Source organism: Aeromonas sp. QDB03, assembly GCF_027707985.1.
In the GTDB taxonomy this organism is placed as follows: Bacteria; Pseudomonadota; Gammaproteobacteria; order Enterobacterales; family Aeromonadaceae; genus Aeromonas; species Aeromonas hydrophila.
The window spans coordinates 57,672-114,539 of record NZ_JAPCJG010000004.1; the positions used below are offsets into that span (position 1 = coordinate 57,672).

The 56,868-nt window shown below is 58.4% G+C and carries 53 protein-coding genes, 3 tRNA genes and 2 pseudogenes (2 of these 58 running past the window's edge); 26 read left to right on the forward strand and 32 right to left on the reverse strand.

Going from position 1 to position 56,868, the window contains the following annotated elements:
- Both carA and dapB read right to left on the reverse strand, forming a co-directional pair.
- Positions 1–514, reverse strand: partial view of a glutamine-hydrolyzing carbamoyl-phosphate synthase small subunit gene (gene carA, locus PG900_RS11705; RefSeq protein WP_158197019.1) — the beginning only. Its footprint begins 623 nt before the window's first position; only the first 514 of its 1,137 coding nucleotides appear in the window; it begins with the start codon at positions 512–514; the stop codon falls past the left edge of the window.
- 687 nt (positions 515–1,201) lie between these two features.
- Complete coding sequence (gene dapB / locus PG900_RS11710) at positions 1,202–2,014, reverse strand: 4-hydroxy-tetrahydrodipicolinate reductase (protein WP_011706537.1); 813 nt, start codon at positions 2,012–2,014, stop codon at positions 1,202–1,204.
- 310 nt (positions 2,015–2,324) lie between these two features.
- Here dapB and PG900_RS11715 point away from each other — a divergent pair, with 310 nt between their 5' ends.
- From PG900_RS11715 to serA, 4 genes are all read left to right on the forward strand, one after another.
- Complete coding sequence (locus PG900_RS11715) at positions 2,325–3,659, forward strand: Na+/H+ antiporter NhaC family protein (RefSeq protein WP_270831490.1); 1,335 nt, start codon at positions 2,325–2,327, stop codon at positions 3,657–3,659.
- 132 nt (positions 3,660–3,791) lie between these two features.
- On the forward strand, positions 3,792–4,391 hold the full coding sequence (locus PG900_RS11720; protein ID WP_011706539.1) for a 5-formyltetrahydrofolate cyclo-ligase: 600 nt from the start codon (positions 3,792–3,794) through the stop codon (positions 4,389–4,391).
- A 184-nt stretch (positions 4,392–4,575) separates the two neighbouring features.
- Positions 4,576–5,229, forward strand: coding sequence for a ribose-5-phosphate isomerase RpiA (gene rpiA, locus PG900_RS11725; RefSeq protein ID WP_118880904.1), 654 nt, complete (start codon positions 4,576–4,578; stop codon positions 5,227–5,229).
- A gap of 209 nt (positions 5,230–5,438) precedes the next feature.
- Entirely contained in the window at positions 5,439–6,671 is a 1,233-nt protein-coding gene (gene serA, locus PG900_RS11730) for a phosphoglycerate dehydrogenase (RefSeq protein WP_024946386.1), read from the forward strand.
- Positions 6,672–6,880: 209 nt separating this feature from the next.
- Here the strand turns inward: serA and PG900_RS11735 are convergent, their stop codons facing one another.
- Complete coding sequence (locus PG900_RS11735) at positions 6,881–7,261, reverse strand: diacylglycerol kinase (protein WP_017410875.1); 381 nt, start codon at positions 7,259–7,261, stop codon at positions 6,881–6,883.
- 155 nt (positions 7,262–7,416) lie between these two features.
- Between PG900_RS11735 and PG900_RS11740 the strand changes: the two genes are divergently transcribed.
- The gene (locus PG900_RS11740; protein WP_270831491.1) at positions 7,417–8,481 is read left to right on the forward strand and encodes a 3-deoxy-7-phosphoheptulonate synthase; all 1,065 of its coding nucleotides are present in this window, start codon (positions 7,417–7,419) and stop codon (positions 8,479–8,481) included.
- A 6-nt stretch (positions 8,482–8,487) separates the two neighbouring features.
- Positions 8,488–8,946 carry an aminoglycoside 6'-N-acetyltransferase gene (aac(6'), locus tag PG900_RS11745; protein WP_202004133.1) on the forward strand — a complete coding sequence of 153 codons (459 nt, stop codon included), beginning with the start codon at positions 8,488–8,490 and terminating at the stop codon, positions 8,944–8,946.
- A gap of 21 nt (positions 8,947–8,967) precedes the next feature.
- Here the strand turns inward: aac(6') and PG900_RS11750 are convergent, their stop codons facing one another.
- From PG900_RS11750 to PG900_RS11760, 3 genes are all read right to left on the reverse strand, one after another.
- Positions 8,968–9,753 (reverse strand): ATP-binding cassette domain-containing protein, encoded by a 786-nt coding sequence (locus PG900_RS11750; RefSeq protein ID WP_171280771.1) that lies wholly within the window; start codon positions 9,751–9,753, stop codon positions 8,968–8,970.
- Entirely contained in the window at positions 9,740–10,747 is a 1,008-nt protein-coding gene (btuC, locus tag PG900_RS11755) for a vitamin B12 ABC transporter permease BtuC (RefSeq protein ID WP_024946382.1), read from the reverse strand. The genes PG900_RS11750 and btuC overlap by 14 nt, the downstream gene beginning before the upstream one ends.
- A 100-nt stretch (positions 10,748–10,847) precedes the next feature.
- The gene (locus PG900_RS11760; RefSeq protein ID WP_270831492.1) at positions 10,848–11,579 is read right to left on the reverse strand and encodes a substrate-binding periplasmic protein; all 732 of its coding nucleotides are present in this window, start codon (positions 11,577–11,579) and stop codon (positions 10,848–10,850) included.
- A gap of 113 nt (positions 11,580–11,692) precedes the next feature.
- Between PG900_RS11760 and PG900_RS11765 the strand changes: the two genes are divergently transcribed.
- The 4 genes from PG900_RS11765 to PG900_RS11780 all read left to right on the forward strand — a co-directional run bounded on the left by PG900_RS11765 (position 11,693) and on the right by PG900_RS11780 (position 15,418).
- Positions 11,693–12,049 (forward strand): DMT family protein, encoded by a 357-nt coding sequence (locus PG900_RS11765; protein ID WP_005302630.1) that lies wholly within the window; start codon positions 11,693–11,695, stop codon positions 12,047–12,049.
- Positions 12,050–12,109: 60 nt separating this feature from the next.
- Positions 12,110–13,249: a type IVa pilus ATPase TapW gene (gene tapW, locus PG900_RS11770; RefSeq protein ID WP_269382616.1), complete on the forward strand. Its 1,140-nt coding sequence runs from the start codon at positions 12,110–12,112 to the stop codon at positions 13,247–13,249.
- 282 nt (positions 13,250–13,531) lie between these two features.
- Entirely contained in the window at positions 13,532–14,803 is a 1,272-nt protein-coding gene (gene glgC / locus PG900_RS11775) for a glucose-1-phosphate adenylyltransferase (RefSeq protein ID WP_029300031.1), read from the forward strand.
- Between the two features lie 135 nt (positions 14,804–14,938).
- A complete protein-coding gene (locus tag PG900_RS11780) occupies positions 14,939–15,418 on the forward strand; it encodes a WbuC family cupin fold metalloprotein (protein ID WP_270831493.1) in 480 nt (159 codons plus the stop codon).
- Between the two features lie 100 nt (positions 15,419–15,518).
- Here the strand turns inward: PG900_RS11780 and PG900_RS11785 are convergent, their stop codons facing one another.
- From PG900_RS11785 to PG900_RS11795, 3 genes are read right to left on the reverse strand one after another with little or no spacing between them, the layout of a single operon-like run.
- A complete protein-coding gene (locus tag PG900_RS11785; protein WP_011706553.1) occupies positions 15,519–15,761 on the reverse strand; it encodes a FeoC-like transcriptional regulator in 243 nt (80 codons plus the stop codon).
- The gene (feoB, locus tag PG900_RS11790; protein WP_270831494.1) at positions 15,758–18,031 is read right to left on the reverse strand and encodes a Fe(2+) transporter permease subunit FeoB; all 2,274 of its coding nucleotides are present in this window, start codon (positions 18,029–18,031) and stop codon (positions 15,758–15,760) included. The genes PG900_RS11785 and feoB overlap by 4 nt, the downstream gene beginning before the upstream one ends.
- Positions 18,032–18,086: 55 nt before the next feature.
- Complete coding sequence (locus PG900_RS11795) at positions 18,087–18,314, reverse strand: FeoA family protein (protein ID WP_005302641.1); 228 nt, start codon at positions 18,312–18,314, stop codon at positions 18,087–18,089.
- A 119-nt stretch (positions 18,315–18,433) separates the two neighbouring features.
- Here PG900_RS11795 and PG900_RS11800 point away from each other — a divergent pair, with 119 nt between their 5' ends.
- From PG900_RS11800 to PG900_RS11830, 7 genes are all read left to right on the forward strand, one after another.
- Entirely contained in the window at positions 18,434–18,763 is a 330-nt protein-coding gene (locus PG900_RS11800) for a translation initiation factor (protein ID WP_043123987.1), read from the forward strand.
- A gap of 256 nt (positions 18,764–19,019) precedes the next feature.
- A complete protein-coding gene (locus tag PG900_RS11805; RefSeq protein WP_010633534.1) occupies positions 19,020–19,577 on the forward strand; it encodes a TMEM165/GDT1 family protein in 558 nt (185 codons plus the stop codon).
- Positions 19,578–19,780: 203 nt separating this feature from the next.
- Complete coding sequence (locus tag PG900_RS11810) at positions 19,781–20,719, forward strand: DUF2157 domain-containing protein (protein WP_270831495.1); 939 nt, start codon at positions 19,781–19,783, stop codon at positions 20,717–20,719.
- Positions 20,712–21,719 (forward strand): DUF4401 domain-containing protein, encoded by a 1,008-nt coding sequence (locus tag PG900_RS11815; RefSeq protein ID WP_268015257.1) that lies wholly within the window; start codon positions 20,712–20,714, stop codon positions 21,717–21,719. Before PG900_RS11810 ends, PG900_RS11815 begins: the two co-directional genes overlap by 8 nt.
- On the forward strand, positions 21,716–22,213 hold the full coding sequence (locus PG900_RS11820; protein ID WP_270831496.1) for a GDYXXLXY domain-containing protein: 498 nt from the start codon (positions 21,716–21,718) through the stop codon (positions 22,211–22,213). Before PG900_RS11815 ends, PG900_RS11820 begins: the two co-directional genes overlap by 4 nt.
- Before the next feature lie 73 nt (positions 22,214–22,286).
- Positions 22,287–23,033: a substrate-binding periplasmic protein gene (locus tag PG900_RS11825; RefSeq protein WP_146061253.1), complete on the forward strand. Its 747-nt coding sequence runs from the start codon at positions 22,287–22,289 to the stop codon at positions 23,031–23,033.
- 103 nt (positions 23,034–23,136) lie between these two features.
- Positions 23,137–23,883, forward strand: a complete 747-nt coding sequence (locus PG900_RS11830; protein WP_043168376.1) for a substrate-binding periplasmic protein — start codon at positions 23,137–23,139, stop codon at positions 23,881–23,883.
- Between the two features lie 62 nt (positions 23,884–23,945).
- On the opposite strand, the pseudogene PG900_RS11835 reads toward PG900_RS11830, so the two are convergent.
- Both PG900_RS11835 and PG900_RS11840 read right to left on the reverse strand, forming a co-directional pair.
- Positions 23,946–24,272: pseudogene (locus PG900_RS11835) on the reverse strand (GGDEF domain-containing protein); the annotation flags it as partial.
- Positions 24,273–24,608: 336 nt separating this feature from the next.
- Complete coding sequence (locus PG900_RS11840; RefSeq protein ID WP_270831497.1) at positions 24,609–25,223, reverse strand: hypothetical protein; 615 nt, start codon at positions 25,221–25,223, stop codon at positions 24,609–24,611.
- Positions 25,224–25,318: 95 nt separating this feature from the next.
- On the opposite strand from PG900_RS11840, the gene PG900_RS11845 reads away from it, so the two are divergent.
- Positions 25,319–25,678, forward strand: a complete 360-nt coding sequence (locus tag PG900_RS11845) for a lysozyme inhibitor LprI family protein (protein ID WP_270831498.1) — start codon at positions 25,319–25,321, stop codon at positions 25,676–25,678.
- 231 nt (positions 25,679–25,909) lie between these two features.
- Here the strand turns inward: PG900_RS11845 and cysS are convergent, their stop codons facing one another.
- Positions 25,910–27,286, reverse strand: coding sequence for a cysteine--tRNA ligase (gene cysS / locus PG900_RS11850; RefSeq protein ID WP_270831499.1), 1,377 nt, complete (start codon positions 27,284–27,286; stop codon positions 25,910–25,912).
- A 190-nt stretch (positions 27,287–27,476) separates the two neighbouring features.
- Here cysS and PG900_RS11855 point away from each other — a divergent pair, with 190 nt between their 5' ends.
- Genes PG900_RS11855 through lpxH form a run of 3 tightly spaced genes read left to right on the forward strand, consistent with a single transcriptional unit; the run spans position 27,477 to position 29,405 of the window.
- Complete coding sequence (locus tag PG900_RS11855; protein ID WP_005302674.1) at positions 27,477–27,974, forward strand: peptidylprolyl isomerase; 498 nt, start codon at positions 27,477–27,479, stop codon at positions 27,972–27,974.
- Positions 27,964–28,683: a DUF4269 domain-containing protein gene (locus tag PG900_RS11860; protein ID WP_270831500.1), complete on the forward strand. Its 720-nt coding sequence runs from the start codon at positions 27,964–27,966 to the stop codon at positions 28,681–28,683. Before PG900_RS11855 ends, PG900_RS11860 begins: the two co-directional genes overlap by 11 nt.
- On the forward strand, positions 28,680–29,405 hold the full coding sequence (lpxH, locus tag PG900_RS11865) for a UDP-2,3-diacylglucosamine diphosphatase (protein ID WP_270831501.1): 726 nt from the start codon (positions 28,680–28,682) through the stop codon (positions 29,403–29,405). Before PG900_RS11860 ends, lpxH begins: the two co-directional genes overlap by 4 nt.
- Positions 29,406–29,480: 75 nt before the next feature.
- Here the strand turns inward: lpxH and netD are convergent, their stop codons facing one another.
- The 4 genes from netD to pdsA form a co-directional block, all read right to left on the reverse strand.
- Positions 29,481–30,434, reverse strand: a complete 954-nt coding sequence (gene netD / locus PG900_RS11870; protein WP_270831502.1) for an Nrf-like electron transfer protein NetD — start codon at positions 30,432–30,434, stop codon at positions 29,481–29,483.
- Positions 30,435–30,482: 48 nt separating this feature from the next.
- Positions 30,483–31,151 (reverse strand): Nrf-like electron transfer protein NetC, encoded by a 669-nt coding sequence (netC, locus tag PG900_RS11875; protein ID WP_270831503.1) that lies wholly within the window; start codon positions 31,149–31,151, stop codon positions 30,483–30,485.
- Entirely contained in the window at positions 31,148–31,777 is a 630-nt protein-coding gene (netB, locus tag PG900_RS11880) for an Nrf-like electron transfer protein NetB (RefSeq protein WP_106552874.1), read from the reverse strand. Before netB ends, netC begins: the two co-directional genes overlap by 4 nt.
- Positions 31,778–31,926: 149 nt before the next feature.
- The gene (pdsA, locus tag PG900_RS11885) at positions 31,927–32,538 is read right to left on the reverse strand and encodes a periplasmic diheme shuttle PdsA (RefSeq protein ID WP_021469996.1); all 612 of its coding nucleotides are present in this window, start codon (positions 32,536–32,538) and stop codon (positions 31,927–31,929) included.
- 247 nt (positions 32,539–32,785) lie between these two features.
- Here pdsA and PG900_RS11890 point away from each other — a divergent pair, with 247 nt between their 5' ends.
- From PG900_RS11890 to PG900_RS11900, 3 genes are read left to right on the forward strand one after another with little or no spacing between them, the layout of a single operon-like run.
- On the forward strand, positions 32,786–34,900 hold the full coding sequence (locus PG900_RS11890) for an OmcA/MtrC family decaheme c-type cytochrome (protein ID WP_041216768.1): 2,115 nt from the start codon (positions 32,786–32,788) through the stop codon (positions 34,898–34,900).
- 56 nt (positions 34,901–34,956) lie between these two features.
- Positions 34,957–35,928 (forward strand): DmsE family decaheme c-type cytochrome, encoded by a 972-nt coding sequence (locus tag PG900_RS11895; RefSeq protein WP_270802494.1) that lies wholly within the window; start codon positions 34,957–34,959, stop codon positions 35,926–35,928.
- Positions 35,929–35,939: 11 nt separating this feature from the next.
- Positions 35,940–37,931 (forward strand): MtrB/PioB family decaheme-associated outer membrane protein, encoded by a 1,992-nt coding sequence (locus PG900_RS11900; protein ID WP_270831504.1) that lies wholly within the window; start codon positions 35,940–35,942, stop codon positions 37,929–37,931.
- A 176-nt stretch (positions 37,932–38,107) separates the two neighbouring features.
- On the opposite strand, the gene PG900_RS11905 is transcribed toward PG900_RS11900, so the two are convergent.
- The gene (locus PG900_RS11905) at positions 38,108–40,189 is read right to left on the reverse strand and encodes a methyl-accepting chemotaxis protein (protein ID WP_270802490.1); all 2,082 of its coding nucleotides are present in this window, start codon (positions 40,187–40,189) and stop codon (positions 38,108–38,110) included.
- Between the two features lie 631 nt (positions 40,190–40,820).
- On the opposite strand from PG900_RS11905, the pseudogene PG900_RS23065 reads away from it, so the two are divergent.
- A pseudogene (locus PG900_RS23065) lies at positions 40,821–41,507 on the forward strand (PAS domain-containing protein); the annotation flags it as partial.
- 132 nt (positions 41,508–41,639) lie between these two features.
- Complete coding sequence (locus tag PG900_RS23070) at positions 41,640–42,032, forward strand: methyl-accepting chemotaxis protein (RefSeq protein WP_370511043.1); 393 nt, start codon at positions 41,640–41,642, stop codon at positions 42,030–42,032.
- 611 nt (positions 42,033–42,643) lie between these two features.
- On the opposite strand, the gene PG900_RS11915 is transcribed toward PG900_RS23070, so the two are convergent.
- The 15 genes from PG900_RS11915 to kdsB form a co-directional block, all read right to left on the reverse strand.
- Positions 42,644–45,025, reverse strand: coding sequence for an AAA family ATPase (locus PG900_RS11915; RefSeq protein ID WP_270831505.1), 2,382 nt, complete (start codon positions 45,023–45,025; stop codon positions 42,644–42,646).
- Entirely contained in the window at positions 45,018–45,734 is a 717-nt protein-coding gene (locus PG900_RS11920; protein ID WP_270831506.1) for an ABC-three component system middle component 1, read from the reverse strand. The genes PG900_RS11915 and PG900_RS11920 overlap by 8 nt, the downstream gene beginning before the upstream one ends.
- Positions 45,734–47,167, reverse strand: coding sequence for an ABC-three component system protein (locus PG900_RS11925; protein WP_270831507.1), 1,434 nt, complete (start codon positions 47,165–47,167; stop codon positions 45,734–45,736). Before PG900_RS11925 ends, PG900_RS11920 begins: the two co-directional genes overlap by 1 nt.
- A gap of 238 nt (positions 47,168–47,405) precedes the next feature.
- Positions 47,406–48,014 (reverse strand): hypothetical protein, encoded by a 609-nt coding sequence (locus PG900_RS11930; RefSeq protein ID WP_270831508.1) that lies wholly within the window; start codon positions 48,012–48,014, stop codon positions 47,406–47,408.
- A gap of 572 nt (positions 48,015–48,586) precedes the next feature.
- Entirely contained in the window at positions 48,587–49,402 is an 816-nt protein-coding gene (locus PG900_RS11935) for a hypothetical protein (protein ID WP_270831509.1), read from the reverse strand.
- A gap of 437 nt (positions 49,403–49,839) precedes the next feature.
- Positions 49,840–50,100 (reverse strand): helix-turn-helix transcriptional regulator, encoded by a 261-nt coding sequence (locus PG900_RS11940; protein WP_333563443.1) that lies wholly within the window; start codon positions 50,098–50,100, stop codon positions 49,840–49,842.
- Positions 50,101–50,228: 128 nt separating this feature from the next.
- A complete protein-coding gene (locus tag PG900_RS11945; RefSeq protein WP_270831510.1) occupies positions 50,229–51,119 on the reverse strand; it encodes a hypothetical protein in 891 nt (296 codons plus the stop codon).
- A 20-nt stretch (positions 51,120–51,139) separates the two neighbouring features.
- Entirely contained in the window at positions 51,140–52,327 is a 1,188-nt protein-coding gene (locus PG900_RS11950; protein WP_125607381.1) for a tyrosine-type recombinase/integrase, read from the reverse strand.
- A 262-nt stretch (positions 52,328–52,589) separates the two neighbouring features.
- Positions 52,590–52,676, reverse strand: a tRNA-Leu gene (locus PG900_RS11955).
- A gap of 41 nt (positions 52,677–52,717) precedes the next feature.
- A tRNA-Cys gene (locus tag PG900_RS11960) sits at positions 52,718–52,791 on the reverse strand.
- A 34-nt stretch (positions 52,792–52,825) separates the two neighbouring features.
- Positions 52,826–52,901 (reverse strand) — tRNA-Gly (locus PG900_RS11965).
- A 181-nt stretch (positions 52,902–53,082) separates the two neighbouring features.
- On the reverse strand, positions 53,083–53,637 hold the full coding sequence (gene pgsA / locus PG900_RS11970; RefSeq protein ID WP_011706577.1) for a CDP-diacylglycerol--glycerol-3-phosphate 3-phosphatidyltransferase: 555 nt from the start codon (positions 53,635–53,637) through the stop codon (positions 53,083–53,085).
- A gap of 303 nt (positions 53,638–53,940) precedes the next feature.
- Complete coding sequence (uvrC, locus tag PG900_RS11975) at positions 53,941–55,791, reverse strand: excinuclease ABC subunit UvrC (RefSeq protein ID WP_118880880.1); 1,851 nt, start codon at positions 55,789–55,791, stop codon at positions 53,941–53,943.
- Between the two features lie 188 nt (positions 55,792–55,979).
- A complete protein-coding gene (uvrY, locus tag PG900_RS11980) occupies positions 55,980–56,624 on the reverse strand; it encodes a UvrY/SirA/GacA family response regulator transcription factor (RefSeq protein ID WP_011706579.1) in 645 nt (214 codons plus the stop codon).
- A 212-nt stretch (positions 56,625–56,836) separates the two neighbouring features.
- On the reverse strand, positions 56,837–56,868 hold the 3' end of the coding sequence (gene kdsB / locus PG900_RS11985) for a 3-deoxy-manno-octulosonate cytidylyltransferase (protein WP_024944871.1). Its footprint extends 730 nt past the window's final position; the window shows 32 of its 762 coding nt (coding positions 731–762); its start codon lies beyond the right edge, outside the window; the stop codon is at positions 56,837–56,839.

A 56,868-nucleotide genomic window follows, 5' to 3' on the forward strand; every position in this document is an offset into this window, starting at 1 on the left:
CGGTCCAGTTGTACGCCTCACCAACCGTGACCTCTTTGGCCAGGTCCATCCCCTTCAGACCGGGGAAGGCACGGGCCTGTTCGAGGGCAAACCCTTCATCTATCTGTTTACCCGCCAGGATGCAGCCGGCCTGGGCGCCTTTCTCGCGCAGAATGCGGGTCAGTTTGCGGGTGTCGATGTCGGCGATGCCAACGATGTTGTGAGACTTGAGGTATTCGGAGAGGGATTGCTGATTGCGGAAATTGGAGGCAAGTATCGGAAGGTCCCGGATGATCAATCCCTGCGCGTGGATTTGACTGGACTCTTCATCTTCGCTGTTGGTGCCGGTGTTGCCTATATGGGGGTAAGTGAGGGTGACTATCTGACGGGAATAAGAGGGATCGGTGAGAATTTCCTGATAGCCCGTCATCGACGTATTGAAAACCACTTCACCAACGGAACATCCCTCGGCGCCTATCGACACGCCTTTGAACACAGTTCCATCTTCCAGCACTAGCAATGCAGTGTGATTCAAGACAACCTCCAGTTATTTAGCTTTAAATTCAGCAATTTACCTGGGTGTTGCGGGCTCGGTTCCGGCCTTGGACAGGACTCGAACCCGGCAGATTTCTGGCAAATTGGGCGCATTCTACTTAAAAACGATCGCATTTCAACGTCTTTTCTCATCTGAAATGCATCTAAATTCAATAAACAAGCAACATTACCCATTATCTATGCACTCAATTGCTTTGCAACCCCCACCCTGAAAAGAAAAGGTAAAAGTTGCTATCAATCCAGACCAAGAGGCCAGCATTGATACAAAAAACAATTTTTAATCCTTAAAAAACAATGAAATGAAGTTTCATATAAAAAATATCAACGCCTTCAAAAAGCTTTTTTAGGGAGGATAAGTGGCCTTGAAAAATGGAAAACGTTTTTCTGTGTTTGAATTTTTAGTCTGTTTTGATGGATGTAAAAAAATGCCCTGACAGGGGCTATTGAGGCCCAATTTCGTTACCAGCCGATGACATTTGTGCAATGGCAGATCCGGCGCAGCAGCAGAGAGGGAGGGTTTATGCCACTTCGCATGAAAATCGCTGCGTAAGCGCCATTTATACAAAATTACCAATAAAAAACCCCGCATGAGCGGGGTTTTTAGCAGACAACGGGCCGGGCAGCCCCTTTGTGCGCACCACGGGGCCCCTGGTGTCAGCTGATGTGGTTACTTGAGGCCGAGCACGTCCTGCATGTCATAGAGGCCGGCACCCTGCCCCTTGAGCCACTTGCCGGCGCGCACCGCACCGTTGGCGAAGGTGAGGCGGCTGGAGGCCTTGTGGCTGATCTCCACCCGCTCGCCGATGTCGGCGAACATGACGGTGTGCTCCCCCACCAGATCGCCGGCGCGAATGGTGGCAAAGCCGATGGTGTTGCGATCCCGCTCGCCGGTGATCCCCTCGCGGCCGTAGACGGCGCACTCTTTCAAATCACGTCCGAGCGTCTTGGCCACCACCTCGCCCATGGAGAGCGCGGTGCCGGACGGGGCATCCACCTTGTGTCTGTGGTGCCCCTCGATGATCTCGATGTCGGTGTAATCCCCCATCACCTTGGCAGCCTGCTCCAGCAGCTTGAACACCAGGTTGACGCCGACCGAGTAGTTGGAAGCGAACACGATGCCGATCTCGCCGGCGGCGGCCTTGAGCGCCGCCTTGCCCGCGTCGTCAAAGCCGGTGGTACCGATCACCATCTGCTTGTGGTGGGCCCGGGCGAAGGCCAGGTTGGCCAGGGTCACCTCGGGGCGGGTGAAGTCGATGATGAGATCAAACTCGTCCCGTACCTTGTCCAGGCTGTCGCTGATGATGACGCCGAGCCGACCCAGCCCGTTGAGTTCGCCGGCATCCAGCCCGATCACGGCGGAGCCCGGTCGCTCCAGCGCCGCCCCGACCACCACGCCCTCGGCATGGCTGATCGCCTCCAGCAGCACCTTGCCCATACGACCATTACAGCCCATCACGGCCACACGGATCGGATTGTCCATCTCCACCCTCTCATCTCTATTAAGGAAAGAGACCGTTTTACCAGCCTGCGCCCGCTTTGAAAAGCCCGCCGTGGCCGCCGTTAGCCACCCGAAAATTCAACGACATATCTCTTTAAATCCGAATAATTGACGGATTTAATCAATTCAACAAAATCACCAGACAAAAAGCAGTATCCATCTGGACGGCTATCTTGACCCGACGGGCATGACTCACTACTGTAGACGCCCCATAGCGGCAGGATGCCCGCCACGCTCACCCCACTGCGGGCTGGCTGAGACAGGGAGGTCATGTTCAACCATCGAGGAACACATGATCCAGACTCAACCCAGCGCCAGAGCCCTGCTGCCTCTGCTGGTCTTTCTTGCTCTCTTTATCGGTACCGGCACCTGGCTGACCCTGCAGGGGGTCGAGTTCGCCTTCTATCAGCTGCCCGCCCCCGTCGCCGCCCTCCCCGCCGTCATGCTGGCGCTGGTGCTGGGCAAGGAGGGGTTCAACAAGAACCTCGAGACCTTCTTCAAGGGGGTCGGTGACAGCAACATCATGGCGATGTGCCTCATCTATCTGCTGGCGGGTGCCTTCGCCACCGTGGCCAAGGCCACCGGCGGGGTGGATGCCACGGTCGCGCTCGGCCTCTCCCTCATCCCCGGCTGGTTCCTGCTGCCGGGGCTGTTCCTCATCTCCGCCTTCATCGCCACTGCCATGGGTACCTCCATGGGCACCATCGGCGCCGTGGCACCGGTGGCGCTGGGCGTAGCCCAGGCTGCCGGCATCGATCCGGTGCTGATGGCCGGCACCATCCTCTCCGGCGCCATGTTTGGCGACAACCTCTCCATCATCTCCGACACCACCATTGCGGCCACCCGCAGCCAGGGCTGCGAGATGAAGGACAAGTTTCGCGAGAACTTCAAGATTGCCGCCCCGGCCGCCATCGGGGTGATCCTGCTCTATCTGACCCTCGGGTCGGTCGGGGATGCCCCCGCCACCGAGGCCCATGTCGAGCTGTTCAAGGTGATGCCCTATCTGCTGATCCTGGTGCTGGCCCTCTCCGGCATGAACGTCTTCATGGTGCTGGGGCTCGGCATTCTGGCGGCCGGCGGAGTCGGCCTGCTGGGGGATTACCCCCTCGGCCAGTTCAGCAAGGACATTTATCAGGGCTTCACCGGCATGCAGGAGATCTTCCTGCTCTCCATGCTGATCGGCGGCCTCGGCGCCCTGATGGAGCGCCAGGGGGGGCTGGCCTGGATAAGCGCCCGCATCAGCGCCCTGATCGCCCGCTTCACCCGTCAGCATGACGGCGAGCAGAACGAAAAGGCGGCCGAGCTCGGCATCGCCGGGGTAGTGAGCCTCACCAACCTCTGCACCGCCAACAACACGGTGGCCATCATAGTCGCCAGCAAGGTGGCCAAGGAGCTGGCGGATCATCACGGGGTCACCCCGCGCCGCGCCGCCTCCATGCTCGACATCTTCTCCTGCGTGGTGCAGGGGCTCATCCCCTGGGGTGCCCAGGCACTGCTGCTGGGCTCCATCTTCGCCCTCTCGCCGCTGGCGGTGGTGAACATGAGCTTCTACCCCATGGCGCTGGCGCTGGCCGCCCTGGTGGCGGTGTTCGTCAAGCACCAGATGCGCAAAGCCGCCCACGCCTGATAGTGCGGCCGCCGGGTTCCCGAGGATCCGATGGCCGAGCCGCGCTGTTCAACCCGGCGCGGCCTTGTTAAGGTGATCGCCTGTCAGCGCGATCCGCTCGTCGCCCCCCGCCCGTTCATCAGAGGAGCCCCCATGCCGGATACCCAGCCTGAAAGACAATCCCTGCGCCAGCTCATCCGCCAGCGCAGAAAGAGCCTGACCCAGGCCGAGCAGCAGCAGGCGGCCCAGCAGCTGGTTGCCCAGTTCAAGCAGCATCCCGAGATCCTGGCGGCCAAACGCATCGCCCTCTATCTGGCCAACGACGGCGAGCTCAATCCCCTGCCCGCCATCCACTGGCTGTGGGCCCAGCAAAAAGAGGTCTACCTGCCGGTGCTGCACCCCTTCACCCCGGGCCACCTGCTCTTCTTGCGCTACACCGCCACCAGCCCCATGACCCGCAACCGTTACGGCATCGCCGAACCTGAGCTCGACATGCAGCAGGTGGTGCCCCACAGCACCCTCGATCTGATTTGCACCCCGCTGGTGGCGTTCGATGCGGCGGGCAACCGGCTCGGCATGGGCGGCGGCTACTACGATCGCACCCTCGCCTGCTGGCATGAACATCGGCTCGGCCCCAAGCCGTTGGGGCTCGCTCACGACTGCCAGCAGGTGGATGCGGTGCCGCAGGAGGAGTGGGACGTGCCGCTGCCCCAGATCATCACCCCCAGCCGCTGCTGGCACTTTCCCGGCTAGGGCCATCCGCCCCTCTGCCGCGATCGTCACGCCCTGCTGCCACAGTCATGGTGCAATGACATGGCACAATAAACAGGCAAACGATTTACATCTTGCGAGTTTTTGGCCCGGAACGTGAGCTGGGTGGTCGCTCTGGGGGGGCGGCTTGGATATAATGCGGCCGCTTTTTTCCAAAGGATCGATCATGACTCAAGATGAAATGAAGAAGGCGGCCGGTTGGGCTGCGCTCAAGTATGTGGTTCCCGGCACCATCGTCGGGGTAGGCACCGGCTCTACCGTCAACCACTTCATCGATGCACTGGCGACCATGAAGGACGAGATCAAGGGGGCGGTATCCAGCTCCGTGGCCTCCACCGAACGCCTCAAGGGCTTCGGCATCACAGTGTATGACCTCAACGAGATCGACGCCCTCTCCGTCTACGTGGACGGTGCCGACGAGATCAACGGCACCCGCGACATGATCAAGGGCGGCGGCGCAGCCCTCACCCGCGAGAAGATCGTCGCAGCCGTGGCCGACAAGTTCATCTGCATCATCGACAACACCAAGACGGTCAACGTGCTCGGCACCTTCCCGCTGCCGGTGGAAGTGATCCCCATGGCCCGCGAATACGTGGCCCGCGAGATCAGAAAGCTCGGCGGCAACCCGGTCTGGCGTGAAGGAGTGGTCACCGACAACGGCAACCACATCCTGGACGTGAAAGACATGGCCATCACCGATGCCAAGGGGCTGGAAGTGCAGCTCAATGCCATTGTCGGCACCGTCACCAACGGCCTGTTCGCCCACCGTGGTGCAGATGTGGTGGTGATCGGCACCCCGGACGGCGTAGTGATCCAGTAATCCCCCTCCGCAATGCAAGACGGCGCCCCATGGCGCCGTTTTTATTGGTTGCTCAATGAGTTGCAAACCCTCGTTTACAACTATCGTTGAAAACTTCAAAGAATTTGACTTTCGTCACAAATATTCCCTCTCCCAAACGTTTTTGCTACTTTACGGTTTTCTTCACACACCATATCTGCACTCACCTTTGCAAACATAGAGGGATCGTCATGACTGCCAAGTTTTCACTGGACAAGGATAAAATCAAGGTACTGCTGCTGGAGGGGGTTCACCCCAACACAGTGGAAACCTTTCGTGCTGCAGGTTACACCAGTGTGGAGTATCTGAAGACCTCTCTCTCCGAAGAAGATCTGATCGAGCGCATTCGTGACGTGCATTTCGTGGGGCTGCGCTCGCGCACCCAGATCACCGAGAAGGTGCTGGATGCCGCCAACAAGCTGGTGGCCATCGGCTGCTTCTGTATCGGCACCAATCAGGTCGAGCTCGACGCCGCCCATCTGCGCGGTATCCCGGTGTTCAACGCCCCCTTCTCCAATACCCGCTCGGTGGCCGAACTGGTGCTGGGCGAGATCCTGCTGCTGCTGCGCGGCATCCCGGAGAAGAACGCCAAGTGCCATCGCGGTGTGTGGGAAAAGCTGGCCAACCGTTCGGTGGAAGCCCGTGGCAAGAAGCTCGGCATCATCGGCTACGGCCACATCGGCACCCAGCTCGGCATCATCGCCGAGAGCATCGGCATGAAGGTCTACTACTACGACATCGAGAACAAGCTCTCGCTCGGCAACGCCATCCAGGTGCCGAGCATGGTCGAGCTGCTCAACATGTCCGACGTCATCAGCCTGCACGTGCCTGAGACCGCCTCAACCAAGGATCTGATCGGTGCCGAGCAACTGCGCATGATGAAACCGGGCGCCATCTTCATCAACGCCTCCCGCGGCACCGTGGTGGATATCGATGCCCTGGCCGACGTCATCAAGAGCGGTCACATCTCTGGCGCCGCCATCGACGTCTTCCCCAGCGAACCCAAGTCCAATGACGAGGAGTTCCTCACCCCGCTGCGCGGGCTGGACAACGTCATCCTGACCCCCCACATCGGCGGATCCACCCAGGAAGCCCAGGAGAACATCGGGCTGGAAGTGGCCAACAAGCTGGTCAAATACTCCGACAACGGCTCCACCCTCTCCGCCGTCAACTTCCCCGAGGTCTCACTGCCCGGCCACAAGGGCTCCAGCCGCCTGCTGCACATTCACCGCAACCAGCCCGGCGTGATGAACCAGATCAACCAGATCTTCGCCGACGAAGGGATCAACATCGCCGGTCAATACCTGCAGACCAGCAGCCACATCGGCTACGTGGTGATCGACGTGGAGACCGAGCACAGCGAGAAGGCGCTGGCCAAGCTCAAGGAGATCGGCGGCACCATCCGTGCCCGGATCCTGCACTGATTGGCCTGCAGAGCCGTCCAGCAAAAAGCCCGTCGTAATGACGGGCTTTTTCTATGCTGCGATGCTCAACACACATTCGCGTCCTTGCTCCTTTGCCCCCTTCTCCCCTCGCGGGAGCAGGGGTGGGGATGAGGGGGAAAAGAGACCTCCCTCACCCAGTCATCTCCCAAATGGAGAGAGCAATGACGCGAGAGAAAACGAGGCCTGACTTACCACCAACCCAGCAGGTTGCGGCCCACCAGAGCGCCCCACACCATTGCGTTCAGGGCCAGCGCGATAAAGACGGCGGCGGAGCCCAGATCCTTGGCGCGACCGGAGAGCTCGTGATGTTCGGAGCCAATGCGATCCACCACCGCTTCGACCGCGGAGTTGAGCACCTCGACGATCACCACCAGCCAGCTGATACAGACCAGCAGCAGGATTTGCTCGAGGGTATCGCCGATCCAGAACGCCAGCGGCATCAACAGCAGGATCAGCATCAGCTCCTGCCGGAAGGCCGCCTCGTTGATCCAGGCTGACTTGAGCCCCTTCATGCTGTAACCGGTTGCATTGATGATGCGGGTGACCCCGGTTGCCCCTGGCTTTGCCACGCTATCTACCTCATTTGGAATCGTTTTGGGGCTCACATCCTATCAGAGCCCCTCGAGGTTTCCATCAGGGGTTTTTTGCTTTATTTTATCCCTTTGCCTCTTCGGCACTCAGTCATTGCTACTGCCCACGCCACCCATTTCGAGAATCGAGTCGTATGTCCATTCACACCGATGAATTGCGCACCCGTCGCCTGGAGTCCCTGATCACTCCCAGCGAACTGGCGCACGCCTTCCCGTTAAGCGACACCGTTGCCCAGAATCTGCTGGATGTCCGCCGCGAAGTGGAAGCGATCCTGGCCGGTGAGGATCAGCGCCTGCTGGTCATCGTCGGTCCCTGCTCCATTCACGATCCGGCCGCCGCCCACGAGTACGCCCTGCGCCTCAATACCCTGCGCGAGCAGTATAAAGAGAGCCTGTGCATCGTGATGCGCACCTACTTCGAGAAGCCGCGCACCATCGTCGGCTGGAAAGGCCTCATCAATGATCCGCGCCTCGATGGCAGCTTCGATGTCAACGAAGGGCTGAAACTGGCCCGCAAGCTGTTGGTGGACATCAACGCCCTCGGCATGCCCACCGCCACCGAGTTCCTCGACATGGTGACCGGCCAGTACATCAGCGATCTCATCACCTGGGGCGCCATCGGCGCACGCACCACCGAATCCCAGGTGCACCGCGAGATGGCCTCCGCCCTCTCCTGCCCGGTCGGCTTCAAAAACGGCACCGACGGCAACACCCGCATTGCCATCGACGCGGTGCGCGCCGCCCGTCACAGCCACATCTTCTACTCCCCGGACAAGGACGGCAAGATGACCATCTACCGCACCGCCGGCAACCCCTATGGCCATGTGATCCTGCGCGGCGGCCACCGCCCCAACTACGACACCGCCAGCATCGATGAAGCCTGCGAAGCGCTGGCCGACGTCGGCCTGCCCGAGCGGCTGGTGGTGGATTTCAGCCACGGCAACAGCATGAAGGATCACCGTCGCCAGCTGCTGGTGGCGCAGGACATCTGCGATCAGCTGCGCCGTGGCCGCACCGGCATCGCCGGCATCATGGCCGAGAGCTTCCTGGTGGAAGGGAGGCAGGATGTGGAGAACGGCTGCGCCGTCACCTTCGGCCAGAGCATCACCGATGCCTGTCTCTCCTGGAGCGACACCGAAACCCTGCTGGCCATGCTGGCCGAGGCCGCCCAGGTGCGCCTTGCCAAGCAGCAGGCCTGAGTGCGGATGACGAACGCCGACTGGCGGATAGTGCCCCTCGACGAGACGCTGCTGGCGCAGTGGGCAACCCTGCGCCAGCAGCTGTGGCCGCACCACGAAATGGCGGCCCATCTGCAGGAAGGGGCCGAACTGCTGGCCGCAGCCCATCTCAACGCCTTTCTGGTGCTGGATGCGCAGAGCCAGGCGGTGGCCTTTGCCGATGCCGCCCTGCGCCGCGATTACGTGAACGGCTGCGAGAGCAGCCCGGTGGTCTATCTGGAAGGGGTCTATGTGCAGCCGGCTTCGCGCCGGCGCGGGTTGGCCCAGGCCTTGATTGCCCGGGTGGCCCAGTGGGGCCGCGAGCTGGGTTGTCGCGAGCTGGCCTCCGATGCCGCCATCGACAACCTCGCCTCCCAGCAGCTGCACCAGCGACTCGGCTTTGCCGAAACGGAGCGGGTCGTCTTCTTCAAAAAGGCCCTCGGCTGACGCCAGGGCCTTGCTTGTCTCTCACAGGCTCGGCATAAACCAGACCCGGCCGCCCGCCTCGATACGATCGGTCTTTATCTGAAACACCTGCGCCAGCAGTGCCTCGTCCACCAGCTCGACACCTCCCTCCCGCACCACCCGCCCCTGTTGCAGACAGAGCAGGCGATCGGCCCAGTCGATGGCCAGGTTGATGTCGTGAATGGCGAGCACCACCAGCAACCCCTGCCCGGCCAGCTGCTTGAGCAGCCGCAGCAGCGCCAGCTGATGGTGCAGATCCAGCCCCGCCAGCGGTTCGTCCAGCAGCAATACTCGCCCGCCCGGGTTGAGGCTCGGCCACACCTGCAGCAGGGTGCGGGCAATCAGCACCCGCTGCTGCTCCCCGCCAGACAGGCGGCTGAAGTCCCGCGCCAGCAAGGCTTCCAGCTCCAGCGCCTGGCACAGCGCCTGAATGGCCTCGTTCTGTCTGGCCGCAGGTTGAGCCTCATCGAGCCCCAGGCTCAGCACCTGGAATACCGGAATATGGAACAGCTGGGGCTGGCGCTGGGGCAGCATGGCGCGCCGCTGCGCCAGCGCCGGCCAGCTCAAGTCCGCCAGCGACTCCCCGCCGATGCGCACCTCCCCTTGCCCCGGCAAGAGGCCGGCCAGGGCGCCGAGCAGGGTCGACTTGCCGCTGCCGTTGGGGCCGAGCAGGGCTACCAGCTGGCCCCCCTGCCAGGCAAGGTCGAGGGGCGCGAGCCGGTTGGCGACGGCCAGGGCGCGGGCCGCCAGCAAGGGGGGCTGACCCCCGAGGTGATCAGGTGCTGGCATGGGCATCTTGCCTCAACAACAGATAGATGAAGAGCGGGGCGCCTACCGAGGCAGTGATGACCCCGATGGGCAGCTCCCCCGCCCGCAAGGCGGAGCGGGCGATGAGATCGGCCGCCAGCAGCAGGGCGCCGCCTCCCAGCGCCGAGGCGGGCAGCAGGAAGCGTTGATCGCTGCCGCCACAGAGCCGCAGCAGATGGGGCACCACCAGCCCGACGAAGCCGATGACCCCGCACAGCGCCACCGCCATGCCGGTGAGCAGGCACACCGCCAGCACCAGTCGCACCCGCATCTTGTCCACATCGAGCCCCATCAGGCGGGCCTGGGTCTCTCCCAGCAGCAGTTGCTGCAGCGCCTTGCCCTGCCAGCCGAGCCAGCCGAGGGCGAGCGGGAACAGCAGCCACCACCAGGCCAGTTGCTGGCTGCCGTAGGCCAGGCTGCCCATCATCCAGAACATGAATTCACGCAAGGAGCCATCATCGGCAAAGTACATCAGCCAGGTCATGGCGGCGTTGGTGAGGATGCCGATGGCGACCCCGAACAGCAGTAGCCGGGCGTGACCGAGCCGGGCCCGGCGCGCCAGCCGAATGAGCAGCATGGTCACCAGCAGGGCGCCGCCGAAGGCCGCCAGTGACAACCCCCAGCCCGGCAGATAGACGCCGAGGGCCTTGGCCACTGCCATCGCCACCATGGCGGCCAATCCCGCCCCGCTCGAGACGCCGAGCAGGCCGGGTTCGGCCACCGGGTTGTGCAGCATCACCTGCAACACGGCACCACCGCAGGCGAGCGCCGCCCCCGCCAACAGGGCCAGCAGGGCGCGCGGCAGGCGTAGCTCCAGCAGGATGCGCTGCTCGAGATCCCCCAGCGGCTGCCAGGGCAGCAAGACGAATTCTCCCCAGGCGAGAGAGCAGAGAAACAGCGCCAGGGTCAGCAGCAGCAGGCCGAGCAACCAGCGCCGCTGCCAGCGCTGCTGGCGGGCGAGCAAAGAGAGATACACAGAGGCTCTCCGAAGGTGAGAACGAGCCAGCGCCAGAGCCTGTTAAGCAACTGGCGCGAGTCATGAAAAACGCATGATAACAGCGTGTTACTACCCGAGGTCAAGGCTGGTAAGGCTTGGCGAGGGCGGCGATCTCGCCGCTTGCCACCAGCTCCTGCAGGGCCAGTGCCAGCGGTTGCTGCAGCGCCTGATGGGGGGAGTGCTTGCTCATGCCCAGATAGAGCACCACAGGTTGTGGCGGCTGATAGGCCGCCTTGAGCAGGCCGGCCTCGTTGTCCTGGCTCAGGGCGTAGTCCACCTGGCAGTCGGTGCCGATCATCAGCGGCAGGTGGCCGCGCTGCACCATGCGCAGCAGCTGATCCTCGGTGGGCACCCCGTGCTTGTCGAGCCGGTTGTCGGCATCAAAGGGGGCAAAATAGGCCGAATTGAGCACATAGCCCACCTTCTTGCCCTGCAGATCGGCGTAGGTGCGCAGGGTCGATACCGCCGCCGCCTTGCCGTAGAAGGCCGGCCGGCACTGATAGTAGGCCGGCTGCAGATAATCGATGAAGGCCGCCCGCTCCGCCGTCATCGCCAGCCCGATCATCAGGTCCACCTGGCCGGTCTGCATCTGCTTGAGCGCCCGCCCCCAGGGCACCCGTTTCACCTCGAAGCGGATGCCGCTGCGGCGCTGCAACTGCTGCAAAATGTCCATGTCCAGTCCGCCGAAGCGGCCGTCCGGCTGCACTATCCGAAACGGCGGCCAGACATCGGTGGCCACCGTCAGGGTCGGCGCCCCATGCACCAGGCAGGCAAACAGCAGACCAAGCACACCCCAGCTTATCTTGCCCATCCCGTACAACCCTCTGTGACTTCATCCTTGATGGATTAAAAATACCCTGCCGCCCCACTTATGAAAACCCGTGGTTCGGAGATAAAATGCGATTGATTTTAAAGGAGAACCTAATGAACCCTATCTTTACCAGCATCGGCCTGCTGCTGTGCAGCAACGTCTTCATGACCTTCGCCTGGTATGCCCACCTCAAGAGCATGAATCACAAACCCTGGATCATCGCCGCCCTGGTGAGCTGGGGCATTGCACTGTTCGAATACCTGTTGCAGGTGCCCGCCAACCGCATCGGCCACACCGTGCTCTCTGTCGGCCAGCTCAAGATCCTGCAGGAGGTGATCACCCTCACCGTGTTCGTCCCCTTCTCCATCTTCTATCTGAAAGAGGATCTGAAATGGGATTACCTGTGGGCCGGCCTGTGCATCCTGGGCGCGGTGTTTTTTGTCTTTCGCGAGAAACTCACCGGCGCCTGACGCTGTACACTCAATGACATTCGATGTAATTGCATCTGCTTGATAGACGAGGCAAAACCAATGGAATTGCGAGACATGCTACAGATCCTGGCCAAGCAGGATGGCTCCGACCTCTATCTGTCGACCGGCGCCCCCCCCTGCGCCAAGTTCAACAGCGGCCTGCGTCCGCTCAGTGAGACGCCGCTCGAACCCGGCGAGGTGGCCAGAATAGCCGACGCCATCATGGACGGCGAGCAAAAGCAGCAGTTCGAGCGGGAGCTGGAGATGAACCTCGCCATCTCGCTGCCCCAGATCGGCCGTTTTCGGATTAACATCTTCAAGCAGCGCAACGAAGTGTCGCTGGTGGCGCGCAACATCAAGACCGAGATCCCCCGCTTCGAGGATCTGAAACTGCCCCCCGTGCTGCTCGACACCATCATGGAGAAGCGCGGCCTGGTGCTGTTCGTCGGTGGTACCGGTTCGGGCAAATCGACCTCGCTCGCGGCCCTCATTGACCATCGCAACCGCAACAGCGGCGGCCACATCATCACCATCGAGGATCCGGTGGAGTTCGTGCACCGCCACCGCAAGAGCATCATCAACCAGCGCGAGGTGGGGGTGGACACCCGCAGCTTCCACGCCGCCCTCAAGAACACCCTGCGCCAGGCGCCCGACGTGATCCTCATCGGCGAGATCCGCGATCGCGAGACCATGGAACATGCGCTGGCCTTCTCCGAAACCGGCCACCTGGCGATTTCCACCCTGCACGCCAACAACGCCAACCAGGCGCTGGACCGCATCATCAACTTCTTCCCGGAAGAGCGCCGGCCCCAGCTACTCAACGATCTGGGCAACAACCTCAAGGCCTTTGTCTCCCAGCGGCTGGTCAAAACCAGCGACGGTGGCCGCCGGGCGGCGGTGGAGATCATGCTGGGCACCCACACCATTCGCGACATGATCAAACGCGGCGAATTTGGCGGCCTCAAGGAGGTGATGGAGAAATCCAAGGCGCTCGGCATGGTCACCTTCGACAGCGCCCTGTTCGATCTGGTGGTAGAGGGGGTGATCGACGAGGAGGAGGCGGTGAAGAACGCCGACTCGGCCAACAACCTGCGCCTCAAGATCAAGCTGTGGAAGGAGAAGGGCCAGATCGCGAGCAGCAGCGATGCCACCGGCTGGAGCCTCGAGCCCACCAAGGACGAAAAAGACGATCTGTTCTGACCTCGCCCGCCCCTGACGGCCCCTGCAAACACCCGCTTCGGCGGGTGTTTGCACAAGAAGCGCCCGCATCTGGCCGCCCTTCAACGCCACCGCCCTCCCCGCCAGCCCGGCCCTGCCGTGACATCTGGTGAACTATCGCGCCATCTGCGACAGATTTTGTCACCACAAATGATAAAACCATCACTTCACCGAAAAGCCGTGTGAGAAGTGTGAGTGAAAGCACTTTCATACTGGCTTCAAAGGAGGCAGTATCAAGGGGTTCTATCAATAAAGGGGTATTCAATGTTGTTACAACCTGCCAATACAGCACAGTCCAGACAGTTGCTGAACGAGACCATGGCCTTGGTTCTCGCAGGAGGGCGGGGCAGTCGCCTCAAACAGTTGACGGACAACAGGGCGAAACCGGCAGTGCATTTCGGCGGCAAGTTCCGCATCATCGACTTCGTACTCTCCAACTGCATCAACTCCGGCATTCGCCGGGTCGGGGTGGTGACCCAGTACAAATCCCACAGCCTGCTGCGCCACCTGCAGTCCGGCTGGTCCTTTCTGCGCTACCAGATGAACGAGTTCATCGACCTGCTGCCCGCCCAGCAACGGGTGGACGAGGTCAACTGGTATCGCGGCACCGCCGATGCGGTCTACCAGAATCTGGACATCATTCGCGATCATGGCCCCAAGTATGTGGTGGTGCTGGCGGGGGATCACATCTACAAGATGGATTACGCCGCCATGCTGCTCGATCACGTCAACATGGGGGCCAGGGTGACGGTGGCCTGCATCGAGGTGCCGCGGGATGAGGCGAGCGCCTTCGGGGTGATGGCGGTGGATGGGGATCGCAAGATCAACGCCTTCGTCGAGAAACCCGCCAACCCGCCCGCCATGCCGGGCAAACCGGACACCGCGCTGGCCTCCATGGGGGTCTACATCTTCGAGGCCGACTATCTCTACCAGTTGCTGGAAGAGGATCTCGCCAACCCGGCCTCCCACCATGATTTCGGCATGGACGTGATCCCGCGGGTGGTGCAAGAGGGCACCGCCTATGCCCACCCGTTCAGCATGTCCTGCGTCGGCTGCTGCCCGCAAAAACGCCCCTACTGGCGCGACGTCGGCACGGTGGATTCGTTCTGGGAGGCCAACATGGATCTCGCCTCCGTCACCCCGGAGCTCGACATCTACGATCAGGAGTGGCCCATCTGGACCAGCCAGAACATGACCCCACCCGCCAAGTTCGTGCAGGACAGAAACGGCCAGCACGGCATGACCATCAACTCCATGTTCGCCGGTGGCACCATCGTCAGCGGCTCCTTCATCGTCAGCTCGGTGCTGTTTACCAATGTGCGGGTCGACTCCTTCTGCACCCTGGATCAGGCGGTGATCTTCCCCGGGGTCGAGATAGGCCCGGGCTGCCGGCTGCGCCGGGTGGTGATCGACAAGGGCTGCAAGCTGCCGGAAGGGCTGGTGGTGGGGGAAAACGCCTGCGAGGATGCCCGCCGCTTCTACCGCTCCGAGCAGGGCATAGTGCTGGTCACCAAGGAGATGCTGGCCAGATTGTGATGCCGAACAGTCATAGCAGAGGGAGTCATAGAGGCTCCCTTTTTACATTTGCTTACCGCTCGCCCCTTGCCTGACAGGTTGCCGGGCATGCTACTCTGCGCTCGGCCCTGCCTTCGTCTCACCATGGAATCGCATATGAAAAAACTGGATGTTGCCCGCCTTGCCAACCTCGCCGACGAGGCCGCCCACTCCCCGCGCCTGCGCATGAACCACAACCTGCATCAGGAGCTGACCGACCCCATCCAGCGCCTGGCCATCGCCATGGAGCCTGGCACCTATATCCGCCCCCATCGCCACCTGCAGACCTGGGAGCTGCTCACCTCGCTGCAAGGCCGCTTCGTGGTGCTCAACTTCGATGACGAGGGTACCGTCGTTGCCCGCGCCGTGCTGGGGGAAGAGGCCTCGGTGCTGGAGACCCCGGTCGCCAGCTGGCATGCGGTGCTCTCTCTGGATCCCGGCGCCGTCATCTTCGAGGTGAAGCACGGCCCCTACGCCCCCTTTCGGGAAGAGGACTTCGCCCCCTGGTCACCGGCGGTGGACGACGTCACCGGCCAGCAGGCATTGATGGCCTGGTATCGCCACGCCGAAGTGGGCCAGCGCTGGCCGGGGCGCTGACCTGCCCCCGCCTACCCAAACCGGCGAACACGCACCAATAAAAAAGACCCGCCAGTGGCGGGTCTTTTTTATATCTGAACGCGGGGGTTCGGGCGTGAGCTCAGCCCTTTTGCACCAGACCAATCTGGCCCGGCTCGCACCACTCGAACATCACCTCCTGGCTCTTGCCGCAGCAGGAGCCGCCGCACACCTGAGTCTCCCGCTTGGCGACCCGCCCCTTGCGCATCCAGACGCCGAGCATGGCCTCCACCGCATCTTCCGAGGTGTGGAAGTGGCGGGCCAGCTCGCGCCGGCTCACCTTCTGCTGCGCGGCGAGGTACTCCCCCAGCTCGCGCAGGATCATAGGGTCACCACCTTGCGGGCCACGATGTCGCCGTGGCGACGACCGGCCCACCAGAGCAGCAGCAGGGAGCCGCCGTAACTCGCCACCCAGAACAGACTCTGCTCGGGGTGCGCGGCAAAGGTGGCCAGCTGATAGAAGACGGTGGCGCACATGAAGGCCATGTAGTTGCACCAGGCGGCGGTCAGCAGGGCCCACTGGCGGCCGGTCTCCCGCACCAGGGCGCCCATGGCGGCGGCGCAGGGCATGTAGAGCAGCACGAACAACAGGTAGGCGAAGGCACCGGCAGCGCCATCGAAGTGGCTCTGCATGTTGCCATAGGTGGAGACGTCCACCTCCTGCGCCTCGGCGGCGGCTTTCTGGTCATCCAGGTTGCCCACCGCCAGCCCCATGGGGTCGGTCGGGTCGATGTCGGCCAGATTGGTGGCGACCGCGGCGATCGCCTCCTGGAAGCTGCTTACCAAGGAGAACTCGCTCGCCTCCTCTTCCCCGTCGCCGCTGCCGGCGTAGAGGCTGTTGAGGGTACCGACCACCGCCTCTTTGGCGAAGATGCCGGTCACGATGCCGACCGTGGCCTGCCAGTTGTCATCGCGCACGCCGATGGGGTGCAGCACCGGGGTCACCGCCTGGCTGATTTTGCTCAGCACAGAGCTTTCTTGGTCTTGGTGACCGAAGCTGCCGTCGGTGCCGAGCGAGTTGAGCACACTCAGCACGGCGACTACCAGAACTATGGTTTTACCGGCGCCGAACACGAAGGACTTGAGCTTCTGCCAGGTCTTGATGCCGACGTTGACCGGGCGCGGCCACTCGTAGTCCGGCATCTCCATCAGCATGGAGTCGCTCTTGCCCGGCAGCAGGGTGCTGCGCAGCAACAGGCCGGTGAGCACCGCCACCAGGATGCCGATGAGGTAGAGGCCGAACACCAGGTTCTGGCCAGACTCGGGGAAGAAGGCCACCGCGAACAGGGCGTAAACCGGCAGACGGGCACCGCACGACATGAAGGGAGCCATGGCCGAGGTCATCAGCCGCTCGCGCTCGGAGTTGAGGGTGCGGGTCGCCATCACAGAGGGCACGGTGCAGCCAAAGCCCATCAGCATGGGGACGAACGCCTTGCCCGGCAGGCCGAGGCGACGCATCAGGGCATCCACCACAAAGGCGGCGCGGGCCAGGTAGCCGGAGCTCTCCAGCACCGCCAGGAACAGGTAGAGGCAGCCGATCACCGGGATAAAGGTGGCGACGGTCTGCAAGCCGACCCCGAAGCCGTCCGCCAGGATGGCCCCCAGCCAGTCTGGCGCATGGATCAGCCCCAACAGGTGGTGGACGCCATCGACAAACAGGGCGCCGCCCATGATGTCGAAGAAGTCGATGAAGGCGCTGCCCACCTTGATGGCGAACATGAACATCAGGTACATCACCAGCAGGAAGAAGGGGATGCCGAACCAGCGGTTGAGCAGCACCCGATCGAGCCGCTCGCTCTGGGCGGCGGTGAGCTTGCCCTTCTGCTGGCACGCCTGGGCGGCCCACTGGTGGATGTGGCCGTAACGGATATCCGCCAGTTGCAGGTCCACGTCCTGCCCGTGGTGAGCGCGGGCCACCACGTTGGCGGCGGCGGCCTGCTGGCCGGGCAGCAGGGTCTCCTGCATCACCGCATCCTCTTCCAGCAGGCGCAAGGCGCGGCCACGGGTGGTGAGGTGGTGCGGGGCAAGCAGGGTTTCAAGCTCCGCCAGATCTTTTTCAAGCTCATGGCCGTAGTCCAGCAACAGCGCCGGCTGCGGCTGGCCGATGAACTGCTGGATCTGGTGCTTGAAGGCGACAACCTGCTGGCGGTTGTGGGCCGAGAGGGCCACCACCGGGCAGCCGAGGGTGTTGGCGAGCTTGCTCTCGTCGATGGTGATACGCCGCTTTTGCAGGATGTCCATCTTGTTGAGCACCACCACCATGGGCAGCCCCAGCTCGCGCAGTTGCAGCGTGAGGTAGAGGGAGCGCTCCAGGTTGGCGGCGTCGATGACGTTGAGCAGCAGATCCGGCTGCTGGCCTTCCACGAAGCGGCTGGCGATCTGCTCGTCCAGGCTCCCCTCCTGGTTGGCCAGGCTGTAGATGCCGGGCAGGTCCATCAGTTTGTAGTCGTGGCCCTGGGCGCTGAATTCGCCCATCTTCTTGTCGACGGTGACGCCGCTCCAGTTGCCCACCTGCTGGCGGGCCCCGGTCAGGGCGTTGAACAGGGAGGTCTTGCCGCTATTGGGGTTGCCGACGGTTACCAGGGAGTAGTTCATACCGGTTCAACCTCGATAGTGCTTTGACCAAGACGATTGTTGTGTGAGGTGTATTTCATACCGGCTCGACCTCGATTTGCTGGGCAAGGCTTTTTTGCATGGAGAGGCAGATCCCTTGGCACTGGATCTGCAGCGGATCCCCGAGCGGGGCCGCGCGCAAATAGATGACTTCAGTCTGGGGCAACAAGCCCATCACCATCAGCTTGCGCCGCAGGGGACGGGTCAATTGATTCATGTTCTTGATGCGAGCACTCTGTCCCGGTGACAACTGCGCGAGTACCATGACTGACTCCTGAAGTTAAACAATAATAATTCTCTTTTACTTGGGGCATTATAATCCGTGTTTTCAACGCTTATTTGAGTAAAATCAAACTCCGCTTAGCTAACCCACAAATAACTGCCATGAGTCACGACAACAACAGCCGCCTGGTTTACAGCACGGACGGCGGCATCATCAAAGAACAGAGCCAGCCGCAATCCGCCTCCCCCTTCCCCACCGACGGGGTTGTGCGCATCCGCCGCGAAACCAAGGGGCGCAAGGGCGCCGGGGTCATCACCATCCACGGCGTCCCGGCCGAACAGCAAAAGAGCCTCGCCACCCTGCTCAAGAAAAAGTGCGGCACCGGCGGCGGCCTGAAAGAGGGGGTGATCGAGATCCAGGGGGACAAACGGGATCTGATCAAGGCCGAGCTCGAGAAGGCCGGTTTCAGCGTCAAGCTGGTGGGCGGCTGATCCCCGCGCCGCCCGGCTTGCGTCACTTTCGCTTTTTCCCTAGAATGCCCGCTCCCATCGAGGGGGAGTAGTCTCGCCAGCCGGCCCCAAACCGGTTCGCGACCCTGATCAACATACTTGGTGCCAACTCACCATGGTCAGGGTGATCCACGCCAGCCGCGGATTTGACAAGACCTTTGACGGGCCAGTGCCAATACCGGGGACGGATGGCGCAGGCTTGTCTCAGGTATAACAATTCCGTCCCCCGGTCATTTTTATGGAAGCCTTGTTAACCTCAACCCTCAGCGTGGCCATCGCCGAAATCGGCGACAAGACCCAGCTGCTGGCGCTGTTGCTCATCTGTCGTTTTCGCAAGCCCTGGCCCATCATCGCCGGCATGCTGGCAGCCACCCTGCTCAACCACGCCGGCGCCGCCTGGCTTGGCGAGTTCATCAGCCGCTGGCTCGATCCCAAGGTGATGACCTACCTGGTGGCCGGTGCCTTCATCGCCATGGCCGCCTGGATCCTGGTGCCGGACAAGATGGACGACGAGGAGAGCCCGCTCGACAAATACGGTCCCTTCATGGCCACCTTCGTGCTGTTCTTCATCGCCGAGATCGGCGACAAGACCCAGATCGCCACCGTGCTGCTGGCGGCCAAGTACGACTCGCTGACCCAGGTCATCACCGGCACCACCCTCGGCATGATGCTGGCCAACGTACCGGTGGTGCTGCTTGGCAAGCTGGGGGCCGATCGCCTGCCGCTCAAGGGGATCCGCATCGCCTGCGCCATCCTGTTCGTGGGCCTCGGGGTAAGCACCCTGCTGTTCGCCTGACCCGGCCGGATCAGAAGGTGGCGAGGCAAGGGTGAGCACTTGCCGACGCCACTCCCGCGCCTATGTCGTGTCCTTGCAAGCAAGCCCCGCCCTTTGGCGGGGCTTTTTTGCACCCGCTTGCCGGGCTGGTCGCGCCCGCAGACGGGGGCTGCCAATCGGCGCCATGCCCGTGGCATAATGCGGCAAACCTGATGGAGCATCCCATGCACTTCACTTCAAGACAGACGCTGCTCGACTGGGTCAGGCGTGGACGCCTCGATCGGACCAGCCTGCCCGCCGCCCTCGCCCTGTGCGAGCTGCCCCCCGGCCCTGCCCGCTGGCAGTGGCTGTTCGATCGGCTGCTGCTCTGGCTTGGCAGCCTGTGTCTGGGCGCCGGCCTGGTGTTCTTCGTCGCCTTCAACTGGCAGGAGCTGGGCCGCCTCTCGCGCCTCGCGCTGCTGGAGCTGCCGCTGCTCGCCATGCTGCTGTTGCTGTGGCGCAAGCCCCTCGCCGACAGCCAGCGCCAGGCGCTGCTGCTCGCCATCGCCCTCAACATCGGCGCCCTGCTGGCGCTGGTGGGGCAGACCTACCAGACCGGTGCCGATCCCTGGCAGCTGTTTGCCACCTGGGCGCTGATGCTGCTGCCGCTGGCGGCGCTCAGTCAGAGCCCGCTGCTGTGGACCTTGAGCTGGCTGCTCGGCCAGCTGGCGCTGGTGCTCTACTGGCGGCTCGGGCTGTTCAACTTCTTGTTCGCCTTCAGCGAGGAGGCCCTCGGCTGGTGCCTGACCCTGTTCAATGCCGTCCTCTGGGGCATATTGCTGCTGGTGCCCGCCCGCTACCGGCTGATGCCCTCCTGGCTAGCGGGGCTGGCCGCCGGTTTCGGCGTCACCCTGCTCACCCTGCTGGCACTGTTCGATGTCGCCTCCCCCTGGGTCTGGCCGGCCTGGCTCGGCTGGCTGGCGGCCGCCTACCTGCGCTGGCACCACAGATTCATCGCCGGGCTCGCCATGGGTTGCCTGAGCCTCATCGTGGTGCTGCTGACCGCGCTCGGCAAATGGATGGAGCCGGACGTGGACGGCTTCCTGCTGCTCTGCCTCATCGCCATCGGCCTGTCGGTGGCGGCCAGCCGCTGGCTGCAACAACAACGGAGGCCCCATGAGTGATCTGACCCCCTGGCAGCGACTGCAACAGGCACAACTGGTGGAAGGGGATGCCCCCCGGGACGACCAGCCCCACTGGTCGAGCCGCTTTCTGCTCGGCATGGTGGGCTGGATTGCCGCCCTGTTCCTGCTGTTCTTCCTGTTCATGTCGTTCTCCCAGCTCACCCGGGATGCCGACAGCGCCCTGCTGATGGGCGTCGTGCTGATGGTCATCGCCTTTTGCCTCAACCGCTTCGCCACCCGCAGCGATCTGTGGGATCAGTTCGTGCTGGCGCTGGCGCTGGCCGGCGACGCCTGGCTGCTCTACGGCCTGCTCGATCGGCTGGATCTGCACTCGGCTCCGCTCTGGTTCGGCCTCGCCCTGCTGTCGCTGGCCATCGCCGCCCTGTTCGAGCACTGGCTGATCCGGCTGTTTCACAGCTTCGCCGCCGCCATCCTGCTCGCGCTTGCCCTCGCCTGCCTCGGCCTGCAACTGCTGGCCCTGCCGCTGGTGATGACGGCGGTGGCCCTCTGCTGGCTGCAGGCCGAGCGCGATCCACTGCGCCATCAGCTCTATGAATCCCTCACCCTGGGGCTGGCGCTCTCCCTCCTGGTGCTGGGGCGCCTGCACCACCCGCTGTGGGACGGCAGCGCCAGCATGCTCGACGAGCTGGGCTACTCCCGTCTGCCGCTCTGGCTCAACCCGCTGCTCTGTGCCGCCCTGCTGCTGGGGCTCATGATCAGGCTGAAACTGCCGCTGCTGTACGGGCTGCCGCTGGTGCTGATCAGCGCCCTCATCCCCGGCATGGGGGCCGGCGCCCTGGTGCTGGTGCTCGGCTTCTATGCCGGCAGCGTCGGTCTGATGACCCTGGCCGGCTTGCTGCTGGTCGGCTTCGGCTCCCTCTATTACTACGATCTGGGGCTGACCCTGATGACCAAATCCTGGCTGCTGCTGGGCTCGGGCGCCCTGCTGCTCGGCGCCCGCCAGCTGCTCAAACGGCTGAGCCTGCGGAGCCCCTCATGAGACGACTCGCCCTGCTGCTGACCGGCCTCGCCATCCTGGCGGCCATCAACGTCACCGTCTGGCGCTACGAGCGCGCCATGAGCAGCGGCGAGGTGGTGCTGCTGCGCCTCGCCCCGGTCGACCCCCGCTCCCTGATGCAGGGGGATTACATGCGCCTCAACTACGAGCTGGCCCGCCAGCTTGGCAACCAGCAACAAGATGAGGCCCCCGCCGACACCCTGGTGATCCGCCTCGACGAGCAGCAGATCGCCAGCTGGGTGGAAGGGGGCAAGCCGGATCAGCTGGCCCGCGATGAGCGGCGGCTGCAGGTGCGCCGCAGCGATGGCCAGTGGCTCATCGGCCCCGACGCCTACTTTTTCGAAGAGGGCACCGGCGAGCAGTACGAGGCGGCGCGCTACGGCGAATTTCGCCTGCAGGAGAGCGGCAAGGCGCTCTTGGTGGGGCTGCGCGATGAGCAGCTAAAACCGGTGGGAAATACCAGAGCGCGCTGGTAACTACTGGCAATATCAGGCTTTTTTGCCCACACTAGGGCAAGATGGATTGCCCGCGCTATACCAAGGAATACCCATGAGGATAAGGTTTTGCGGTTGCCTGCTGCTGTTGTCATGCCTTGGCACGGCGCAGGCCGAGCTCGGCAAGCTGGAGTACCTGAGCGAGGAGTATCCCCCCTACAACTTCACCGACCAGAGCGGTCAGCCCGGCGGACTGGCGGTGGATCTGCTGCAGCTGATCTGGCAGCGCACCCAGACCCCCGCCCAACCCATTCGCATCCTGCCCTGGGCGCGGGGTTACTACCTGCTGACCCAGAAACCCAACGTGGTGCTCTTCTCCACCGCCCGCACCGACACCCGCGACCCCCTGTTCAAGTGGGTGTGCCCCATCGGCTACTCCGAGTACGTGCTGCTGGCCCACAAGCGCCGCCCCCTCACCCTCAGCGCCGTCGAGCAGATCAACGACTACCGCATCAGCGCCGTGCGCGCCGATGCCTCCGAACAGCTGCTGCTCAACCGCGGCATGGACGAGAGCCGCATCATCTCCGCCAACCGGCTGAGCCAGGCGCTGAAGATGCTGGTGTCGGGTCGCGCCGATCTGCTGGCCACCGGCAAGCTGGCGGGTTATGACGCCATCAAGGCGCTGCAGCTCGATGCCAATGACTTCACGGTGGCCTTCGTGCTGGATGCCGAGGAGCTCTGCTACGCCTTCAGTCGCCAGGTGGATGACGGCGTCATCAAGCAGTTCCAGCGCGCCCTCACCCAGGCGCTCGCCTCTTCGGAATATCAGCGGCTGCAGCTCAAATACCTGTCCGTACCCTGAGCAAGGCCAAGGTTACCTTCCACCGAAAGTACGCCGTGAGTGGCGATTTGACGGGCTTTGATAACACTTGAGAATGACGCTACACCCCACCAGGATGGCCAACATGAAAAAATGGATTGGATTCGCCGCGCTCGCGTTTGTCACCCTCGCCCAGGCCAGCCCGGAGCTTGGCAAGCTGCACTACCTCACCGAAGAGTACAAACCCTACAACTTCTCCAACGAATCCGGCGCCCCCACCGGGCTCGCCGTCGAGCTGCTGCAGCAGGTCTGGCAGAAGACCAACACCCCGCAGCAGCCCATCACCATCATGCCCTGGGCGCGGGGTTACTACTTGCTGACCCAGAAACCCAACGTGGTGCTCTTCTCCACCGCCCGCACCGAGGCGCGGGATCCGCTGTTCAAGTGGGCCTGTCCCATCGGCTATGCCGAAATCGTGCTGATGGGGCTGGCCAAGAGCCCGGTCACCATCGCCAAGCTGGAGGATGCCGAAAAGTACAACATAGGGGCGGTGCGGGCCGACGTGGGGGAGCAGCTGCTGCTCAACAACGGCTTTGACGAGCAGAAGATCATGACCGCCAACCGCCTGCCCCAGGCACTCAAGATGCTCACCTCGGGCCGGGTCGATCTTATCTCCACCAACAAGACCACCATGCTGGATCTGATCGCCTCCCAGCAGCTGGATCCCGCCCAGTTCAAGGTGTTCTGGATGCTGAGCTCGGAGCAGTTCTGCTTCGCCTTCAGCCACCCGGTGAGCGACGAACTGGTCAAGGAGTTCCAGAGCGGCCTGACCCAGGTGCTGGCCAGCAGCGAGTTCCAGCAGATCCAGGCCAAGTACTTCCCCGCCCGCTGAGGGGCGGCATGAAAAAGGGGCCCGCCGGGGCCCCTTTTGTTTGCCTGTTTTCGCCTGCGCAGTCAGCTCGGCCGCCGGCGCTGGCGCTTGACCTCGTACATGCAGGCATCGGCCAGCCTCAGCGCCTCGTCCACCGTGCTGCTGGCCGGATCGATGGCCACCACCCCCACGCTGGCGCCGGGGTAGTGCAGCAGGCCGGCGGGCACCTCGAGCTGCACCAGGCTCGCCTCGAACAACCTGCGCTGAAAGCCCTGCACCGCCGCCTCCCGCGTCTCTTCGCCACACTGCGGCCCCATCCCCACCGCCACGAACTCGTCGCCCCCCACCCGCGCCAGCAGATCGCTGCCGCGCAGCACGGTTGACAGCGCGCCGGCGACCCGTTGGACGAGACGAGGGAACCCGCGAAGCGGGCGGTTTGCCGGGGGAGAAGACCTTTGGTGACTTTGGGTCTTTCCAAAGTCACTCGCCAAGCCGCGCAGCGGCGGCGAAACCTCTTCGAGGGCAAAGCCCTCGCGTCCTGCATGGCGAAGCCATGCCATTAAGGCGTGGGACGACATTCAGCCAAGGAATAACGTTAGTCCCCTCACCATGGCCCTCTCCCGCAAGGGGAGAGGGGATCTGAGCGAAGGATGCCGAGGCTTCGGCAAACCACGAAAAAAAGCCGCAGCCTTGAGCTGCGGTTTTTATTTCTATTCCCCAAACACTTTTTAACTCAGGCTAAAAAACTATTTCCCCAACCCCTTGCACTGCTCTCCTCCTGCAGCGGGATAGGTGGTGAGCGTCTCATAGAGGGCGGCGCGCAGGCTGCCGGATTGGCAGAAGTCGCAGCTGCCGCCAGCGTCGATATCGGTGATGCGGGCGCCTTGCGGCCCGTCCTGCACCAGATAGGTGCTGACAAAACGGTAGGTGCCGCTAGGGGCGTCTAGCTGGGTGCCCGGCTCGCCAAAGGTGAAGCGCACCTTGACCTCGCTGCGATCCCTGCTGCCGACGATGGTGCGCGACGAGAGGATCTCAGAGCCCAGCAGGTTATCCCAGGCGTTGGGCAGGAAGGGGTTGCCCTCGACAAAGGGGGGCTTCTCGTCGGGGGCCTCGCGAGTGGCTATTTCGCGCGCCTTGGAGGCGGCATTGAGCAGGCAGAGCAGCTCGGGGGAGACGATAGTGGGTAGCGCGCCACCAAGATCGCTCTGATAGAGGCCGCTCGGTTTGACCTCGCGTTCCCAGACCAGAAACTCGGCCACCTTGGCGCGAGCTTGGGCCTGCATATCGGGGGCAGTGGCAGCCACAGGCAGCCCGGACGCCAGCATAGGCAGGGCGAGAAACGGACCCAAGTTCAGCTTCATGAGGTCATCTCCTTGTTATTCTTGAAAAACAGAGCCGCCATCGGGCCGGTTTATGCCGTATATTGGCCCTCTCGCTACCACAAAGGAACAGCCTCTTGAGACTCTATCCCGCCCTGTTGCTCTTGCTGGCAACCACTGCCGTTCAGGCCGAGCAGGATTGTACTGCGCCGGTGACACAAACCGACATGAACATCTGTGCGTTTCAGGATTACCAGCAGGCCGATGTCAAGCTCAACGCCGCCTACAGGAAGCTGGTTGCAACGCTTGATAAAGACCAACTTGGCAGGCTGAAAACAGCACAGCGCGCTTGGATCACATTTCGTGATGCACAATGCCGTTACGAGGCAGGTGTCTATGAAGGAGGGACTATTGCGCCCCTCGTACATAGCAGTTGCCTCACCAATCTCACCGAGCTGCGCACCAAAGACCTGAACGCACTGCTGGACCAGCCATAATCAGAGGCTCCAACCAGGTTAGGTATGAACTTGGGGGTCTAGAAACAAACGGTTTAGCGGCACTCCGGCGAGTAATGACATGAGCCCCCCTCACCCTAACCCTCTCCCCCTAGGGGCGAGGGGATCAGATCGCAGGATGCCGAGGCTTCGGCAGGCTACAAACAAAAACCGCAGCCCTAGGGCTGCGGTTTTTTTATTGGCTCAACCGGTTGGCCTAACAGGCCACCGGCCTTAGGCACGGCGCCAGCTGGTTTTGCCAGCGCTGTCTTCCAGCACGATACCCATCTCGGTGAGACGGTTGCGGGCGGCATCGGCGGCAGCCCAGTTCTTGTCGGCACGGGCCTGATTGCGCTGGGCGATCAGTTGCTCGATTTCGGCAACCTCTTCGTCCGCTTCGTCACCCTTGAGGAAAGCATCCGGGTCCTGCTGCAGGATGCCGAGCACGGCGCCCAGCTCACGCAGGCGGGCACCGAGACCGGCGGCAACGGCCATGTCTTCACCCTTCTGGCGATTGATCTCGCGCACCAGGTCGAACAGGGCGGAGTAGGCTTCCGGGGTGTTGAAGTCATCGTCCATCGCTTCCTTGAAGCGAGCCACCTGCTCGTCGCCACCGACCGCAGCGGCCACCGGCAGATCCCGCAGGGCGGTGTACATGCGCTCCAGTGCGGCGCGAGCCTGCTTCAGGTTGTCTTCCGAGTAGTTGAGCTGGCTGCGGTAGTGGCCAGACATCAGGAAGTAACGGACGGTTTCGGCGTCGTAGTGAGCCAGCACGTCACGGATGGTGAAGAAGTTGCCAAGGGATTTGGACATCTTCTCTTTATCCACCATCACCATGCCGCTGTGCATCCAGGTGTTGACGTAGTCGCCACCGTGGGCGCAGCAGGACTGGGCGATCTCGTTCTCGTGGTGCGGGAACTGCAGATCGGAGCCGCCGCCGTGGATGTCGAAGTGGTTGCCAAGGTGCTTGGAGTTCATGGCGGAGCACTCGATGTGCCAGCCAGGACGGCCCGGCCCCCAGGGGCTGTCCCAGGTCGGCTCGCCCGGCTTGGACATCTTCCACAGCACGAAGTCGAGGGGGTTGCGCTTGGCATCCACCACGTCGACGCGGGCACCGGCCTGCAACTGCTCCAGATCCTGACCGGAGAGCTTGCCGTAGTCGGCGTAGGAGTCGACGATGAACATCACATCGCCGTTGTCGGCCACGTAGGCGTGCTCTTTATCCAGCAGGGATTGCACCAGCTCGATGATCTCGCCGATGTGCTGGGTGGCGCGCGGCTCGACGTCCGGGCGCACCATGCCGAGGGCATCGAAGTCGGCGTGCATGTCGCCGATCAGGCGCTCGGTCAGATCGTCACAGGTGACGCCGGTTTCGGCGGCGCGCTTGATGATCTTGTCGTCCACGTCGGTGACGTTGCGCACGTAGTTGAGCTGATAGCCGCTGTAGCGCAGGTAACGGGCGACGACGTCGAAGGCGACGAAGGTGCGGCCGTGGCCGATATGACAGTGATCGTAGATAGTGACGCCACACACATACATGCCCACCTTGCCCGAGTGGATAGGTTTGAATTCTTCTTTTTGACGAGTGAGTGTGTTGTATATCTTCAGCATCTTATGACCACTGCCTGTGAGTAAAATGGCCTGCCATTCTACCCGCATCGCGCGTAGAAAACGAGGCAGAAAACGTGCCGGATCAGGCGCACCATCTATGCCGCAGGGCCCTGATGGGCTAGAATTGCCACCACTTTATGCCATACACCTGCGGGCACCTGGTCGCCCGCACCAAATGAAAGGACATATCATGGTCACTCTGCACACCAATCACGGCGACATCACCCTCACCCTGAACGCTGAAAAAGCCCCGGAAACCGTGGCCAACTTCCTGCAATACTGCCGTGACGGTCACTACGACAACACCATCTTCCACCGCGTCATCGACGGCTTCATGATCCAGGGCGGCGGCTATGCCCCTGGCTTCGAAGAGAAAGACACCCGCGCCCCCATCAAGAACGAAGCGGCCAACGGCCTGTCCAACAAGGTCGGCACCATCGCCATGGCTCGCACCATGGAGCCGCACTCTGCCAGCGCCCAGTTCTTCATCAACGTGAACAACAACGACTTCCTCGACTTCAAATCCGCCACCACCCAGGGTTTTGGCTACTGCGTGTTTGGTGAAGTGACCGCCGGCATGGACGTGGTCAACAAGATCAAGGGCGTCAAGACCGGTAACTACGGCCGCATCCACCAGGACGTGCCGACCGAAGACGTGGTGATCACCAAGGTGACCCTTGCCGAGTGATCTCTGCCTTCTGCGAGATGAACTGACTGCGGCCCCGGCCGCAGTTTTTCCATCTGCGAAGGCCGGCCCCATCGACTGGCGCCGTCTCGACTACCTGGCTCACGGCAACCCGCGCCAACGCTCGGCCCATGCCCTGCTCACCGCCGGGGTGTGGGATGCGCTGGCAGCGCAGTGCAGCGACCTGGCGCTGGTGAGCACGGTCGCCATCGGGCTCGACCGCCCCGGCAGCGATCTCGATATCGTCTGCCAGCATCCGGAGCCGGCCACGTTTGCAGCGGCGCTGGCAGCACAAGGCTGGCGGGTTGCGCAAAAGGGCGCTGACATCTGGCTCGCCGAGCAGAGCGTCACCGGCGCAGATGGCCACCCTTGGCCCCTTGAGCTCTACCTCACCCCAGACCCCCTCGAGCGCCTCAACGGCTGGCGCCACCTCAGCCTGATGGCCACCCTGCTTGAGCAGTTCGGCGCGGCGTTTTATCACCAAGTGCTGCGCCTGCGTCTTGATGAAGGGCTCAAAGGGGAAGCGGCCATGTGCCACTTGCTGGGCCTTGCCGGCGACCCGTATGCCGCACTGCTCACCCTGGAGGGCGGCGAGCTTGCCCCACTGGCGTGGCAGCCGAGGGCGATGGGCCCCCACTTCACTTCTAATTTCACTTCCAGTTCCAATACCACTTCCAGCCACCTCAACAGGGCCCAGCGCACTTTCTCATGAGCACCCTCTTTATCAGCGACATTCACCTGTGTGCCGACCGGCCCGACATGACCGCCGCCCTGGTGCGCTTTCTGGCGCACGACGCCCCCGGTGCCGATGCCCTCTATGTGTTGGGCGATCTGTTTGAATTCTGGATTGGCGACGACGATCCCAATCCCCTCCACGGCGAGGTGGCCGACGCCTTTGCGGCCCTGAGCCAGCAGGGGGTGCCCCTCTACTTCATTCACGGCAACCGCGACTTCTTGCTGGGCCAGGCCTTTGCCAAGCGCGCCGGCATGACATTGCTGGGGGATCCGTGCGTCATCGAACTCTACGGCGAGCGGGTGCTGCTGAGCCACGGCGATCTGCTCTGCACCCTGGATGAGGGCTACCAGAAGTTTCGCCGCATCACCCAGCTCAAGTGGCTGCGCTGGCTGTTCCTGCGCCTGCCGTTCGCGCGCCGCCAGGCCATCGCCCACAAGATGCGCGGCCAGAGCCAGATGGAAAATGCCCACAAGAGCCAGACCATCATGGACGTGACCCCGGCGGCGGTGGACGAGATGCTGCGCCAGCACGACTGCCGGATGATGATCCACGGCCACACCCACAGACCCGCCATCCACGACTTCAGCCTCGACGGCCACCCGGCGCGGCGCATCGTACTGGGGGACTGGTTCGAGCAGGGCTCGGTGCTGGTCTGTCGCCCCGGCGAGCAGCGCCTCGAGCAACGCGCGCTGATCTGAATTGGCTAGCTGGCAGCAATAAAAAAGGCGGGAAGATCCCGCCTTTTGTTTGCCTGCGATCTACTTCTATAACGGCTACATCATCGTCATCTGCCCCGCGTAGAGGATGAAGTAGCGCAGCAGCAATATTCCCACCAGACTCAGGCTGCAGATAAGCGCCAACCGGGCCGGTTGATGGGCCTTGGCCGGACTGCCCACCCGCCCCAGCAGCTGGGGCAACAGGATCCCCAGCCCGATGACCCCGAACCAGAACACCTGGGACCAGAAGCCACCGCCGATGGCCGCCCACATGGCCGCTTCCCGCTGGCCGCCACCAAAATAGAGGCCGGTGAAGAAGCAGAGCAGCAGGAACAGCTCGATGGCGACGATGGGCCGCTCGAAGCGATGCACGAAGCTCACCCTCTGGCTGTGGCCATCCTCCCGAAACAGGGTGACCGCCAGCAAGATGGTGGAGGCCACCCCCGAGCTGATGCCGGAGACCAGAAACAGCGCCGGCAGGATCGGGTTGTTGAGCATGGGGTAAGTCTTGAGGGCGGAGAGCAGAAAGCCGGTGTAGGCCCCGAGCAGCACGGCAAGCAGCAGCAACAGCGGTGCCAGCAGCCGCTCGATACGGGCGAGCCAGCCGATGAGGCCGTCTACAAAGGCGAGCTTGTCGGCCAGCAGCCGTCGGCGCAAGGCCTCGATCTCGGCTCTGAACACCACCGCCAGCCAGGCGAACAGCACCGCCATGTAGATCTGAAACAGCATGACCCCCATCGACATCACGGAGTCGAACTGGTAGTGGAACATCAGCTTCCAGAAGGTCCAGGGGCAGGCCAGGTGGAAGATGAGGATGAGTAACCCCAGGATCACCGAGACCGGCGCCAGGAGGGCGGTCGCCTTGATGATGCCGCTCTCGCTGCCGGCCCCCTGCCGGCGCAGCAGCACCGAGAGGGTGGCCGAGCCTGCCGAGATACCGAGCAGGAACAAGTAGATGGCGATGGGGCCATCCCACACCAGCGAGTCGAAGTGAAACGCATCATGCCACATGGTGCTTCCCTCCCGTCAGCCGGTCTGCGTCATACAGATGAGATGGGGTCATGACTTCACCTCCCCTTTGGGCACCCGGTACATCTTGGGCGAAGTACCGAGGAACTGCTTGTAGCGATAGGTGGTCTCCTGCACCAGCCGTTTGGCGATGGGGCTGTCGGGATCGTCCAGATTGCCGAACACCAGCGCCTTGGTCGGGCAGGCTTCGACACAGGCCGGCTGCTTGCCCACCGCCAGATTGGTCTTGCGGCAGAAGTCGCACTTGTCGGCAACGCGGGTGACCGGGTTGATGAAGCGCACCTGATAGGGGCAGGCGGCCAGGCAATAGCGACAACCGACGCAGAGGTCGGGGTTGATGTCGACGATGCCATCCTCCGCCCGGGTGTGGGAGGCGCCGGTCGGGCAGACGTGCACGCAGGGGGCGTTGTCGCAGTGCTGGCAGGATTTGCGAAAGAAGCGGTACTCCTGCGCCGGATACTCCCCCACCGGGCCGCTGCGCAGGATCTGCAGGCGGGCCACCCCTGCCGGCACCTGGTTCACCTCGCGGCAGGCGTCCATGCAGGCGGTGCAGCCGATGCAGGCCGTCTCGTCGTGGATCATGCCGTAGCGCACGCCCTTGATGGTCATGCTGTTGGCCAGGGCGCGCGGTGCGCCCGTCAGCAGGATCAGGGCGCCGGCGCTCATGCCCACCATGAAGTCGCGGCGGGTCGTGCTCATGAACCCTCCTTGACAGCGCCGCCCAGGCCGGCCTCGTGCTGCTTGCGGTGGCAGTCGACGCACAGCTTGATGCGCGACTTCTCGGGGATCCCTACCATGGGCTCCTTGGCCGGGTGCAGTTGGTGACAGCTGGTGCAGCTGATCCGGGTGGCGTGCACGTCGTGGGCCCACAGGGCCTTGCGCAAATCGTCCGGTTCATGGCAGCTCATGCAGACGCCGTTTTGCTGGCTCAGCGGGAAGGCGTCATTGCCAAAGCGCATCACATCGACCATGCCACCGCGTTGTTTACGGTGATCGGCCGACGCATTGCCGTGGCAGTTGGTGCAGGTGACCTGCTCCCCCGTGTTGGGATTGGTGACCTGGCCATGCTTGCCGTGCATCCCCTCCTCCCCGTCGTGGCACTTCTCGCACTTGGCGAAGCGGGCCGCGGCCTTCTTGGCGGCGGCTTTCTTCTTTTCCGCCTTGGCCTGCCGTTCAGCCAGGGTGGGTTGCGCTGCCTGATCGGCACTGGATGTGACACTCGGCGCAGCTGGCGTGGCATCCGCTGCCTGCGCGCTGGCCAGAGCCAGCTGACCCGCTCCCAGAGCGAGGGAGGCGAGCAGCAGCCACTTGATGATCTTTTTCATAGGAAACTCCGAAACGGTGGCACCCGCCGGGTGCCGTCTGCCCGCCTGGCAACAAAAAGGAGCTGGTGACAGCTCCTTTGACGGTCATGAACACGAGACCACACCCCGCCAGAAGCGGGGTGGCTGCGTCAACGGGAGGGGCAGCGACGTTACTGCTGGCTTGCGTAGTACTCGGCCAGCGCCTTGAGGTCGGCATCGCTCATGGCGATGATGGCCTTGTTCATCTTCTCGTCGTTGCTGCGCTTGCCGGCCTTGAACTCCTGCAGGGAGGTCAGCAGGTAGCCCTTGGGCTGGCCGGCGAGGATGGAAGCCTCGTCTTCGGCCACCGAGCCGCCTTCGGAGTGGCACTTCTTGCAGCCGGAGTCGTCGTGCAGTTTTTGCCCCGCCTTGGCCAGCGCCGCATCGAACGGCTGCTTCATCGGCTTGTAGGGCAGCTCGGCATAGTGCGCCGCCAACTCGTCGATCTGCTCGTCGCTAAGGCCCTTAACAATGTCGGTCATGTTCCCCTTCTTGCTGGTATCACCGGTGACATGATTAACGGTCTTGGCCGGCCGGCCGTCCAGGTAGGTGCGCATCTGCTCGGCAAGATTTGATTCTGCCAGCCCTGCAATAGTCGGAATATCGTTCTGGGTGCTGATCCCCTGATTTCCATGACATGAGTTACATGTATCCACCAATGAGTCCAGGCTGGCATGTGCGGTGCCAATAGAGCCCAAAAGCAACGACAGTCCCAGTATTTCCAGCTTCACACTGCGTTTCATTTCTTATCCCTCTTCCAGAAAAGGTCTATAAACCCCAGTAAAAACAGACATTTTTATACTCAAGGTTGATTTTCGATCCGTTTTTGAGACTTATATCAACGCCGTCTAATATATAAACCTTACAATTAAGATGGAAATGATTTATACCGTATTTAGTCCTCTTTTGACCCTTAAGTGGTATCTTTTTGGGAATTTTTTGAGCTGGCTCATATATGGAACAATAAGTCCGATAAAAAAGGATAAAACAATGAAATACTGGAAAGTATTGGTGGCTGCAGCAATGGTGTTCACCCTCTCCTCCTGTGGGGGCGGCGGTGATGGCAACGACAAGACGGATCCACCTCCCCCTCCTCCGGGAACCCCAGATTCGCTGGTGATCTCGGCCTCCACCCCACAACTTGGCGAGAGCGGTCAGCTCTCGGTGCAATTCAAGGTAACCGACAAGCAAGGCAAGGGTTATGAGCTGGGAACCACCCTTCCCTCCTTCACCCTGGCCAAGGTGATCCCCGGCCGCGACGCCAAACGGGAAGACCCTGTCATCTGGAAGAGCTTCATCTACAGCACCAAGAACAACCGGCCCACCGGCGAGAACGGCGGCAAACTGGAAGCCCTTGGCAATGGCCAGTACCGCTACACCTTCTCCTTCAATGCCACCACGGTGCGCGACCCTTATCCGAGCGATTCGCAGGACAACAACGGCTTGATCCGCTGGGATGAGGCAGCGACCCACCGCCTCGGCATCTACTTTGGCGGCAGCAACGGCATTCCGGTCACCGACTACGTGCTGGACTGGGTACCGGCCGGCACGCCGCCGCTGCTGACCCGCGACATCCTGGAGCAGCAGAGCTGCGACAGCTGCCACATGAAGCAGCCAATTCACCACAGCAACCGGGCCGATCCCAAGCTCTGCGTCACCTGCCACAACGAGAGCGTGCCCGGCAGCGGACGGGGCGATCTGACCACCCTGGTGCACAAGCTGCACGGCAACCTGGATGCGACCGCCACCAAGCTGGTGAGCCACTTCCCGCAGGATCCGCGCAACTGCGACACCTGCCACAAGGGCGTCACCCCGACCACCCCGGATGCCAACAACTGGCAGCACGCCCAGGAGAAGCCCTGCGGCGCCTGCCACGCGGACTCCACCACGGCGACCGGCTACGTCAGCCACATCAACGGCAAGATCACCAGCGGTACCCTCTGTACCCAGTGCCACGCCGAGACCCCCGGCAACACCAAGTCCCCCAGCAGCGTGCACATGGGCTACCTCGCCAACGAGGCTGCCGGTCGCGACAAGCTGGTGTTCAAGTTTGACGACGTGCGCTACGCCGCGCCCAACATCGAGGTCGAGCTGACCGTGACCGCCAACGGCACACCGGTCGAGACCATGGACGGGGTGCTCAAGTACATCAAGTACGGCGATCTGGCCAAGGCTCCCTACGTGCTGGTCAACTGGGATCAGGGCAGCGGCTTCGAGCTGGGCTACACCAACCCGCAGACCTTCGTCGCCGGCAACAAGATTGACTTCACCAAGTGCGAAAGCCAGGGCGGCGGCAGCTTCCTGTGCCGCAAAGAGGTGGGTAACGAGGTGACCGGCACCCTGGCGGCCACGGTTGCCGAACTGCAGGTATGCGTGGCCCGCAAGGCGGATCGCAACGGTGCCTTCGCCGCCGGGGATCTGCTCCCCTGCAGCAGCACCGCCAGCGCCCTCTCCTACGTGGCCATCAACCCGGTCAAGGCCTACTTCCGGGTCGAAGGCGGGGTCGACGGCAGCTATGTGCTCAAGGCAGGCGCGGATCTGGCCTCCTGCAACGGCTGTCACAAGGACTTGGCAGTCCATACCGAGGGCAACGCGGGCTCGGCCCACGCCTCCAAGGACTTCGCCCAGTGCACCAGCTGTCACAACGCCACCCGCACCTCCTTCTATGCGGGTGTGCCGGGGGATCTGAAGTACCACGTGCACTCCTTCCACGCCTTCGGCTCCCATCGCAGCGGTGATGCCACCTTCCCGGGCAAGCTGAACAACTGCGAGTCCTGCCACACCAAGGGTCAGTACAACCTGCCCAACCAGCAGAACGAACGACCCTCGCTGGTGGCAACCACGGCGGACAACAAGCAGCCCAAGTTCTTCAGTCCGACCCTGGTGGTTTGCGCCAGTTGCCACCTCAAGTCGCCGCTGGGGCTGGTCAAGCCGGACAGCCCGGTCGCCGGGGATGAGTGGGCCACCCACATGAAGAACAACGGCGCCATCTTTGGTGCAGAGACGATAGAGGCCGCCACCGGAGTTGAACAGTGCGCGTCCTGCCATGCCGTCGGGCAGGAGCAGGGCGTCGACAAGGTTCACAAGGTGTATGACTTCCGTTGAGACCACCAGGCCGGGGGGATGCCTCCCCCCGGCCCTTTGCCGTTGAAGGACACGATATGAAAAGAATCACCCCGCAGTGGCTCCTGGCGGGTTTGCTGGCACTCGGTTGCCTGCCGGTCTGGGCCAAGAGCGATGCCCAGCCGGCGGCCGATGCCGATCCGCGCCTGCAGGTCGAGGCCACCCTCGACCAGAAATTCGACCAGGGCAAATACTCCCCCAAGGGGGCCGATACCTGCCTCAAGTGCCACGATGCCGACTCGCGCAAGCCCGCCACCGGCATCTTCCACAATGTGCATGGCAACCTCGGCAACCAGAACGGGCCGATGGCCGACAAGCAGTGTGAAGCCTGTCACGGCCCCGCCGGCAACCACCCGCGCAATCCCCGCAAGGGGCAGAAGCGGGAACCCATGATCACCTTCGGCCCCGACTCGCCGGTCCCGGTGGAGAAGCAGAACAGCGTCTGCCTCTCCTGCCACACCGATACCCAGCGGATGGGATGGCATGCCAGTGCTCACGCGGTGGAGGATGTCTCCTGCACCAGCTGCCACAGTCTGCACCAGGCCAAGGATCCGGTGATGGACAGCAAGCTGCAGGTGGAAACCTGTACCAGCTGCCACGCCCAGCAAAAGGCCGATCTGCACAAGCGCACCAGCCACCCCATTCTCAATGGCGAGCTGCCCTGCTCCAGTTGCCACAACCCGCACCAGTCGCAGAACGAGGCCAGCCTCAAGCAGCCCAGCCTCAACGAGAGCTGCTACGAGTGCCACGCCGAGAAACGGGGCCCCTTCCTGTGGGAACACGAGCCGGTGACCGAGGATTGCTCCCTCTGCCACAGCCCGCACGGCTCCATCAACCAGGCGCTGCTCAACAAGCGGGTGCCCCAGCTGTGCCAGGAGTGCCACAGCGTGTCCCATGCCAACGTCTCCATCCCCGAGGGGGATCTCAAGGTGCGTGGCGGCAGTTGCCTGAACTGTCATAACCAGATCCACGGGACCAACCATCCCAACGGTCAATCACTGCGGCGCTGAGGAGAGAAGTCATGAAATACTCAACACTTTGGCTCTCCCTGCTGGCGGTCTGCTCGGCCCAGGCGGCCGAGGAGCCGCTGGCAGTCGGGGATTACGCCCTGCAGCAGAGCAAACCGGCCAAGACCGAACGCTGGAGCTGCAAGTCTTGCGAGCGCGATGAGGGCTGGTTTGGCGAGGTAGGGCTGGGTGCCGGCTATGCCAACGACGATGGCGCCACCCGCTTTCGCAACTGGGTTCCCAGCCAGCAGGACAGCGGCATGCTCGGCATCTTCAACGCCGACCTGCAATACCGGGGAGAAGGCTCCCGCTACGGCAGCCTGGCGGTGAAAAACCTCGGCATGGAGCGCTTCAGCCTGGCGACCGAACAGGGCCACTACGACGGTATGCGTGCCCGGCTGGGCTACTCGGAATCCCCCTTCTACTGGAACAGCCACGGCCGCAGCGTCTATCAGCCGGGCGAGAGCCCGCTGACCCTGGGGTCGCTGGCCGAGTTCGACAAGGAGGTGGTGCGCAAGAAGCTAACCGCCGGGCTCGCCTATACTCCGAAGAGCCCGTGGCGCCCCTACGCCGATTTTTCTCATGAGAAAAAAGAGGCCACCCTCGCCTACTACCAGTCGAGCGTGCCCGGCATCGGCAGCGGGCCAGGCCTTTTGCCCAAGCCCGTCGACGGCAGCTCGACCACCCTAGTCAAGAGCGGCGTCAGTTACCTGGGAGAAGGCTGGCTGGTCGATCTCGCCTACAACGGCTCCCTCTACCGTACCGATGACACGGCGCTCTACTATGGCAGCGTCGCCGACCCTTACGCCAACGAGCGCGCCTACGAGCCGGACAACAACTTCCACCAGCTGAGCCTATCCGGCCAGTACAACTGGGACCGGCAGAGCCTGACCGGTCGCGTGATCACCAGCCAGGCCACCTCCAACGGCAGCCTGACCGCGTTTCGCAACGCCCCCATCACCCAGGATGACTTCCACGGCGAGGTCAGCACCCTGCAGGCCGACGCCAAGTGGGTGGGTCGCTTTGGCCGGGATCTCACCCTGCGCGCCGGCGGCGAGTATCGGGACCGCAAGGACAAGTCCGATGAATACGCTGTGGTCGGCAAGCCGCGCGGCAAGAGCGATCGCACCCGCAGCAAGGCGGATCTCGCGGCCGACTACCGGCTCAGCCGCTCGGTCAAGCTCACCACCGGCTATCAGTACAAGGCCGATCAGCGCGAGCAGGCCGACCGGCAGGATACCGACGAACACACCCTGTTCCTCAAGGGGCGCTACCGCCCGGCCGGGGCGCTGCAACTGGGCGGCAAGCTCGCCTGGAGCACCCGCGACGGCTCGGACTGGCGCCACGACAGCGCCGGTGGCAACGGCAGCCCGACCCTGCGCCAGTTCTATCTGGCGGACAGGGACAGGGTCGAACTCAGGGGAGACCTTGGCTATCAGTTCAGCGAGGGGATGGATGCCCGCCTCGAAGGGTGGTGGGCCAAGGATGATTACAAGGAGCCGGACATAGGGCGCAGCGAGGGCAAGGATTATGGTATCGACCTGACCCTCAACCAGCAGTTCGACGACAACCTGAGCGGCCACCTGTTCAGCAACCTGCAGTGGATCACCTCCAGCCAGAACCACGCCTACACAGGCGCGCCAGACTGGGATCCCTACAGCACGGCGGTGCGCGACGAGATCACCACCCTCGGGCTCGGGCTCACCCAGAAGAAGGCGTTTGACCGGGATCTCGAGCTCGGGCTCGATTACAGCTTCGCCTATGGCCGTGGCAAGACCGACGCCAGCAAGGGCTATGACTACCCGGATCTCACCAGCAAGCAGCACCGGCTGGAAGGCTACGCCCTCTATCAGCTGACCAAGCAGCATTCGCTGCGCTGGGATGTGCGCTACGAATACTTCCAGGACGTGGATTACCTCTACACCGGCGAAGAGCGCAACCTCGGCAACCTGAACCAGGACTACAACGGCTACTTCACTGCCGTCTCCTGGCTCTACAAGTTCTAAAGGCACGATTGCGTGCCGGATAAGGGCAGACACTCTGTGTTGCCAGCCCAATAAAGAGGGGAGCCCAGACTCCCCTCTTTCATCATCTCGTCTTGGTTCTCTTGATTGCCTCTTCACTCTGTCGGCCAAGCAGGCTGGCGCATGGCGGCCATCCACCTGTCAGGCTCGGCACGGCATCAGCCGGTATAGGTCGGTTCCAGCGCATAATGCTTGAAGCAGGCCTCCAGCTGGCTGCGCGCCTGCGGTGCCACTTCGATGAACTCCAGCCCGTATACCTCGCCCTCTTCCGCCTGACGGGACCACATCACCCTGGCCTTGATCGCCAGCGGCGTCTGGCTGCGATACAGATCGATGGAGGGCTTGGGGGTGTAGATCTTGAGCTCCACCTCGGCGCGTTTGTCCAGAGCCAGGGGCTGTACCGTGCGCAGCCTTAGGCCGGTGACGCTGAAATCCTCGGTGATCGACTCGTGGAACCCGCCCCCGGCCAGCACCTTCACCATCATGTGCTGGTACATGCGCGGCGCCCGGCGCAGCTCGTGCTCACTGCGATCTGCCCCGCTCTCGGCCTCGAAGCGGAACTGCTCCATGATGTCGCGCAGCTGGCTCGACTCCTGATAGAGGGTGCGGCTGATGATCCCGGTGGTCTGCACCTTCTCGGTGTTCTCCGCGAGCGCATGCAGCAGGTCGTGCAGGTGGGCATTGAGCGAGGAGAGCTTGCCCATCTGCTCGTCGCTGGTGCCGCGGATCTGATCCGCCGCACCGACGCTGCGCTCAATCTCCGTCATCAGGCCGTTGATGGACTGGCTCGCCTCGTGTGCCTTGTCCATGGTCAGGTGAGTGCGAGCGATGACGCTCTTCACCGAGGACTCGTTCTCGCCGATGAGCCGGCTCAGGGTCGTGACGATCTCGTTGATCTCCTTGGTGGCCTGACCGGCATTGTTGGCCAGCTTGCGCACCTCGTCGGCCACCACCGCAAAGCCGCGGCCATACTCCCCGGCCCGGGCCGCCTCGATGGCGGCGTTGAGAGCCAGCAGGTTGGTCTGTTCGGTGATGGCGGTGATGGACTGGGTTATCACCTGAATACGCTGGCTCGCCTCGCTCAGCTGTCGGGTCTTCTGTTCCGCCTGCTGCGCCTCGGTCACGGCGTGGCGCATCTCTTCGATGTTTTCACTCATCACCCGGGTGCTGCGATGGGCGCTCTGATAGGCAAGCTCGGCCTGCTGCCCCACCTGGCTTGCCAGGCCGGAGACCGCCTCGGCCGCGCAGGAGAGATCATTGCTGGCGCGGGTCACTTCCGTCGAGTGGTGCTGCTCCAGCTGGGAAGCGTCGGTGATGGTTCTCGAGATATCGGAGATCTGATAAGAGGACTGGGCCAGCTGCCGGGTCCGCAGGTCTATCTGGCGCATGTGGCGACTGAGCTGCGCCGCCATCAGCCGCATGGCCCCGAGCACGCTGTGATTGTCTGCCGAATGGGTCTGGATGGTAACGGTGAGGTTGCCCGCCGCAATCTCGGCGGCCACCCGCGCGGCATAATCCGGCTCGCCGCCCAGGGTGCGCATCAGGTGACGGTACTGGATGAAATAGGCCAGCACCACGAACAGCAGGGAGACCAGCCCGGCGACCAGCCCCATCAGCAGGGCCAGCTCCTTGGCCTCGTCGCGGCTGGCGACGGCACGGGTGATCCGGCTGTCCAGCTGATGATTGATGCGCTCAAGCCGCTCGTTGATGCTTATCACCATGTGATCAAAGCCACCCTGGCTGCTCATCATCAGGTTGCCCGCCGCCTGACCCTGGCGACTGTAGGTATCCACCATAGCCGCCCCTTTCTCATACAGCCCCTTGACCGTCTCCTGCATCGGCAGCAGTTCGTCGCTCAAGTCCGGCAGGCTGCGCATCAGGGTATCGAGATTCTGCAAGGCGGTATCGCGGAACGTGGCGGCCTCGGCAAGGCCCTCTTCCGTGTTGCCGGTCACCGCCGCATCTGTGATGAACTGCTGGATCTGCACCAGGTCATAGCGCGTCTCCTTGAAGATGAGGTGAGCCTGATTGAAGCGCTCGACCTTCTCCTGTGCGCGCAGCTGGGCCTGGCTGCTCCACAAGGAGACGATGGATGCCACGATCAGCGGTACCGCCACCAGGATCCCCCCCAGGATCATCATCCGTTTGACCGAATGCCTTCCTCGGGGCGCATGCGACACCGCATGTGCCTCGGTATGGTCGAAGGCGGTGTCCTGCAAGAGTCCTTGTGCAGTAGCCATGGCATCACCTCATCCTGGTAGCAGAGCGTCATTGGGCCATCGCAGCAAGGCATTCAGCTGCAAAGAGCCGATCCGTTTTGTCGACTCAAGCAAAACCCAAGCCAGAAAAAATGGCCTGACTTGCCCCCTCTTCCGCCCCCAATGCGGGCAACTTGCCACAAAGCCCGCCCAAGGCGAGCAAAACGCGATGCAAACTGCAATAAAAGCGGTATTTTCTGCCCGAGCCACCCCCTCGGACCATTACGCCTTGCCCTGATCGACCCAACTCCCTTTACCATGCCCGGCTCATGGATGCGGCTTTCCGGCCTGGGGTGAGCCGCCGCCAACGCCCGGCCATATTGATGATCAACACACTATTGGCAGGTACCCAGCTCAGGGGTCAACACCATCAGCCAGCACGTCATGGCGTATTAGGCCTGGTTTTTGTATGGAGGGAATCTGAGTTAAGTAGTCGGCATGCATTACACTCATAAGCAGAGTCTAAACCACACAAAAAGAGTGGATAAAGTTAAATAGGCTCATTGCACAATTTCGACCTGGTTGGGGAGTGCTTATGTTTAACACGAAACTGAAACAAGAGCTGGTTGCAGAGAGAGCAAGAGCCTTGCAGAGCGAGGCGCTGAACCACGCCATGCATGCCCATCTCCCCATGATAGAATTCACTCCCGAGGGCCATATCCTCGATGCCAGCCCGCTGTTTCTGAGCACCGTCGGCTACAGCCTCAAGGAGATCGTGGGGCAGCACCATGCCATCTTCTGTCGAAAAGAGGACTCAGACTCCCCCTCCTACCGGGAATTCTGGAGAAATCTGGCCAATGGCCACAACCAGCACGGCACGTTTCAAAGGGTCGGCAAGCACGGCCAGGAAATCTGGCTGGAAGCAACCTACTTCCCGGTCAGCCAGGATGGCAAGGTCAACAAAGTCGTTAAAATCGCCTCCGATGTAACCTTGCAACATGACTTGCTCATGACGCAGAAAGCGATATTCGAAGCGCTGGATCGCTCCCTTGCGGTCATCGAGTTTGAGCCAAGCGGCGTCATCATCAACGCCAACCGCAATTTTCTCGACACCATGGGCTATCGGCTCGATGAAATAAAAGGTCGTCAGCATCGCATGTTCTGTGATGAGTCGTTTTATCGGGAACACCCCGATTTCTGGCAGGAACTGGCTCAGGGAACCTTCAAATCGGGGCGCTTTCAGCGCTTTGACAAGCAAGGTCATGAAATCTGGCTGGAAGCGACCTACAACGCAGTGCGGGGCAGCCATGGCAAGGTGATCAAGGTCATCAAGTTTGCCTCCAACATCACCTCGCAAATCAAAAAAGATCAGGCCGTGCAAAATGTGGCCAAAGTGGCCAACGAAACCTCCGTCACCACCAAAGCTTCCGCCATCAAGGGTGAGGACATGCTGACCACCGTCGTCTCCACCTCGGACAACATCGTCACCCAGATGGAAAATGCCAGTACGCTGATGAGCAAGCTGCATGCCCAATCTCAAAATATCACCGCCATCGTTTCAACCATCAGCAGCATTGCAGATCAGACCAACCTGCTGGCACTCAACGCCGCTATCGAAGCCGCACGAGCCGGTGAACAAGGCAGAGGCTTTGCCGTCGTGGCTGATGAAGTTCGTCAACTAGCGGCAAGAACCTCTCAATCCACCAACGAGATAGCAAGCGTGGTCAGCCAGAACCAGCAGCTCACCCATCAGGTCAGCGAACAGATCCAGTCCGCAGCTGATGGCGCCATCCATGGACAAAGACAGATCGATGATGTCGCGAAAGTGATGCAAGAGATAAGAAATGGCGCCGAAGAAGTGTCGACCATCATCTCGGAACTCTAGAAAAAGCAACAAGGGTCACCTTAGGAGCTCAACCCCTCTGGTAGACAAGGCAGACTGGCTACTCACCCAGGTGGTGCACGACCTCACCAACCAGGGCTACACCAACCGCCTCCAGCTAGAGGTGAAACTCGAGGAGCTACCGGAATAAATCTGCGTGGACAAAATGTGGATATGGATGAAAAACAAAAAGGCCGCTATTGCTAGCGGCCTTAGTAAGTCTTTGATTTTAATGGTGCCGAGGCCTCTATCGAATCATCCGCATAAGTAATTGATTTTTATATACTTAAAAATAAAAAAATTGAAATATACCCCCATAAATACCCCCTACTTAGTCGCAATAACACAATACGTTAAGACACCAAAAGCGACAATCTCACCTATACAGATTCTCCTCCCCCCCCCCTCAAACCTCGGCTTTTCAGAAGGCTACACTTGTTCACTGCAAAATCAGTAAATTTCGCCTACGTAGAGGCCTAACTCTTGGCTAAAAATTGCTGCAATTGAAACTCGATCATTTTAAGAGCACAGCGTATGGCCCTGTGCGATGGGACACCTAGCGTTACTCCAGCTTTCTAGCTACAAGGTAACTAGAGAGCTGGTGGTAATTCTGATTAGGAACTAGCGATTTCTGATCTGTAGAGATATTTATTACTTGGAATATACTCTTTTCTTTGCATCAAATTTATTATTTTGACATTTTCTAGGTGCTTCAAGTATTTGTAGGTGAAGTACTTAGCTACTTTATCCTCATGTGTGGACAGGATGATTTGCTTATCACTGAAGTCATTACGTAAAACCTCGACCAGCGAAGCCATATTGATATCGTCCATACTTTGAACAGGATCATCAATAAGAATGCTAGATAACTTGGTGGAATACACTCGATGCAACGCTAGAGTCAAAGCGATGACAACAGCAGATATCTGCCCAGAACTCATTGTATTTAAAATGTCATGATCGCTTTCCCAATTGGAAACTAGGCGTACATTCTTCAGCTCATCCTCACCCGTTGGGTCTTTGATGAAAATGCCATGACCAAGCCCAGTTTGGTGGGTCTGAAGGATCTTGCCAGAATAGATGTAGAAAGGAATTTCGATATTGGTGATTAGCATTTTCCTGTATTGTCGGATCTGAGCCCTAACTATTTTTATAAGCTCACTTACATCAGTCGCAGCACGCTCTAAATATTGAAGTTGCTCCGTCAGCTGTTCAAGCTCTTCTGAGACCTCCTTAAGCGAGCTGAAATAAATGCTCTTGATGTAGCTCTCTTTCTTGTCTAGCTGTGCAATACTCACTAAACTTAACTTGTTCTGCGTTCCGTTGAAATAATCCCTATAAATTCGCTCAAACACGTTGTCGCCATTGGCTTCATAATATTCCTCAGGTGCCTCACCACATGCTGAGCGTATCCGTTCACATAGGTAATCGGTCGCTTCATTTATATAGTTATCTCCACCCTGCACTGGGAACGTCACCGCGAGTAAATCTTCGTGATCAATGTGAACCGAGTGTAGCCATTTACGCAATCTTTCAAAACGTTCTTTTGCAGCCGATGCTTTAGACAGGACGAGTAAATCTTCCTGTGTACTGGCCGTCGTTTTTTCAAGATAAGCTTCACAGGCTTGACGTAAGGGTAAGAGGTGAGTTGTATTGAACACATCCCTCGTAGCCACCAATAGCTGATCCTGACCCGAAAGTTCTGATCGAATTAGATGGCCGTGCTCAGCAATCGCGTGAACCAGAACATCATGCTTCTCATAGTCTCGCCCGCAAAGTAAACATGCAGTCTCGTCTGGAAGACTTACGAGTTCGTTAGACATAGCGTCGTGTTGTTTGAGGAGTTCGGAATAAATGGAGCTCAAACCACGTGCTTTGTTCTCCACTCCAGTAAGCTCTTGGAGTGCAACTTCAAAGGCAGAACAGTCTTCTAAGGCCAAGGCTTGGAAGATCGTCTCAAAATCCCCAATATCGTGAATTTTCTTCACATCGCCACTTTTAAGTGTCGCATGAACTAGCTTTATTAGCTGATAAGTACCATGCCTTGTAACATGCAAGTCATAATCATTTATCGAGTTATAGTAACCGATATAGAGTCTAAGCACCTCTCGCTGAAGAATAGCTTTTTCAAATTGGAGATTTCTAATAAAAAAATGTTGGTGAACAAGAAGTTTTTTTACATTACTTATCTCTACTAAGGAGCTGTTAAGTATCTCTTGACTCAATTCTTCAATCGTATCTGTGTCCCAAAAAGGTGATTTATTGACTTCAGCTAGCCATGGTAAAGCATAAAAATGCGGTTCTATGGTGCCAGTTGCGATGCTGGTACTCTCATCAATTCTGTATAGGTTCTTTATGGATTCTATCTGAGACACAACAGATTTTTTGGATGCCACCAATTGGCGTGAAATATCTATCAGTTTGTTAAGCTTATTATCGGCATCCCGTGTGTCACCAAATAATTGTGCAAGTTCTTCAGCTCGCTGTGTCTCATTGTTCGACTTCAGAAATCGAGATGTTTCTTCTTGCTGCACATAATGGAGCAGCAGGAAGTCGCGCGGGAAGTCCTGACTGTCAAAATATTGATCCAGTACATTATTTTGTACTGGTACAGCTATTCCATCAACAATCTCATTGAGTTCCCATAGCTCTGTGAATCTTGAAATCCGTCTAGAAATATTTGGGATATTATCTTTTAGTTTTCGTTGAAAAATCTTCAAGTTAGAGTCACGGCTTTTAAACTCAAGAATAATCTCAACACTCTCAGCCCCCTTATGTGCAACAACCACATCTGCTGGATTTTGACGGTTTTCAAGAGATATAAGACGAGTAATGTTTCCTGTCAGACCTAGCTCGATAGCATCGAAAACAGATGTCTTTCCATATCCATTTGGTCCATCAAGTAGGACGAGATTACTGTCCTCAAAACTAATGGTATACGGCTCACCACCAAATACCTTAAAGTTTTTGAGAGTAATTTTATTAAGTTTAGTCATTGTGACTCCCCCAGATCTTCGATATTTGATGATGGGTATTCTCATCTGTCCATTCAATATTGGACTCTATCAGTCGTTTGAAAAGAGCCAACTGCTCAGGGGCAAGTGCCCCCTCGATTTGCTCGTCTAAATTGGATAGTTTTTGCTCTTGGGGATTGTAGGTAATAAATGGGAGTTTAAGAACGGCCTTTAACAAAAGAGAATAATGATTTTTTATGTTATCAACCCCATACTTGAACTTAATAAAGCTCTGCCCACCATCTGAGTTTATTATGGAGTTAATAACTGGGTTGGTTATTTTTTCTATTCCGTTTTCGGAAAGATGAGCCTTCAGATCTACAAGCTCATCATTGGTGTAGACGATAACATTTTTCTTGAAGTTATACTGATCTTCTTCAATAAAAAGGATTGTTTTTTGGCTTATAACCTCCTCCTCTTGGCAGAAGATTAAAGTGCTATTTTTCTCGAAGTAGCTGTTTACTTTTCCTGAGTTACTAATTGCATCGAATAATTCTTGCGCTTTTTCTAGTTGTATCTCTTGTGCTGCAGCTTCGGATTGGTTTTCCAGCTGAACAGTAACAAAATATTCCTCTCTATTATTTACATCCAAAGGACTAAAAAGATAAAAAATTAAATTGTCGAATGATACATCTATATCAACTTGCTGATAACCATTATTGGATAAAATATTGTTGATTATATCAATCATTATTCCAACACTTCCTTTGCTATCGTTATAGGAACGAGGGTTATTAGTTTCAACACTTCGTCTCGTTTAGGGCGAGGATCAGCATCCACTTCCATCGGAGCTTCTGTATGGAGAATTGATGTTGGTGAAAAAGAGTGCGATTCCAGACCATTGTATATAATATTTTCAACTTCAAACAATATCTCACTCATACTTGGGTTATTAAGAATCTCCCTTTCTATTTGTTTAGCCCGCATAACCCCAGTTATGGTAGTTGGCAGATAATTCTGGTACGGCGGCGTAGGGGCTCGATAGGTAATTTTATGCCTCATCGCATGGTGTGCGGCTCGCTCAAAATTTATTGTGTGTAAAATTTTTATCAATACGTAACGAATACCTTCTGGATTTATTGAAATTGCATTTTCTGTGTTATTGGTATGGTCGAGATAGAGTTGCGGGGAAAAGCTTTGATAATATGCCCAGAGGTCAGTCGCACTCAAACCGAGTAAAATCCTTCTTGCTTCTTTTAGATTGCAGTATTCCCCCTCACCTGGATCAGTATAATCATACTGATCACTCATGTAGTCATCTATCAAAGATGCAAACTTTTCTTTAAATTTAAAGGCCAAGTATTCTTTACCGATGTCTTCATGATCTACAATAATTGATTGAATTATTTCATCAAAAGTTATTGGTATCTTAACACCTAGTTGCTTTGTCTTGTGTCGCTGAATGACATGCTTATCTATTATTCCTAAAAAACAATAAAAAGCTTTTTCAAGTCGTTCCTGCGTGACGATACCAGCGCGGGCATTTAATGCCATGGATATGTTATGCTTTATCTTTGAATTTATATTCTCTAAGTCACAAAATCTATTTCCGTCATCATATTGATAAGTATCGAGCCTCGTGAGGGCATTATTCTGTCCGTTATGAATAGAGTCCAACAGTGAGTGCAGCTGTCCCGCAGTAAAACCATGAAATGCAGCTCGCAGTATTTTTGCTATCTTAGGTATCTTCTTCTGTTTGGAAGCAGCCTTTTCGATACAAGAACTTCCATCCTTGGGATTATTATTTTGATACTGAGTAAGGATATTATTTATATCATCCTTTATTGAGGCTATTATGTCTTGAAAGTTTGGTTTTAAATTTATATTTTTCCAAGTATGGATCTTCCCATTTACGCTTGGCTGTTTGTACAACTCTAAAGTGATCTCCAACAGAGCATCAGAGTATTTACCATAAGAGCTGGAGTTATACGCCTTAACTTGATGAAATGATATGGGAATACCATTTTTACGGATTTCGAAATCTTCCGTATCTTCAAGCATCAAGCTATAGTTAGAGAAATCTGTATTTACAGGCTGTTCGTTTATGAGCCTTAATACGTGGTAAAGTGCAACCTTGCCTTGGTAGTTGAAACCACTCCAGGAAGGGGATGCATCGAAAGCCATTAAATAACTCCAGTACTGCAACTGTTGCGAAATGTGCCGAGCAAAAAACAATAACAGAGATTATGGTTTCCTTGCTAACTCTAGACACAAGGTCAAATATCATAACAGAATGCCATCATTATTGAGGTACAACTAGTTTTCTGAACATCCACTGTGATATTCATCACATTATATAGGTTCTAATGAAGGCTCAGTGTACGGCTCACAACTAGATGATATGAGGAACTGTACATAAAAGTTAGAATTTTCCCTCACGAGTAAATTTTTTTCTTTTTTGGCGCTCATCTATTAATTTGTACATTTCATCCACAGATTTAGCTTCAAGGTACATTTTTAAATGTTTGGGTTCCCATTTTGAGTCATAACCATTCTTAAGACCTACAGCCGATGTGTATCTTTTAAATTTGTTAGAATTCAAAAAGTCACATATTTGCTCTACATTCTCAAGCTGGACTTCTTTTCTGAATTTGACAATAGCCAAAATCTTGTGCAAATAAATACTATAACCCAATGCGTTGTTAGCAGCGACGTTATCGCAAAAAGAGGTGATCAAATACGATATCATTGCTGACAGTTCAGCAGACTTAAAAAACTTCTGACCATATTTTTCTATATAACTTAAATCTGCACCATCATAGATATCATGTAGCAACGCTATAACTGTAGAATCTAAATTCAATGTCACTGGTTTAAACCCTGATTCCACCACTCTGTTTTTTGAAACTCTCTTTCTTTCCGTTGCTTGGCGTGTAGAGTCAGAGTCAACAAGCTCAGTCGTTTGCTTAGTTCTCAGCGCTTGCTTTATCGAGCGTTTATTTGACGACTCCTTCATTTTGCTTTTTCTCACACATTTACTCATCATGAATTGGCCTCATAACAAAAATCAAACTCGATGTAAGATATGAAAACTAAAAATTAGATAAAATGGTTTCAGAAATTGCATCATGCTCACAAAGTAACTTTCAATTTCTGTGTACCGAGCAACATTCATAAACTTGTGTCACTTACATATGTAAGACTGAGAATTGTGACCATCACAAATGTTAATTTCCATGCATTATCACTACCACTGTATCGACGATAGAATAGTGACGTTCACAACCCCCTGTTCATAAAGAATAATTAAACTTGTGACTGTCACAACTAGTCTCATCATAGCGATGTGAGGGCAAACGGCTGGCTGCATTGGTAAGGTAATGCCGTCATCGCTAGAAATGAGCAAGTGTACATAGTCACAGCACTACCCATAAGCAGAGACCATCTGCGCCTTGTTAAAACGATGCCTGGGGGAAAGATAACTACCTCATCAGGCTACAAGCTTACAATGCAACCAGATGGGTAGTGTTAGTCACCTAATATAGCCAATAGACAGTTCCATTGTGGAGCATGGATAATCTAATAGCATGGAATAGCGAAGCATCATTTTTTACCACGGACAGGCTCTTTCAATGTTGTACCATGCTGCCGTACCCTATACATGAACTCTAAGTCCGATGCTCTCAATGAGTCCAGCTTCAGTAATGCATCAACAAAGTTGCGGTTTGATAATCTAACTTTCTTTGTTTTCCGCTGGTCTATGGCATCATAATACGCAACCACATGCTGCCACATAACCTTACAAATATAAGCCGTTTGCCTTAATGGTTCTTTGAACTTCTGAAACAAAACAGGCCTACATTTTCGAATGTGAACGCTGCTTGGCATTTGCTGATTCTCAAATGTATTCCTCAATTTTTTCCATTCACTAGAATCAGAATTTTTGCATCTAACTAGAAGATGAAAATGGGGCATCCAGCGTTGATATTCTGAATGAAAATCCACCTCAAAAAAACCTATTACAACATCCGTTACGCCCGCGCGTTCTAGTTGTTTACGAAGCTTGTTTTTCAAGCGAACGATATCTAGATGACCCAACTCACGAACCATTTCGTCATAATAGATGAACGTTGCAACTTTCCACGCTGTGTAGTCTTCACTAAAAAGTACTAGTTGACTTATCTTTCTTATCCGAAATCTCCTTATACACTCAGGACATGCAAAACTAAAACAAGGCTCTTCATCTAGACAATCTGATAGTTTTTCTGCAAGCAGCTTCCCTTTATAGCCACTCGTTCTAGAAAGCTTTCCTATTCGTAACTCCTTTTCTTTCCTACTTTCTTTCGATGTTTCAAATTTTGATAGCATAGACTCGACTGCAACAAGTTCATTTGTCTTAGCACTAAGAAATCTTTCCATTATTAACACCTGAAATTTATTATATCCATACGCTAAGCTGCTCGCTAAACAAAAATTTCGGCCAATCATGACTACGTGTAACTTATACCATCGTAAATTAACATACAGTGATTTATTAGCACCTGTCTTATAAGTGTAATAATGTTTGTATTTCTGACACTCCGATTAATTTATTCAATATCTCCGGAAAAACAAACAATATAAAACGGTCAATACTGCCAGCTATTTTTGATATGCAAGAGTAGTACACTGCACAGACAGCTGCATCAATAGCGGCGTGGCCTATTATTAACCTTGAGATATCCATCTAAATTTCCAGAGATATTCTAAACACTGCTTGTTATTTTTATCCAGTTGTTCACATAGTCTTGATGGCTTCCAATTTATAATGTAGTACAAACTTGGCGTGTAAAATAAGATCATTGATACCACATAAACTACGCACACTGGTCTGACGCTGTAGCGTGTATGCTTCCCGTTATGTTGTTACGGTCGTTCATCCACCCACGAACCTCTTCTGCCCGCCATGCGGTCACTCGCTCACCTAACTTCACAGGCTTGGGAATCTTTCCAGTGGCAGACCAACGCCACAAGGTGACAACGGCGATCCCTAGTAGAGGAGCTAATGCTTTAGCTCGGATATAACCTTCCATGGGTAACATGTGCTGGTTGTGTTTTTGAACTTCATATACTGACATGGCCTAGGTACTCCCTTTATGCTTTAACGTGTCGGAAGTCATTAGAGCATGAGGGAAGTGAAAAATAATGATAGGTAAGGCTTACCTTACATCAGGTAAGCATACCGAGTGCTTACCTGACATTGATTCTATTTGCTTTTGTGTGGAGTACCATTATTCATTGCAGCGCCAAGAATCCGTTCTATAACCTGAGCGGATAAGGGGGCGGGCTCCTCTACAGGCCTATCAGGAAACAATTCAACGGCATGATCTAATATTGTATCAGCCCACTCTTTTGCTGAGCTCCTACATTCTTCAGGCCATCTAATTTTGGCATAGATGGCCGCTGCTAAAATAATCTCACGATTTGCAGCATAGCGTTCTGCCTGAGGATTAGGTTTGTGCAGATCAATATCATTGGCTTGTTGAATTTTTTCAACTTGCTGAGCAGATAATCCAATTTGCTTATCTAGTAGCTTGCCGGTGGTGAAGCTGGTATATAGTCGTATTAAGTCTGCTTGCATGAGATAAAAACCTCTAACGGTAGATGCGTTTGCCCAGTCATTAACGTGAGCAAACACGATCTCCCCCTCGCTGGTCTTTGCCATAACTCTTACATAAAGATATTCCAGACTCGTTGATATATCAGTTTCAAAAAAACTTATTACATTCTGTGGCAATTGCCAAAGCCCATATAGAGTAGCCCTTTGTGAAGGGGATGAAAGCTTCAATTCATTCGACGCCACAGGACGTATGGATGCATATGAATTCAATGTGAATTTTTTAGTTTTTCTTTTCTTGAATTTTTCGAGAAAATCTTTTGTAAGTTCTGGAAAATGAACATTTGCAATAGGTTCATCAGTCAGTAATACATATATATCAACCCGCTCAGTTGCTCCAATATGAATCAAATCTGATACTTCACAACCTAACAGCTCTGCGGCTCTATCCAAACGACAGTATTCAAGTTGCTTTAGAATATTCAACTGGCTCGGAGTAGTTGGACTGGATTTCCGTGTCATCATGTCACCTTTCAACATTGCGAATACTCGTGTGGGATTTACTGGTACAAATTGCTGCCCTGTTGCGATTCATAGAAGTCGGCTAACCACTGCAACAACTTACGCCTGTCGTCCAAATATTCTGCACGATGATAGGCCGCACGAACCTTGTTACGCTCCGCATGGGCAAGTTGGCGTTCGATCACGTCCGGATCAAAGCCTTCCTCGTTCAGTGTGGTGGAGGCCAGCGCTCGGAATCCATGCGGCGTAGCGATCCCCTTGTAGCCCATTCTCCCCATGGCATAACTCAGAGTGTTTTCGCTGATGGGGTTGGTCAACTTGCGCTCGCTCGGGAACAGCAACTCACAATGGCCGGTCAGTTGACGCAGCTCATCGAGCACAGCCAACGCCTGACGTGAAAGAGGGACAAGGTGCTCGGTTCGCATCTTCATCCGCGCAGCAGGGATCCGCCATTCTGCCCGTTCCATATCGAACTCATCCCAACGGGCAAAGCGCACTTCACCAGGGCGGGTCATGGTCAACATCAGCAGATGGAGGGCAAGACGAGTCGCCGGATTAAGTGGCTCAGCTTCCAAACGTCGGAAGAACTCTGGCAGCTCAGAACGGGGCAAAGCGGGTCTATGTTCTTGTTTGGTGGCCTTGAGTGCCCCTTTCAGGTCTTGGGCTGGGTTGTAGCTAGCCCGCCCAGTCTGGATGGCGTAGCGCATGACAGAGCCGATCCGTTGTAGGATTCTCCCGGCTGTTTCAGTAACCCCGCGCTTCTCCACTTTGCGCAGAGCATCCAACATCATGGGCGCGGTTAGCTCGGCAACGGGCACCACCCCAAGATCGGGGAACACATCCACCTCAAGCGACTTGAGCACCCTAGCGGCATGGACTGGCGTCCAGCGGGCAAGCTGGCTTTGGTGCCACTCTCGCGCCAGTGCTTCAAAGTTGTTCTCGTTGGCCAACTTGTTAGCGATCTTGCTCTGCTTCTTGGCGAGGCCCGGATCCACTCCTTCAGCAAGCTGCCGACGAGCATCATCCCGCTTTGTCCTAGCCTCTTTCAGTGACACTTCGGGATAGACCCCCAAGGCGAGCGTCTTCTCTTTGCCACCGTGGCGATACTTGAGCCGCCAATACCTGCCAGACTGGTTAACCAATAAGAACAAGCCTTTCTCATCGGATAGTTTCTGCTGCTTACCGTTGAATTTTGCCTGTCGAGCGGTGATATCTGATAGCGCCATCTGGGGGTATCTCCCGTGTTTGCTTGGGGGTACTTGCACACACCGGGGGTATCTATTGCCGAGCCGCAGCCCAGACAGGGCACGGGTTAGGCACAATTGGGGGTACTTTTTACCCCTATCAGAACCAATACCCCCAGATGTACCCCCAAAGCTGGGGGTATGTTGTGACTAGACATGATACGACAAGATATAACAAAAAACCCGCAAAGCCTTAGGCCATGCGGGTTTCAGATATGTGGTGATACTATGTGATATTAACTAATGGTGCCCGAGGCCGGAATCGAACCGGCACGACGCGAACGTCGAGGGATTTTAAATCCCTTGTGTCTACCGATTTCACCACTCGGGCACCGTAATCGGTATCAAGCTCGCGCCGCGGGCTTGTCAATATGGAGGCACGTTCCGGAGTCGAACCGGACTAAACGGATTTGCAATCCGCTGCATAACCGCTTTGCTAACGCGCCATGCAAAAGAGAGAAGCTCTCTATTGTCTGAATTTGGAGCGGGAAACGAGACTCGAACTCGCGACCCCGACCTTGGCAAGGTCGTGCTCTACCAACTGAGCTATTCCCGCAATGGTCTGGCTGACTGCCTGACTACGAGGACGCATTCTAGCGATGTTCCTCGCCCAGTCAACCAAAAATGTTTAATACCCTGATCGTTCGAGTGTTTTTTGCCCTTTTCCTGCATTTTCAACGTTCACGACCGTTTCCCTGCCCCAAGTGCGGGGAAACGGTGCTTAGTACAAACGCAGACTAGAAGCGGGAGTGGTAGGTCAGATCGCCCCAGGCGGCTTTCATGTACTGGAACATGGACCAGAAGGTGAGCACGGTGGCCACATAGAGCAGCACATAGGCCAGCCACACCATCCAGATGTCGTACTGCCAGATGAGACCGGTGAGCGACACCATCTGGATCATGGTCTTCCATTTGCCAATCCAGCTGACCGCCACCGAGGAGCGCTTGCCAAGCTCGGCCATCCACTCGCGCAGGGCGGAGATGATGATCTCGCGGCCAATCATGGTCATGGCAGGAATGGTCACCCAGATGGTGTTGTAGTGCTCGACGATCACCACCAGCGCCGCCGCCACCATGATCTTGTCGGCCACCGGATCGAGGAAAGCGCCGAAGGCAGTGGACTGGTTCAGCTTGCGGGCAAGGTAGCCGTCAAACCAGTCAGTCGCCGCCGCCAGGATGAAGACGATGGCCGCCGCCAGATAGGACCACTGATAGGGAAGGTAGAACAGGATGACGAAGACGGGGATGAGCAAGATCCGAAAAAACGTCAGCAGATTAGGAATATTTGTCATTATTTTCAGCCACTTCTTGTATGCCGCTACATGGTAGCCCCAAGCCGATCACGGATGCAACCGGACAGGCGCCCGCCTTGGTCTATGAATCCATCAACAACCTCAGGATGCGGGCCATTATGGCATTTACGGCCCCCCTGCGTCACGGCTCTTGTGTGCCGGGATCCCCGAAGTGAATGAACCCAGAGTGAATGATGTGACTCAACTCGCCCCTTGCCGATACCTTGGGCGACAACCCCTGTTCGCCATCAGGGCAAACAGGGGCAACATGGAGGCGCATTCACCCCGTCTCGGCTACCAATGCTAGAGCGAGTGCAGGGCGTCGTGGATGGACTGGGCCAGCTCCTGGCTGATGCCGGGCACCTTGGCGAGCTCCTCCACCCCGGCTTTTTTCACCTCCTGCAGCCCACCCAGGTACTTGAGCAGCGCCTGCCGCCGTTTCGGCCCCACCCCCGGAATGTCCTCCAGGGTACTGGTGGTGCGGGCTTTCGCCCGTCTGGCGCGGTGGCCGGTGATGGCAAAACGGTGGGATTCATCGCGAATGTGCTGAATCAGGTGCAAGGCGGGCATATCTGCCGGCAAATGCAGCTCTTCGTGGCTCTCCCCCAGGATCAGGGTCTCCAGCCCCGCCTTGCGGGTCACCCCCTTGGCGATGCCCACCAGCAGCGGATATTTGCCCCCCAGAAACTCCAGCTGACGGGCCAGGATCTCCTCGGCGCGGCGCAGTTGGCCAAGGCCGCCATCGATAAACAGCACGTCAGGCACCTTGTCCGGCTCCTGCTGCTTGCCAAAGCGACGCTCCAGCGCCTGCTCCATGGCGGCGTAGTCATCCCCGCCGGTGATACCGTCGATGTTGAAGCGGCGGTATTCCGAGGAGAGCGGCCCTTCCCGGTTGAACACCACGCAGGAGGCCACGGTGCGCTCCCCCATGGTGTGGGAGATATCGAAGCACTCCATGCGGGCGATGGGGCGCTCCAGCTCCAGCAGCTCCTCCAGCTGGTCATAGCGGGCGGTGGTGGTGCTCTTGTGGGCGAGCCGCGAGCGCAGCGCGGTCTGGGCGTTGATGGAGGCAAGCTTGATGAAGCGGGCCCGTTCGGCGCGGGTACGACTCACCACCCGCACCTTGTAGCCGGCGGTCTGGGTCAAGGTCTCGGCGATGACGTTCTCGTCTTCGAGCGCCACGTCGAGCAATACCTCGCTCGGGATCTGCCGCCCCCCCTGCCCCGACAGATAGAACTGCAGCAGGAAGGATTGCACCACCTCGTCGAGCTGGGTATCGGCCGGCACTTTCGGGAAGTAGCTGCGCGAGCCCAGCACCTTGCCCTGGCGGATGAAGAGCACGTGGATGCAGGCGGTCCCCTGCTCGAAGGCCACCCCCACCACGTCGAGCTCGTCCAGCACGTTGCCGCTCACCGACTGCTGCTCGGTCACCCGGCGCAGCGCCTGGATCTGATCCCGGTAGCGGGCCGCCTCCTCGAAACGCAGATCGCCGCTGGCGGACTCCATCTTGCCCACCAATTCGCCTATCACCTGCTGGTTCTTGCCCGCCAGAAACAGCTTGGCCAGCTCCACCTGCTGGGCATACTCGGCCTCGCTCACCAGCCCGGCCACGCAGGGGCCGGCGCAGCGCTTGAGCTGGTAGAGCAGGCAGGGGCGGCTGCGGTTGGCATAGACCGCATCCTCGCACTGACGCACCGGGAAGATCTTCTGCATCAGGTGCAGGCTCTCGCGCACCGCACCGCCGGAGGGGTACGGGCCGAAGTACTCCCCCTTCACCTTGCGGGCACCGCGATGAACACCGATGCGCGGGTGCTGGTGCGCGGTGATGATGATCCAGGGGTAGGATTTGTCGTCGCGCAGCAGCACGTTGTAGCGAGGCTGGTACTGCTTGATGAGGTTGTGCTCGAGGATCAGCGCCTCAGTTTCGGTGTGGGTGACCGTCACCTGCACGTCGGCGATCTGGCGCACCAGGGTGCGGGTCTTGATGCTGTCGACGTTGGCCCGAAAGTAGGAGGCGAGCCGTTTTTTCAGATCCTTGGCCTTGCCCACGTAGATGACGGTGCCGCCGCTGTCATACATGCGGTAGACGCCGCTCTGGTGGGTGACGGCACTGAGAAACGCCTTGCTGTCGAAGAGAGGTTCAGACGAGGTCATGCTGGCTCCGGCAACGGGGATCGAGGTGCTGGATCTGGGGGATCGCGGCAAACGGAAGATCGAAAGAGAGGCTCATCGGCAACTCGGCTCAACGGATGAAAGCAGAAGACGGCACAGAGCATACTGCGCCAGACCGGCAAAAAGCAAAAAGGCGGCACAGGCCGCCTTTGATGGCTACACGCCGCCCGTTACAGGGTATCGGCATCCAGCATGCCATAGCGAATGGCCAGATGGGTCAGCTCCACATCGCCATTGATGTTGAGCTTGCTGAACAGCCGATAGCGGTAGCTGTTGACCGTCTTTGGGCTCAGGTTGAGCTGTTCGGAAATATCGGTCACCTTCTGCCCCTTGGTGATCATCATCATGATCTGCAGCTCGCGCTCGGAGAGGGACTTGAAGGGGTTCTCGTCGGCCGAGGCAAACTGGCTCAGGGCCATCTGCTGGGCGATCTCCGGGGAGATGTAACGCTGACCGGAGTGGACCAGGCGAATGGCGTGGATCATCTCGTCCGGCGCAGCGCCCTTGGTGAGATAGCCGGCGGCACCCGCCTGCATCACCTTGGTCGGGAACGGATTTTCTGAATGAATGGTCAGCACTATGATGCGCACATCGGGCCGGATCCGCAGGATCTTGCGGGTCGCCTCCAGGCCGCCGATGCCCGGCATGTTCATGTCCATCAGGATCACGTCGGGATGGTGCTGACGACAGAAAGTGACTGCGGTTTCCCCGCTCTGCGCCTCGCCCACCACCTTGATCCCGCGGACATCTTCCAGAATGCGTCTTATCCCTGTACGCACCAACTCATGATCATCGACCAGGAATACATTAATCACCCAAACACCCCGTTTTTTATCTCGTTATATGCCAGTTAGGGTTAACACGGCGTCTTGCATCATAACCAAACTCGCTGATTTGGCAAACCATGGCCGGGAAAAGTTTGAAAGTGCTCATAAATGGTGTTTTGAATCAAATAATTATATAAAGATTAAACACAAAAAACGGCGCCCGCAGGCACCGTTCAGAGTCATTTTTGCTGTTGTCGGCATCAGTTCGCCAGCAGCGCGCGCACCTTGTCCA

Coding starts and splice junctions, on each gene's coding strand:
- serA (WP_024946386.1), top strand. CDS start 5,439: ATGACTGCCAAGTTTTCACTGGACAAGGATAAAATCAAGGTACTGCTG.
- PG900_RS11795 (WP_005302641.1), bottom strand. CDS start 18,314: ATGGTACTCGCGCAGTTGTCACCGGGACAGAGTGCTCGCATCAAGAAC.
- tapW (WP_269382616.1), top strand. CDS start 12,110: ATGGAATTGCGAGACATGCTACAGATCCTGGCCAAGCAGGATGGCTCC.
- PG900_RS11890 (WP_041216768.1), top strand. CDS start 32,786: ATGAAATACTGGAAAGTATTGGTGGCTGCAGCAATGGTGTTCACCCTC.
- uvrC (WP_118880880.1), bottom strand. CDS start 55,791: ATGACCTCGTCTGAACCTCTCTTCGACAGCAAGGCGTTTCTCAGTGCC.
- rpiA (WP_118880904.1), top strand. CDS start 4,576: ATGACTCAAGATGAAATGAAGAAGGCGGCCGGTTGGGCTGCGCTCAAG.
- PG900_RS11940 (WP_333563443.1), bottom strand. CDS start 50,100: ATGTCAGTATATGAAGTTCAAAAACACAACCAGCACATGTTACCCATG.
- PG900_RS11800 (WP_043123987.1), top strand. CDS start 18,434: ATGAGTCACGACAACAACAGCCGCCTGGTTTACAGCACGGACGGCGGC.
- PG900_RS11830 (WP_043168376.1), top strand. CDS start 23,137: ATGAAAAAATGGATTGGATTCGCCGCGCTCGCGTTTGTCACCCTCGCC.
- PG900_RS11820 (WP_270831496.1), top strand. CDS start 21,716: ATGAGACGACTCGCCCTGCTGCTGACCGGCCTCGCCATCCTGGCGGCC.
- PG900_RS11750 (WP_171280771.1), bottom strand. CDS start 9,753: ATGCCAGCACCTGATCACCTCGGGGGTCAGCCCCCCTTGCTGGCGGCC.
- PG900_RS11920 (WP_270831506.1), bottom strand. CDS start 45,734: ATGATTGATATAATCAACAATATTTTATCCAATAATGGTTATCAGCAA.
- lpxH (WP_270831501.1), top strand. CDS start 28,680: ATGAGCACCCTCTTTATCAGCGACATTCACCTGTGTGCCGACCGGCCC.
- PG900_RS11935 (WP_270831509.1), bottom strand. CDS start 49,402: ATGGAAAGATTTCTTAGTGCTAAGACAAATGAACTTGTTGCAGTCGAG.
- PG900_RS11905 (WP_270802490.1), bottom strand. CDS start 40,189: ATGGCTACTGCACAAGGACTCTTGCAGGACACCGCCTTCGACCATACC.
- netC (WP_270831503.1), bottom strand. CDS start 31,151: ATGAGCACGACCCGCCGCGACTTCATGGTGGGCATGAGCGCCGGCGCC.
- feoB (WP_270831494.1), bottom strand. CDS start 18,031: ATGAACTACTCCCTGGTAACCGTCGGCAACCCCAATAGCGGCAAGACC.
- PG900_RS11805 (WP_010633534.1), top strand. CDS start 19,020: ATGGAAGCCTTGTTAACCTCAACCCTCAGCGTGGCCATCGCCGAAATC.
- PG900_RS11925 (WP_270831507.1), bottom strand. CDS start 47,167: ATGGCTTTCGATGCATCCCCTTCCTGGAGTGGTTTCAACTACCAAGGC.
- PG900_RS11840 (WP_270831497.1), bottom strand. CDS start 25,223: ATGAAGCTGAACTTGGGTCCGTTTCTCGCCCTGCCTATGCTGGCGTCC.
- PG900_RS11810 (WP_270831495.1), top strand. CDS start 19,781: ATGCACTTCACTTCAAGACAGACGCTGCTCGACTGGGTCAGGCGTGGA.
- PG900_RS11895 (WP_270802494.1), top strand. CDS start 34,957: ATGAAAAGAATCACCCCGCAGTGGCTCCTGGCGGGTTTGCTGGCACTC.
- cysS (WP_270831499.1), bottom strand. CDS start 27,286: ATGCTGAAGATATACAACACACTCACTCGTCAAAAAGAAGAATTCAAA.
- glgC (WP_029300031.1), top strand. CDS start 13,532: ATGTTGTTACAACCTGCCAATACAGCACAGTCCAGACAGTTGCTGAAC.
- PG900_RS11740 (WP_270831491.1), top strand. CDS start 7,417: ATGTCCATTCACACCGATGAATTGCGCACCCGTCGCCTGGAGTCCCTG.
- netD (WP_270831502.1), bottom strand. CDS start 30,434: ATGTGGCATGATGCGTTTCACTTCGACTCGCTGGTGTGGGATGGCCCC.
- pdsA (WP_021469996.1), bottom strand. CDS start 32,538: ATGAAACGCAGTGTGAAGCTGGAAATACTGGGACTGTCGTTGCTTTTG.
- PG900_RS11900 (WP_270831504.1), top strand. CDS start 35,940: ATGAAATACTCAACACTTTGGCTCTCCCTGCTGGCGGTCTGCTCGGCC.
- PG900_RS11720 (WP_011706539.1), top strand. CDS start 3,792: ATGCCGGATACCCAGCCTGAAAGACAATCCCTGCGCCAGCTCATCCGC.
- pgsA (WP_011706577.1), bottom strand. CDS start 53,637: ATGACAAATATTCCTAATCTGCTGACGTTTTTTCGGATCTTGCTCATC.
- PG900_RS11715 (WP_270831490.1), top strand. CDS start 2,325: ATGATCCAGACTCAACCCAGCGCCAGAGCCCTGCTGCCTCTGCTGGTC.
- netB (WP_106552874.1), bottom strand. CDS start 31,777: ATGAAAAAGATCATCAAGTGGCTGCTGCTCGCCTCCCTCGCTCTGGGA.
- PG900_RS11945 (WP_270831510.1), bottom strand. CDS start 51,119: ATGTTGAAAGGTGACATGATGACACGGAAATCCAGTCCAACTACTCCG.
- dapB (WP_011706537.1), bottom strand. CDS start 2,014: ATGGACAATCCGATCCGTGTGGCCGTGATGGGCTGTAATGGTCGTATG.
- PG900_RS11815 (WP_268015257.1), top strand. CDS start 20,712: ATGAGTGATCTGACCCCCTGGCAGCGACTGCAACAGGCACAACTGGTG.
- PG900_RS11785 (WP_011706553.1), bottom strand. CDS start 15,761: ATGATCCTGCGCGAGCTGGGGGAGTACCTCGCCGCGCAGCAGAAGGTG.
- PG900_RS11760 (WP_270831492.1), bottom strand. CDS start 11,579: ATGGGCAAGATAAGCTGGGGTGTGCTTGGTCTGCTGTTTGCCTGCCTG.
- PG900_RS11915 (WP_270831505.1), bottom strand. CDS start 45,025: ATGACTAAACTTAATAAAATTACTCTCAAAAACTTTAAGGTATTTGGT.
- PG900_RS11855 (WP_005302674.1), top strand. CDS start 27,477: ATGGTCACTCTGCACACCAATCACGGCGACATCACCCTCACCCTGAAC.
- PG900_RS11950 (WP_125607381.1), bottom strand. CDS start 52,327: ATGGCGCTATCAGATATCACCGCTCGACAGGCAAAATTCAACGGTAAG.
- PG900_RS11765 (WP_005302630.1), top strand. CDS start 11,693: ATGAACCCTATCTTTACCAGCATCGGCCTGCTGCTGTGCAGCAACGTC.
- PG900_RS23070 (WP_370511043.1), top strand. CDS start 41,640: ATGGAAAATGCCAGTACGCTGATGAGCAAGCTGCATGCCCAATCTCAA.
- PG900_RS11780 (WP_270831493.1), top strand. CDS start 14,939: ATGAAAAAACTGGATGTTGCCCGCCTTGCCAACCTCGCCGACGAGGCC.
- PG900_RS11825 (WP_146061253.1), top strand. CDS start 22,287: ATGAGGATAAGGTTTTGCGGTTGCCTGCTGCTGTTGTCATGCCTTGGC.